Genomic DNA, 56,034 nt, shown 5'->3' with positions numbered 1-56,034 from the left:
CCCATGTCGCTGAGCTGCTGGTCGGCCCCGTTGGCTGCCAGCTGACGCCGGCAGTGCACGGAGTTCGCGAAGGCCACGTCCTTGTCGCCCTTGGCGTGGAAGAGGTGCACCGGGACGTCGGGATGCCAGTCGCAGGTGGTGTCCAGCGCCTTCAGCTTCTCCCGCAGTTCCCCCGTGGGCTTGCGTATCCGCTGCAGGAAGGCTTCGGTGAACAGTTCCTTCGATGTCGCCGGGAGCGCGGCCGCGATCTGCGACGCCTGGTGGTTGCCGTCGAACAGCGACTCCACCGTCTTGTCGTAGGGGGCACGGAATGCCTGGTCCGGTGTGTCGTACAGGCCGTACATCCGGTGCCACGCGGTCACGAAGTAGGCGAGATAGAGCGATGACCGGGCAACCTTGTCGTCAGCCGCGGCAGCCTCGAAACCGCTCAGGTCGAACGGTCCGGCGATCGGGTCGAGGGCGCCGAGGCGGAAGTACGGGTCGCCACCCTGCTGCAGGGCCCGCCCGACCATCATGGTGGCCGGGCCGCCCTGCGAGAACCCGCTGACGAGGACGCGCCGGTCGAGCCCGCGGCCGTCCTGGCGGGCGAACGTGCGAGCCGCCCGCAGCGCGTCCACCGAAGCGCTGACAGTCGCCTCCGGGCTGCCGTACGGGTGGAACCCCGGCCCCATTCCCAGACCGAGGTAGTCCGGGGCGGACACCGCGCGGCCGGTCGAGGCGAACGACAGAGCCGTGGCCCGGTCGGTCGACTCGTTGTTCACCGAGGCGACCTCTCCTCGGTAGACCTCCGTGCCGTGCAGCCAGGACACGACCTGAAGGTCGCGGTCATCGTTCTTCGGCAGCGCGACCAGTTCGCTGGCCGTGGTGGGTCTGCCCTGGGTGTCGATGGTGCGGTACACGATCCTGTGCGCTCGCACGCCGTAGCGCACCTGGGCCGTGTCGATACCCGCCGTCTTCAGCCGGGCCGTGACCTCCTTGGCGCCCAGGTCCTCCACCGGGGTCGCGGAGACCACCGAACCGCGTGCCGCTGGCTCCTGGTGCGCGGGCAGGGCGGCGGTCGAGGAAGCGCGCTGATGGTCTGCGCACCCGGTCGCCGCCAGTACGGTGACGGCGCACACCAGGGCGAGCGCAACGGGCTTGGCCGATCTTCCTTGGATCCGGAAAATGTTCATGTCTGGACTCTGCCGTCCCAGGAAACCCACCGCATTGGCACAAGCACCCGGCCCGGCAGGGGGTTTCCCTCACCCGGGCGACCAACTCCGTTGCCACGGGCGCGGGCACGGGCCCGTGGGCTGCGCTGCGCGAAAGCCCGAACACCGTCCCGCCTGCGGAGAAGGGGGAATACTGTGTCGAGCGATTGCCTGGAGCGACCCTTGCCGTGCTCAAGACGGTGAGATCCATGAGGAAGCGGCGAGAGGAATCGGCACGATGTCGGAACGGCGCGACGCGGTGGACGCGGCGCAGGTGCGGCTCGAGACCTGGGCGGAGAAGGACCTGGAGCTGCTGCGGCTGACGAACTCCCCGGAGATGATGGAGCACCTGGGCGGCCCTGAGTCCGAGGAGCAGCTCCTCGTCCGCCATCGGCGCTACCTCGACATCGAAGGCGCTGGAACGGGACGGATGTTCAGCGTCGTCCTGCTTCCGGAGGGCGAGGCGGTCGGCACCATCGGGTACTGGGACCGGGTCTGGCAGGGCGAGACCGTGTACGAGACCGGCTGGGGTGTCCTGCCGCAGTACCAGGGCCGAGGGATCGCGGTGGCGGCCGCCACCGCTGTCGTCGCCGACGCCGCGGCCCGGCACACGCACACCTCGCTGCACGCGTACCCGTCCGTCGACCACCCCGCGTCGAACGCGATCTGCCGCAAGGCCGGTTTCACCCTTGTCTCGGTGTGCGACTTCGAGTACCCGCCGGGGAACCCGATCCGGTGCAACGACTGGCGTGTGGACCTGACCGCCGTCGACCGGTAGGGGCCCTCCCGCCGCAGCGCGGCCGGTGTCCGGGCGGGCGCCACGGCTCTGGCGAAATGTCAGCATTTGGCACCATGGCCGCCGGCATCATGGTCGGACGTACACTGAAGTGGTGTCGGGCAGGTCCCTGCTCCGCCCGGCCACCTGTATGCATCACCTGTATCCAACCGTCTGCGGCCAGACCAGAGAGTGCTGCCGCCCGGATTCGGCCGACCCAGGAATGGGGTCCTGAGCCCGTCCGGACGCACGCCGCAGTTGTTGCGCAGTGACAGGTAGCGGTCCTCGGCCATCCGGCCCTTCGGTCCGCACGCAGATCGCCCCCTGTGGGGAACGCTCGCCTTCACGCGTACCACCGCCGGTGCCCCGGCTTCCGCGTCGCATGTGCACCGCACTGCGCCGGAGCGGGTCCGCACCCGGCCGACAGCACGATCCCCGACAGCCGGGCACCGGACGACCGGTGCCGGGACGCCGGGTCATGGTCATCAGCGCGGTATCCGGTTTGCCTTCACCCCTGCCGACAGGCCGGGCCACCGCAGTGCACCACCGGCCGCTTTCGAGGGGATAGTTGTGAAACTCAGTGCACTGCTCGACGGGCACGACCACCACGTGATCCAGGGCGACCTGGCCACGCCGATCACCGCGGGAATGAGCTTCGACGCCCACCGGGTGACGGCCGGCTCGCTGTACATCGCCGTACCGGGCCACGAGGACGGCGGACCCGAGCTGATCGGGCGGGCGCTGGAGCTGGGAGCGGTCGCGGTACTGGCCGAGGGCGACGCCCCGCACCTCGCGGGCCTGCCCGAGACCGTCTGCGTGGTCCGGGTGACCGACATCCGGGCGCTGGCCGCGGTCGTCGCGTCCCGCTACTACGGAGAGCCGGGCCGCGCGATGGACGTCGTGGCGATCACCGGCACCAACGGCAAGACCTCCGTCTCGTACATGGTCGAGGCGGTCCTGCGGATCGCCGAGGGCGTCAAGGTCGGGGTCATCGGCACCTCGGGCAGCCGGATCGGCGGAGAGTCGATCCCGATGCCGAGGTCGGTGCTGACCACCCCGGAAGCGCCGGACCTGCAGTACCTGCTCGGCCACATGCGCGACCGCGAGACGCCCAGCGTGGTGCTGGAAGCGACCTCGATGGGCCTGCTGCAGCGCCGGGTGGAGGGCGTCTTCATCGACGTCGGCGTCTTCACCAACCTGACCCAGGACCACCTGGACGACCACGGAACGATGGAGCACTACAAGAACGCCAAGATGCGGCTCTTCCAGGGGCTGTGCCGGCGCGCGGTGGTCAACGCCGACGATCCGGTCAGCGCCGAGATCATCGCCCTGATGCCGGACACGGTGACCACCTACGCCCTGGACGCGCCGGCGGACTACCGCGCCACCGACCTCGTCGTGGACGCGGCGGGCAGCCGTTTCACGCTGCACCACGACGGGCGCAAGTACCCCGCCGCGATCCCGGTGCCCGGCCGCTTCTCGGTGGCCAACGCGCTGGCCACCCTGGCGGCATGCCATCTGCTCGGCCACGACCTGCAGGGACTGGTCAGCGCCCTCGACCGGATGCCGCCCACCCCCGGCCGCTTCGAGCGCTACACCACCCCGCAGGGCACCTGCGTGATCGTGGACTACGCGCACTCCCCGGATTCGCTGGAGAAGGTCCTCACCACCATCCGCAGCTTCGCGAGCGGCCGGGTCATCACCGTCTTCGGCTGCGGCGGCGACCGGGACATCACCAAGCGCGTCGCCATGGGCACCATCGCCGGCGAACACTCCGACCTGTGCGTCCTCACCTCGGACAACCCGCGCTACGAGGACCCCGAAGGGATCCTGGACCAGATCGCCCCCGGCCTGGTCCACACCGGGATCCCCTTCCAGCGGATCACCGACCGCCGGGACGCGATCCGCTACGCGCTGTCCGTCGCGGGACACGACGACGTCGTGCTCGTCGCGGGCAAGGGCAGCGAGCCGTTCCAGATCATCGGCGACGAGCTGCTCCCGTTCAGCGACATGGGCGTGGTGCGCGAGCTCGCCCTGGAGCCGGTCGCCGCAGCCCTGTAGAACCCGGACGACCGTGGAGCGATGCGGCGGGCCCGCCCTCAGGCCAGTCGCATCGCGAAGGTCACCACGGCACCGGGGGAGGCCGTGGCGATCACCAGCCGGTCGGTGAGCAGGCGGGTGAGCCACAGCCCGCGGCCGGCCGGGCCGCCGTTGATCCCGGGCGCCAGCTCGGGAATGACGTCCTCGGAGAAGCCGGGACCGGAATCGCTGATACGGCACTCCAGTTCGTCGCCGACCCTGGTCAGCGCGAGGGCGCCGTCCCCGCCGGCGTGCTCCACCACGTTCGAGGCCAGCGCGTCCATTGCGAGCACGAACTCGCCGCGGCGCGGTTCGGACAGTCCCGCCAGGGACGCGCGCTGCTCGATGAGGACCCGCAGCCGCGGCAGGTCCTCGCCGGTGAACGCGACCTCCAGCAGGCACTCCGCCGGCTCGCCGGCACGGCTGCCGGCCGGGTCGGTCAGCATCGGCGCCCCGCCCCGGTCAGCACCAGCCGCGCGGTGCTGCCCTCGCACAGGGCACGCAGCACGCGGATCTGGCCGGCCTCACCGTGGACTTCGACCCGGTCGTGGCCGTCCGCGGCGCGGACCATCCGCAGCAGCTCGTCGGCGCACCGGACGCTGAGGAAGCTCAACTGCGTCAGATCCACAACGAGTTTGCGCGCGTCCCCGGTGCGTGCGAGCGCCTCGCCGACGGCGGCGCTGAACTGCTCACCGGTGGCGAGGTCCGCCTCGCCGATCAGCCGTAGGGAGCCGTCGCCGTGCAGCGCCCGCAGTTCGCCGAGCCGGGTGAGCAGGTTGCGGGGGTGTGCCCGGCACATCCGCGCCAGGACGTCCTCGTCGAACCGGCGCCGGTCGTAGGCGCAGATCTCGCTGTAGGTGCCGTCGGTGAACAGGTGCTCCGCGTGGGATTCCCGGTGCATCATCACGTCGATGTCGGCCTCCAGATCCGCCACCCAGTGCATGTCGATGAAGGTGCGCAGCCCGGTGTATCCCTGCCGGACCGCGAGCGCGGTCTCCTCGCGGATCCGCTGCCACTGCCGCTCGGGGGTGAAGCCGCGGTCGGGGCTGATGAGCGACCGCATGCTGTTGAGCACCAGCTGCCCCCGGGCCCGGACCCGGGCCATCGAAGGGCTGTCGGCCTCCAGCCGGGACCAGAGCTCGTCGTCACCCACTCCGGGAGCCGCGAAGACCATCACCTTCTCGCCGCGGGCCAGGCCGGTCCAGGCGAAGGTGGTCAGCACATCCCAGTTCGACTCGTCGTCGCCGTAGCTGACGAAGCAGTGGTCGCCCGCTCGCATGCGTTGCACGGAGATCGTGGCGGGATGGACCTCATCCCAGACAGGCATCGCCCCTCGCTTTCTGCGACCCGTACCGCTGTTCGCGTGCCGGAGTCGTGGCAAAGCTAGCGAGTCCGCTTCCCGGAGCGGCATGCACCGACAGAAGTGAACGATGGCGCAAGGAAGTTGCCCTTCCGCTTCCAGGAAAGGTCGTGATTAGTCACCGCGTGATCAGATCTGACCGTTCGTCCGGATGCCGGTCGGCCGGGCACCGGCAGGCGGAGCGCGGGTCAGCGCGAGGTGGCGCGTCCTACCACTTCGAGCGCTGCATGAAGCGGCGGTGCGCCGACTGCGCGGAATCGGAGCGCTGGACGGGTACGGGGGCGGGCTTCTGCTGCGAACTGTCGGCGGACTGGCTCGGGCCGCTGGTGGTGCCGGGCATGATCTTCGTCCTCCCTGCCGGTGTAGCTGGCGCGTACATCAGGAAGGCGCCAGGTTAACCGCCGTGTGTGCGGTGCGGGCTTGTCTTCGGGCCGCATACCCCCGTTCGGGGGAGGCATCCGCTGCTGTCCGGGCTGTTGACGGGACACGGTCAGGGTCTTACCGTCCGATGGCGGTGGACTGAGTCGTCTTCTGTTCGTTTTTCGCAACCCTTCTCCACAAACCCCAACGGCCGTCGGTACTCGGCCGCGAAGAAGGAGCCCCGCGTATGCGAAGCCAACACGCCGTACAGCCCCAACACGCCGTACAGCCCCTGCGCGCCTTACGAACCCTGCGAACGCCCCTGGCCGCACTGCTCGTGCTCGTCCTGGCCGCGTTCGCCGTCCTGCAGGCCCCGCCCGCCCACGCGGCGGTGAACACCGCGATCACGGTCGACGGGAACTCCCCGGGCAGGACCTTCGACGGAGTCGGAGCGATCAGCGGCGGGGGAGGCAACTCGCGGCTGCTGGCGGACTATCCGGAGCCGCAGCGCGGCCAGATCCTGGACTACCTCTTCAAACCCGGATACGGCGCGGCGCTGCAGATCTTCAAGGTCGAGATCGGCGGCGACACCAACTCCACCGACGGCGCCGAGCCCAGCCATGAGCACACCCGCGGCACGGTCGACTGCGGTACCGGGTACGAGTGGTGGCTGATGGAGCAGGCCAAGGCCCGCAACCCCGCGGTGAAGCTGTACGGCCTCGCCTGGGGCGCGCCCGGTTGGATCGGCAACGGCAACTTCTGGTCGCAGGACATGATCGACTACCTGATCGCCTGGATGGGCTGCGCCAAGCAGCACGGACTGACCATCGACTACCTCGGCGGCTGGAACGAACGCGGCTACAACAAGGCCTGGTACGAGAACCTGCACGCCACCCTCGCCGCGAAGGGGTACGGATCGACGAAGGTCGTCGGCGCGGACTCCGACTGGTCGGTCGCCGGGGACATCCGCGCCGACGCGGCCTTCGCCGCCTCTGTGGACATCGTCGGCGCGCACTACCCCTGCGGCTACATGTCCGCGATGACGTCCTGCTCCACCACCTCCGACGCCCTGGCCACCGGAAAGCAGCTGTGGGCGAGCGAGAACGGGTCCGAGGACTACAACACCGGCGGTGCGCCCATCGCGCGTGCCATCAACAGGGGTTATCTGGACGCGAAGTTCTCCGCGTTCATCAACTGGCCGCTGGCCGCTGCGCTCTACCAGAACCTGCCGTACAACACCGACGGGATGCTGACCGCCACCCAGCCCTGGTCGGGCTCGTACAGCGTCGGAAAGAGCACCTGGGCCACCGCGCACACCACCCAGTTCACCCAGCCGGGCTGGCAGTACCTGGACTCCGGCAGCGGCTACCTCGGCGGCGACCGTGCCAACGGCAGCTACGTCAGCTACAAGTCGCCGGGCAAGACCGCCTGGAGCACCGTCCTGGAGACCCTCGACGCCACCGCCGCGCAGACCGTCAACCTCAAGACCGCGGGAGGGCTGCCCGGTGGCACGGTGCACGTCTGGTCCAGCGACTTCTCCTCCGGCCGGCAGAGCGACTACCTCGTGCACAGCGCCGACCTCACGCCCGTCAACGGCGCCTACCAGCTGACCCTGCAACCCGGCCGGGTGTACTCGGTGACCACCACCACCGGCCAGGGCGCCGGAACGGCCGCCTCGCCCGCCCGCGGTCTGCTCGCACTGCCCTACTCCGACGACTTCCAGTCCACCCGGCAGGGCGGCGAGGCCCGGTACCTGGCCGACATGAACGGCTCCTTCGAGGGCGCGGCCTGCGGCGCGGGCCGTACGGGCACCTGCGTACGCCAGATGGCCACGACGAACCCCATCACCTGGGACGGCGGCAGCGACCCGTACGCGACCCTCGGCGACCTGAGCTGGTCCGACTACACCGTCTCCGCCGACGCGATGCTCGAACAGGCGGGCGCGGTCCAGCTGATGGGCCGGGTCGGCACCCAGAAGGGCTTCGCCCCGGCGAACATCAACGCCTACTACCTCAAACTCGCCAACACCGGCGCCTGGTCCATCCTGCGCAACAGCGCCGGCGGAACGGTCACCACCCTCGCCTCCGGCACCGTCGCCGCGCCCGGTACCGGCAGTTGGCACCGCCTCGCCCTCACCTTCGCCGGCCGGACCATCACCGCGACGATCGACGGCACGAAGGCCGGCGCCGTCACCGACGACTCCTACGGCGCTGGCCAGGTCGGTATCGGCACCGCCGGATACGTGGCCGCCCAGTTCGACAACCTCAGCGTCACCCCCGGCTCACCGGCCGTCCTGTCGGGCACGTACACGCTGGTCAACCGGAACAGCGGCAAGGCGCTCGACGCGGCCAAGCAGGGCACCGCCGACGGTACGCCCATCATCCAGTGGACCCGCAACGGCGGCGGCAACCAGCAGTGGAAGATCGCCCCGGCCGGGGGCGGCTACTACGTCGTCACCGGTGTGGCCGGCGGCAAGGCGCTCGACGTGCCCGGCGCCGCGAAGGTCGCCGGGACACAACTCGACCTGTGGACACCCAACGGGGGCGCCAACCAGCAGTGGCTGATCGTGCCCAGTGGCGGCGGCTTCTACACGCTGGAGGGCCGCGACAGCGGTCAACTGGCCGACGTCAGCGGAGCGTCCACCACTGACGAGGCGCCGGTCGTCCAGTGGCCGGCCAATGGCGGTACCAACCAGCGGTGGCAGCTGGTGCCCGTCTCCTGATCCGTTCCGGCTGTTCGCCGATCCAGACCCCGCCAGTGGTAGGAACCGCGCTGGTACGTGCCGCGTGCGTACGCGGCACAGGGGGCTGGGTCGGCCCCGCCGGGCGGCGAAGTATTCCTTCCGGGAGCCCGCGGCGCGATCGGTGCCACGGGCCCTGTATCCGGAGGGAAACGGGACGATGGCGATTGTTGAAGGGGTGCCTGCCGAGGTCGGGGCACCGGCCGGGGGATCGGTGCGAAAGCCCGTACCGGCTCGGATGACGGGCCGGCTGCGGCTGGTCCTGGTGGTGCTGCTGGTCGCGCAGTTCATGCTGGCCGTGGACTTCTCGATCCTCAATGTGGCCCTGCCGGTGGTCGGCCAGGGGCTCGGGTTCCCGCTGGCGGACCTGCAGTGGATCGGTACGTCCTTCGCACTGGCCGCCGCGGGCTTCACGCTGCTGTTCGGGCGGATCGCCGACATCGTCGGCCGCCGCAGGATGTTCCTGGCCGGCCTGGCGGTGCTGGGCGCCTCCTCGCTCGTCGGCGGGCTGGCGGTCAGCCCCGCCATGCTGCTGGCGGCCCGGGTCGCGCAGGGGCTGGCCACCGCGGCCGTCACGCCGGCCGGGCTGTCGCTGCTGACCTCGTCCTTTCCCGAGGGCCCGCTGCGGGACAGGGCGCTCGGTCTCAACGGCGCCCTGATGTCGGCCGGCTTCACCGCCGGCGCGGTCCTCGGCGGAGTGCTGACCGACCTGCTCTCGTGGCGCTGGGCGTTCTTCGTCAACGTCCCGGTCGCCGTCGCGGTACTGATCGTGGCCCCGCTGGTGATCAAGGAGAGCCGTCCCGCGGTCCGCCCGCGGCTGGACGTGCCCGGCGCGCTCGCCGTCACCCTCGGCCTGCTCGCCCTGGTCCTCGGGCTGACCACCGCCGGGGAGAAGGGCTGGGGCGATCCGCGGGGCCTGGTGGCCCTCGTGACCGGCGCGGCGCTGCTCATCGTCTTCTACGTCGTCGAGAAGAGCGCCTCCGCACCTCTGGTGCCGGTGGCGATACTGCGGCGCCGCACCGTGATCTGGGGCAACCTCGCCGGTCTCATCGCCTTCGTCACGGAGACCTCGCTGGTCTTCCTGATGACCCTTTATCTGCAGAAGGTGCTCGGGTTCTCCCCGCTGGCGGCGGGCCTGTCCTTCGGCGTGCTGGGCCTGGGCACCGTCGTGGGCGGTCTGCTCGCCGCGCGGGTGATCGGCCGGATCGGCACCCGGGCCACCCTCGTGACCGGCGGCGCCGTCCAGGCCCTCGCGACGGTGGCGCTCGTCGCACTGGGTGACGACCGCGGCTGGATGGCGCTGCTGCTGGCGGCGACCTTCGTCGGTGGGATCGGCAACATGCTGGTGATCGTCGGCTTCATGGTGACCGCCACCTCCGGGATCCCCGATGCCGAGCAGGGCATGGCGACCGGCCTGGCCACGATGACCCAGCAGGTCGGCATCACCATGGGCGCCCCGGTCATGAGCGCCATCGCCACCGCCGGGATCACCGTCTCGTCCGGCACCGGCGCGGTACTGGACGGCATCGGGAACGCGGTCCTGGTGAACGCCGCCATCGTGCTGGCCGGTGCGGTCCTCGCGGCCCTGTTCCTGCGCGGCGCACGGCGGGCGTGACGCGGGTCTCACGCCCCTTTCCGGCGGTGTGCCACCTGGGCGCCGGGCACCCGGGGCGCCGCCGGAAGGCCCGCATCCGCCATGGATGCGGGCCACGTGCTATCGTAGATCTCAGTTGCAGTTGTGGTACCCATGAAACTTTGTGTGCACCTGACGGTTACAACCCTCAGGTGCATTTTGTTTTTCCGGTCATCTCCGGATGGGCTCATTGCGGCGACGCGGAACACGTGAAGTGCGTATTCCGGCTGTGCCCCCTATCAGAGGAGATTTGACATGGCTACTGGCACCGTGAAGTGGTTCAACGCGGAAAAGGGCTTCGGCTTCATCGAGCAGGACGGCGGCGGCGCTGACGTCTTCGCCCACTACTCGAACATCGCCACCCAGGGCTTCCGTGAGCTCCAGGAGGGCCAGAAGGTCTCCTTCGACGTCACGCAGGGCCAGAAGGGCCCGCAGGCCGAGAACATCGTTCCCGCCTGACGCTGACAAGAGCTGAGCCAGGGCCCGCACCGTGAGGTGCGGGCCCTGGCTGTTGCCCGGACTTCGTCACCCACCCGGGCACCTTTCACCACACGGACCTCATCGGTCCGGTATTCCGGCCGCCAATTCTCAGTAGGCGCCGTTTCATCGGAGTTCACCGCGCGGACCTTTCCGCCGGACTCCGCATTCGCCATTTGCTTCGGTTCGTTTCTTGCGATTCCTTGCGCGGCTGTCGGCCGCCGAGCCTTCCTCGACACGCGCCGCCTCGAGGAAGGTTCCGCATGAACCGCACCACGCGCTCGAACAGCCCCTACTCCCGCAGCAGCCGCACCGGTGGCTCGGGCAGCGGCGGCAGCTACAGCAGCCGCTCCGGCGGCTCCGGCAACACCGCCGGATTCAGCGGCCGCTCCCGCTCGCAGTCCTCGAACCGCTCCGGCGGCTCCGGACGCCGGCCGGCCGCGCTGCAGGGCGAGTTCGCCCTGCCCGTCACCATCACCCCGGCGCTTCCCGCCGTCACCACCTTCGGCGCGCTCGACATGCCGGTCGAGGTGCTCAAGATGCTCACCAGCCTGGGCATGAACGAGCCGTTCCCGATCCAGGGCGCGACGCTGCCGAACTCGCTGGCCGGCCGTGACGTCCTCGGCCGCGGCCGCACCGGCTCCGGCAAGACCCTCGCGTTCGGTCTGGCGCTGCTCTGCCGCACCGCCGGACAGCGCGCCCAGCCGCGCCAGCCGCTCGCGCTGGTCCTCGTACCGACCCGCGAGCTGGCCCAGCAGGTCACCGACGCGCTCACCCCGTACGCCCGCTCGCTGCACCTGCGGCTGGCCACGGTCGTCGGCGGCATGTCGATCGGCCGCCAGGCCAGCGTGCTGCGCGGCGGCGCCGAAGTCGTCGTCGCGACGCCGGGCCGGCTCAAGGACCTGATCGACCGCGGTGACTGCCGGCTCGACCGGGTGGCCATCACCGTTCTGGACGAGGCCGACCAGATGGCGGACATGGGCTTCATGCCGCAGGTCACCGCGCTGCTCGACCAGGTGCGCACCGACGGCCAGCGGATGCTGTTCTCGGCCACCCTGGACCGCAACGTCGACCAGCTGGTGCGCCAGTACCTGCACGACCCGGTGGTCCACTCGGTGGACCCCTCGGCCGGTGCGGTCACCACCATGGAGCACCACGTGCTGCACGTGCACGGTGCCGACAAGCGCGCCACCACCACGGAGATCGCCGCCCGTGACGGCCGGGTGCTGATGTTCCTGGACACCAAGCACGCCGTCGACCTGCTGACCCGCGAACTGCTGGCAAGCGGTGTCCGGGCGGCCGCGCTGCACGGCGGCAAGTCCCAGCCGCAGCGCAACCGCACCCTTGAGCAGTTCAAGACCGGACACGTGACGGTGCTGGTGGCGACCAACGTCGCGGCCCGCGGTATCCACGTCGACAACCTGGACCTGGTCGTCAACGTCGACCCGCCGAGCGACCACAAGGACTACCTGCACCGCGGCGGCCGTACCGCCCGCGCGGGGGAGTCCGGTGTCGTCGTCACCCTCGTGCTGCCGAACCAGCGCCGCGACATGACGCGTCTGATGGCCGACGCGGGCATCACGCCGAAGACGACCCAGGTCCGCTCCGGTGAGGCGGAGTTGACGCGGATCACCGGCGCCCAGGCCCCGTCCGGCGTTCCCGTCGTCATCACCGCTCCGGTGTCCGAGACCGCGAAGCGCAGTGCCGCCTCGACCCGTGGGCGCCGCAGCCGTACGGCCCAGGCCCGTCGCGCCGGTGCGCCGGATCGTTCCTCCAGGCCCCGCACGAGCGCCGTCTGACCGTTGCCGGTCAGTTGTTGACAGCTACGAAGTACCGCCGGGCCCCGCTGAGAAGCGGGGCCCGGCTTTTCGTTGTCAGGCGGGGGCATCGCCGGTGAGGGGTTCCGGCGGGGCGACCGCGAGAAGGGCTTCGCCCACCCCGTCGGCCATGGTCAGGACCTGGTCCGCACCGGTCAGTTCGAGCGTGCGCAACAGCTGCGGGCTGACGTCGGCCAGAACGAGGACGTCCCCGAGGTCCTGGAGCGTCTGCCGGATGGTGAGCAGAAGGCCCAGCCCGCGGGAGTCGCAGAAGGTGAGCTCCGCGCAGTCCAGCACCAGGCGGCCCTGACGGGCGTGGCCGTCCTGCTGGGCCGGCAGATCGCCGTGTCCGATCCGGCCCTCCTGTCGGGCCCTGAGCAGTTCGGCCACGGCGTTCGCCAGGACCTCTTCGCTGTCCAGGTCGAGCTCGCCGGCCAGCGCGAGTACATCGACATCCCGCCGGCCGTTGCGTACGGGCCGCACCTGCAGCCGAGTCATGGTCGTCTCCCGAAGATCAAGATCGCGGTACCTACGGTGTGTACTCATGGCGCCCCACCGTGCCGGGCACGGGCCGGCCGACCCCGTGGCGAGGTAGGGCGTGGGCAGCGTACCTGGGTTCTCAGTGTGCGTAAATCTGTCCTGGCCGCAATAGACATTTCACGATCGGGTTGTTAGATTTTCTGGCGTAATGAAGGACGTCGGTGATCTCCGGCTGTCGCCTCCCCCGAGTGGGCTGTACGCCGCAGAGGTGCAATGACCCCCAGGACCCGTACGAACACGTCCGACAAATTCGACGACGACGACTACCCCGCCTACACCATGGGCCGTGCCGCGGAGATGATCGGCACCACGCCCGCCTTCCTGCGGGCGGTGGGTGAAGCGCGGCTGATCACCCCGCTGCGCTCGGAGGGCGGCCATCGCCGCTACTCGCGCTACCAGCTGCGCATCGCCGCCCGCGCCCGCGAACTCGTCGATCAGGGCACGGCCATCGACACGGCCTGCCGCATCGTCATCCTGGAGGACCAGCTCGAAGAGGCCCTGCGCCTCAACGAGGAGCTGCGCCGCCGCGCGGACGCACCGCAGCCCTCCGAGGACGCCTGACCGACGGTTGGACCGCCCACGATCGGCCGGACAGGCCCTAAGGTCGGTGATGTGCTGAGCATCGTGGATGAACTGGCCGGCCCTGGTCCGCTGCGGATCTGTGCCCATGCGCCGCAGGACGGCGACCCGGGCGATCTGACCGGACTGCGGGTGCTTCTCGTCGCGGACGTGCTGGGGCGCGTCGTCGAGCTGCGCGGCAGGGCCGTGCTCATGGGATGGACCGGCCCACGGGTTCCACCGGCGGGCGCCGCGGGTATCCGTCCCGCCGACGCCACCGGCACCCTCGACGAGATCACCGAGGTACTGGGCGGCCCGCCCGCCGTTCACATCACGCATCGCGCCTACGAGGGTGCGGGCGGCGCCAGCCTCCAGGTGGGCGCCGCGAGCGTCGCGGGACCTGAGGACCGGGACGCGCTCGCCGTACGCCTGCTCCTGCTCGGCTACCCGCACCACGAACCGCTCGCCGTCACGTCCGATGAGGTCACCGCTGCCGAACATATGCTGGCCCGTTGGCGGCGTGCCGTGGCCGGGTGGGCCGAGGAGCCGTCCAAACCGATGGCCGCCGACCTGGTGCGAACGGCGCGGACGGTGCTGAAGGACACCCTCGACACCTCCGAGGTGCTGCGACTGCTGCGCGGGCTGGAAACGGCCGCCGATGTGGCGGACGGCGCCAAGTTCGAGACCTTCGCCCATCTCGACCGCGTTCTCGGCCTGGAGGTCGTCCGCGAGATCGGCCGCCCGCGGTCCGCCGGGGCGCCCGCATGAGCGCGACCCGGCGGCTGGTGATCCTGCGGCACGCCAAGTCCGCCTGGCCCGAAGGCGTTCCCGACCACGACAGGCCGCTGAACCGGCGCGGCCTGCGCGACGCCCCCGCCGCAGGCCGCTGGTTGGCCGACGCGGGATGCCTGCCCGACCTCGTCCTGTGCTCCTCCGCCCGCCGTACCCGGCAGACCTGGGACCTGGCGGCCGCCGAGTTGGACGGCGCCCCGCAGGTCCGCTACGAGGAGCGCCTCTACGGGGCCGACGTCGGGGACCTGCTCGACGCCGTGCGTGAAGTGTCCGCCGATGTCGGGACGTTGCTGCTGGTCGGCCACCACCCCGGTGTCCAGGACCTGGCGCTGCTGCTCGCCGGTAGGTCGACCGGCGACACCCTGCACCGCACACGGACCAAGTTCCCCACGTCCGGCACTGCCGTGCTCACCTGGAGCGGGCCGTGGTCGGTCGCGGGACGGGGGGTCGCCCTGCTGGCCGACTTCGTGGTTCCGCGCGGGCGGCGCGAGGAGCATTCCTGACCCATGGGGCCGCGCCGCCGCGCGAGTTGACCCCGCTTCAGCGGAACATCAGGTTCAGACAGGGGACGCGGCAGCGGCCGCGGTGAGCGCCGGGATCGCTGGGATCGCGCGCGTTCTGGCAGGTTCGACGGTTCTGACGGGCGCGGGTGCGAGTGCGAATGCGGGCGCTGGCGCGACCAGTGACGGATCGACGGTGAGGTCGGTGACGCCCAGGGGCGCGCCGAGAGCGCGTACCGCGGGCGCGGACAGTCTGATCCACTCCTGGCCGGTGCCCAGCGCCGTGACGAGCCGCTGCTCGGTGGTGAAGGCGACGGCCGTGCGGCCGCCGAGGGGTGTGCGGAAGAAGCGGGCGGTACAGCCCGCGGGTCCCGGCCGGACAGGGACGAGAAGTGGTCCGGCCGGGATGCGATCGGAGGGTTCGGGATCCTCCGCGTACAGATGCTCGACCATCACAGTGCTCCTTGAGAGAGACGAAGCGCTCCCCGGCGTGATCGCCGGCGCCGCTTCGACGAAGATATCCCCGCGAGGAGGGTCGTCGATCACGCTCCTTACGCGTGCTTGATGCTGCCGCAGGCCCCTTTGACGAGCCCCTGACGGGTCGGGCCGGCAGGCCGGTTGCAGGGGCCTTGGTATCAGGGAGCCGTCAAGGATCGCTCCGGCCGCGTATCGGGTCCGTCAAGGGATGCCCACGCCGGGGCTGTACGGAGATCCACTGGAAGGCCAGGGAACCGGGGTCACGGCCGGCGGTTCACGAGTCGTAGCGAAGGATGCGGGACACCATGGCCGAGGCCACGCGGATCATCGTCGGAGTCAGCGGATCGTTGAGCAGCCTGGCCGCCCTGCACCGCGGTGTCGCCGAGGCGCGCCGGCACGACGCCCTCCTCGTACCGGTGCTCGCCTGGGCGCCGGTGGGCGGCGAGATCGCCTACCGCAGGGCTCCCTGTCCGCCGCTGCTCAAGGAATGTGAGCGCGCGGCCGGCAAGCGCCTGGACACCGCCTTCGAACAGGCCCTCGGCGGATACCCCGGCGGCCTGCGCATCCGGCCGCTCGTCGTACGCGGCGCGCCGGGCCAGGCCCTGGTGCAGATCGCCGACCACCCGGACGACCTGCTCGTGGTGAGCGCGGGCCGCCGCGGTCCGCTGAACCGGATGTTCCACGGATCGGTGGCCCGCTACTGCCTGGCGCACGCCAGGTGCGCGGTGGTGGCCGTTCCGCCGTCCGACCTGCTGGAAACCCTCGAACGCGCGGGCCGCCACGGCCTCCCCTTCCCGTCGACACCAGCCCCGTCACGTAAGCGGGCCCTCCCGTCTCACAGCAGCAGCGGTGCCAGCAGCTTCTCGTCGGCGGGGTAGGGCAGTTCGACGAGGAGAAGCCCGCCCGCGGTGCTCAGATCGCCGGCGCGTACCAGGATGTGGATCTGCCGAGCGAGCGGGTCACGTCCGTGACGGCGACCTCCACTCGTCCGCGTACCGGCGGGCGGCGTCGCCCGTGAGGCCGACTTGGAGAGGCTCCACTGCTTCATGCACCTTCGGTGTCCAGCCGCTCCGCGGACTGGAGCAGGTGCTCGGGCAATTGATGATGTCGGTGCTGCGGCCCGCGTGCCCCCGTCGCAGCGAACGGCGGTCGAAAATCGGTGGCCACCTGAACTGGCCGGCCCCACGCTGTACGCCATGGAAGAACCGCACCGCAGGATCCGCGCGCTCCACACGGAATCCACGATTACTGTCTACCAGGCATACTCCCCTGAAATCGGACTGCCCGCCGTCCGCGACGGCCGCTTTCCCGCCGCGTGGAAGCCAGACCGCATGACGTGGGTCACTAAGCCGTCTTCACAACCCTTTCCGCCACCGGCTTCTGTTGGCTCCGGCTTGTTATCAGGGTTGTGTGCGCTACGCGGCCCTTGGAGTGGCAGGCTGGCCCCGAGGGTAGTACTCATCCCTACGTTCCGTTGGCCGGGGGGACATGGACGCGGAGTTGTGGTTGGGGCTGTCGGGTGCGCTGACAGCTATCGTCGGGTTGTACTACGCGTGGCGCGCACTGGATCCCGCTGCCGTCGACCAGTCTCGGGCGTCCTTCGTCAAGGAACGGACAGATCTCCGTCAGCGGTTTGCTCAGTTGTGCGAGATGGCCGCCGACATGCATGTTCTCGCCCGCCCCTCGTTGGAGCGGATCGGTGGTACCTCCCTGCTGTGGGAGGCGGCCATGCGTCCGCCGACTCCTGTTCCGCTGTCAGCGGTGGTGCTGCAGTGGCAGGATTCGTTGCCAGCCATGAACTTGCCTTTGCTTCGCGCGGCGCGACGCTGCTTACCAAAGGAAACAAAGGCGAACCGCTACGAACGCTATTCATCGGCTATGGGAGATCTGACACGTCCTGCCCTCTTCGAAGACCGCCCGTCCTTTCGTCTTGTGCATGCCGACTGGTCTGATCCGGGAGGACCTCGTCTGGTCTTCGGCAGTGGCCAGTACTTCGACCTCATCGACCAGAACGAGGCCGTCGCCCACGAATTGGCTGAGGCTACGCAGGGGGCGCCCAAAGAAAGGCCGCCCTGGCGAGCAGTGCCTATGCGCAGGCTCCTGGCCGACGACCCGCTGTTGCTCGGGGGGCGTGTCGTGCTCCCTTCCGTTGGCACACTGACTTTGCGCCGTACCTCCGATGGGCAGGGCACCTTCTTTCTCCTCTACCGAGGAGAAGGGCAAGTTGCCACGGGCGAGGGCACGTACGGGCCGATCCCCGCCGGCATGGTTCAACCGGCTTCGTTCTCGCCTCTTGCGCACCGCCAGGACCTCGATCTATGGCGCACCATCATGCGGGAGTACAACGAGGAACTCCTTGGAGCCCCGGAAGCCAAAGGGGATTCAGGCACCGAAGTGGACTACTGCCGGCCCCCTTACAGCCTGCTCAACGCCGCCTTGGCCGACGGCTCGTTACGTGTGTGGTGCTTGGGCATGGCGCTGGAGCCTTTGAACCTTGCTGTATGTTTTTTGACCGTGGCAGTCTTCGAGGCGAACACCTTCGACACGATCTTCGCTGAGGCGGTCGAGCGAAACGAAGAAGGCATAGTGATCAGCGGGCCACGCTCCAACGGCACCATCACCGGTCTGCCACTCAACGCCGCCAGTATCAACGAACTTCCTTCGAGCCGTATGTCTTCTCCCGCTGCAGGGCTGCTCCAACTAGCCCTACAGCATCAGGATCTTCTGCTTTCAGATCCCGGTCACTTCCATGCATAAAAAGGACTATGAACACAGCTTGACGTGGATCATCAAGCAGCGTTCACAGTCCTTTGCCGCCATGTGACCCGAGATGATGTCAGGTTGTGCCGGACCGCCGGACCGCCGGACCGCCGGACCGCCGGACCGCCGGTCAGGGACGCAGGTGGGCGAGTAGCTCTTCACCGGCGGGGTATCCCTGCTCCTGGGGGAGCAGGCGGGTGGCTGCGTCCAGTTCTCCGTCCCTGACGAGTGCGTGGATCTCGTTGGCGAGCGGAGTCACGTCACTAATGGACACGATCCACTCGTCCGCGTAACGCGACGATGCCTCACCTGAGAGCCCCAGTTGCAGCGAGCGGTGCGGCAGGGGACGCAGGTGCAGATCGCGTTCGGGATCCCACTGGACACGGGCCGGTGCGCGCTTGAGGTCCCGCTGCCAGGCGCCGCGATCGGAATGCAGTCCGCGGACGTAACTCGCCAGGCAGGCATGGCGCAGCGCCCACTCGAAGCCGTCGCAAGTGATCTCGACGGCGAGGACGGTCTCCTGACCCTCCTTCGTGCCCCAGCCGGAGCGGTACATCATCCACATGAAACTGGGCTTAATCCACGTCATGCGGCCAGGCTTCCACGCGGCGGGAAAGCGGCCATCGCGGACGGCGGGCAGTCCGATTTCCGGGGAGTATGCCTGATATACAGTGATCGTGGATGCCGTGTGGAGCGCGCGGATTCTGCGGTGCGGTTCTTCCATGGCGTACAGCGTGGGCTCGGCCGACTCAGGTGACCACCGATTTTCGACCGTTGCGCGACGCGACGGAGCACGCCGGCCACAAGCTGCAGGCAGTCGCCCGTGCGGGCCAAGTAGCGTCCGGAGTCAGAATGGAGGTTCCTCCGTGCAGCCGCCGGTCCAGACGTCATGGACGTATCGAACGCGTGCGGCAACGTCAGCGGGAGTCTCCTGGGCAACGATGTCGTGGCCCCAGTTCTTGAGTGCGTCCAGACAGCGGTTGCGGTTGTAGCGGTTGGTACTGGTAGCGAGGAGGCGATGGACGCGGTGTCCGAGTTCGTCTCTGTGACAAGTGAGGGCGGGATGCTCGATCAAAGGGATGGCGGCAACGACCGCGGCCTCACGAACAGCATTGCTTTCGTGGCCCAGGAAGGCTGAAACGGCACGGTAGAACGTGGGGCGGTTGTCCAGGAAAACGCGCATTTCTGGATAATCGTCGAGGTCGTCACCGTCGAAGTGACGCTCGACGTCGGCGTCGTAGGCGAGTGATCCCAGCCAGTCCAGCAGGGCCGCCCTCACCGGACGGTCTCTTTCCGAGTCAGCCCGACGGTCAGGTTCGACGGTCGCCATCGCGGGGTGGGCGAGGATCGCGGCGACATACAGCGCCACGGGGAGCGTAGCTTCGTAGAAGCTGTTCTGATGGCATACCGGCTCCAGGCCGCTGATGGCGCTGATCTGAATCGTCGGGTCAGCATGGAGGAGGCGAGGCAGCGTGGCCGACAGAAATCCGCCGTTCCCTCTCGCGGTGCCGAGTGAGGCCCAGGCCGTACCGTCCAACAACGACTGGTGATGGGGCAGTTCATCGGGCGTCAGACCGTCAGTCTGCTGGTTCTCCCTGGTCACGAGGCAAGGCTACCGCGGACGCTCAAGATCTGGCATCGAACCTCGTGTGCGGACAGGGATGTGTGGCGTCGGCTCACGAAGGTCCGTGAAGACGGCTTGACATGATCAAACCGTGCTTCTCAAATTCCTCAACCATGCGAGCGGCGAGGACTCACCCCTCGTGTCAGCCGTCGAAAAATTGCAGCTTCGCCCTTGGCCTTGGGCAGCGTTCTGCATCCGCGAGCAACGCGTGCGAACAACGGCGCCGAGACCAGTCGGAATAGAGCCCTTCTCGCCGAGACAGATCACTTCTGCTCCTCTGCCGTCGAGCCCCACTGATCGGCACGTGGCGAGCATCCCTCGCGGCATCGGGGCTGACGTAACCCCATTACCGAACCCCGAGCAGAGTCAACCGTCATGCCCACACCAACCCCCGGAGCAGCACGCGATCATCGGTGTACCCCCATGGGTGACCAACCCGCCCACACCGGACACGGATCAGACCGTTCCCGGGAACCCGCGCCGGCGAGAGGGGGCAATCCACGTTTACCTCCGTCCTGCCGGCGCGTACACCCGGCCGCGATCACGTGGCGGCAGGTCCGGGTGCCATCTCCAGAACGATCGGCCGTAACGCTGGCACAGATCGCGGTGAAGGCGAATCCTCGTGACCCAGCGCGCAGGTTTTCGCGTCGCGTATTCGACATGCAACGGCGTCGCCATGATGAGGCGGGGCGTCCACTCCCCGCTGGGGAGGTTGAGGTCAACCCGAGCCAGTCCCCGTACCCGCCCTCGCTGGTGCGGCGGGTGATGTCGTACGGCGCTCCGAAAGACCTCTCGGGCAACCCTCCCGGGACGATTCACGCGGCGCGCAGCGAGGGCTGTCTGCGTGAGCTCTTGAGGGACGCCGGTGAGAGCGGAGCCGTCCGACTCATTGATCTTCAGAATGAGACGATGCAACCAACCCGAGCCCGAGCCCATACGCCCACCAGTACCTGTTGTCAGCACCAGATGCTCCGTCGAGCCACACAGCATGAGATCGACGGTGGCGGCAGAGCCACTTCGATCACCGTTCAACGTGCCACAGAACAGAACTACGTCGTCGAGATCGGGGAGTTCGCTGTCCTCGTGGGTTGTGCCCCAGCTCATCTCGAGATCGAAGTAGACCCACTCGCCGATGGCGAGATCGGGTGCGTAGAAGTGCGACACCTCACGCTCAATGTGGCGGCGGACCTGTCGCAGTCGCTGCAACTCCGCCTGGGTCGCAGTATGAGGAGCAGCCGGGTCCAGGGCCACAGTTGCGACTTGAAGATCAACTTCTATGCTCCATGCAGGAATTCGTCTCGGAACTCGCTCAGGAAAGAACGCTTCGAGACGCCGCCGCGAGAAATAGATCATGTGGTTGAAACGCACGCCACTCCTTGTTGTTGTAGCCCGTGACCATGATGCACGGCCACAAAGGAGTAGATGTGAGCGACCGCTTCATCTCGCCTTGCTTGACGTGCCGGTGGCGCGGAAGAGTGGTTCGGCTACGGCATCGAATCGCTCACCCGACTCGTCCCAGCACTACATGGCACTCGTCGGAGTGCCCGGGATCGAGGTCCGGACACACTGGGCCACGTTGTACAACTCGCTGTGACGCGCCTCCGGCCAGGTGCTGGTCAAGGCCAACGTCTGCGGGTAAACACACGGCGCCGCCGTCTGGCACCTCTGCCAGCACGGCGATGGTGGAATGTACGACACCTACGCGGGAAGTCTCGATGCGGCGTGGGCGACAGCGACGCAGGTTCAGGAAAAATGACCATGAACCGGACCGACTACTACGACGACCCCAACGCGCCCAAGCCCAACAACTCGGTCGTGGCAACGTCCGTCGCACGACGCACCCCTAAGCAGGCGCATCCAGCATGGAGACCGCCTCCCGGCCCAGGTCCGAAAAGGACTATGAACACCGCATGACGTGGATCAAACCCAGCTTCCTGTGGATGATGTACCGCTCCAACTGGGGTACTGATGCCGGGCAGGAGACCGTTCTTGCCGTCGAGATCGATCGCGACGGCTTCGACTGGGCACTGCGCCATGCCTGCATGTCGAGCTACGTTCGCGGGCTGCATCCCGATCGCGACACCTGGCGGCGTGACCTCAAGCGCGCACCGGCCCGCGTCCAGTGGGATCCCGAACGAGACCTGACCTTGCGTCCCCTGCCGTACCGCTCGCTGCAACTGGGGCTCTCGGGCGAGGCATCGTTGCGTTACGCGGGCGAGTGGACCGTATCCATCAGTGACGTGACCCCGCTTGCCCGCGAAATCCGCACGCTCGTCAGTCGCGGTGATCCGGACACCGCAGCCCAACTGCTCCCCCAAGAAGAGCCATATCCCGCCGGTGACGAACTGCTGGCCCACCTGCGTCCGTGACCGGCAACCCGGACACAACGGCCGGCATCGCCAGGGGCCACGCGGCTGCACAGGATCGCCGGGACGGAGGTCAAGCCAGGCGACCCCGCGACGCAGGGCTGCCGCCCGTCGCACGTGCGAGGCAGGCAACACAACGGCAGCCGTTCACGGTCCTGTCACCAGCAGCATGGACAAGGTCTGTGATCGCGGCTTGATGATCCACGTCAAGCCGTGTTCACAGTCCGCTTCGCTGCCGACGCACCTCGCGGGATCGAGGCTGTGAAGGGCGACCATGCGGGCACTGCAGGCCGGTAGAGCCTTGGAGGCCATCTGATGGGGATGGTCCGAACGCTGTCATGCGGAAGCCACCACCTCGCCGGCCATGACTTGGGGAGGGTTGGGGAGCAGCGACGCAAGGTTGTCCCGCACGAAGTCCGCAGCCCTCGAGATTGATTCGTCGGCACCGGCCTGGTCCTGGAAGACGCTGGTCGAGACCATCGCTCCGTCCCCGGTATCGATCCAGTAGTAGGCCACGAAGCCGGAGACCTGGCGCATGAGCGGCACGAACCCCTCGTTCACGAGACGTGCTGCCTCGCGCGGATCGGTCACCCCTTCGTACCGCCGGACTGCTGCGTACATCGCCAAGCTCCTCACGCTGTTCTGGAGTCGTCCTCTGTTGAGACGTCGTACCCCTGCGACGGCTGCCCGGTTCATGAGGCGTCCGGCAATCACCTGAAGGGCCGCGTTGGGTGATCCGAACGGCGGCCGCGGCCCGGACACCTTGGCTCCGGTCCACACCGCTGCTCCGGAACGCGGCCCGGCCGGCCTCCTGGGCAGTGGCTCAGCGCTGCCCGGTCCGTCAGGAAGACGGGACCCTGCTGAGGAAGGCAACGTCGAACTCCTCCAGGCTCCGCGTGATCACGTGCGCCTTCTTCGTCGCCTCGCCCCGGACTCCCGCGACGGCGGCCCGGGAGGCCGCGAGCGATACGCGGTCGGTGTAGAACGCGCCTACCGTGCCCCGGTTCCTGGCACGGTTCATGAGCAGTGACCCGCCCGCGAACCCGGACATCGCCTGGAGCTTGGGCAGTGCGATGTTCTCGAACGCATCCGCCAGCAGGTCGGCGTCGGACGGATCGAACTCCAGGCGGACCATCCGGAAGGCCGCGCCGGTAGCGAGCGGGGTCGCCGGGGGCCGAAAAACCACCGCCTTCCAGATGTCCGTCACCGCGGTCGCCGCGAACGGCGCGATCATCGCGGTGCGACGCTCGCGGAGGCGATCATCACTGGCCTGCTGGCTCTTTTCGTCCTCCCACCATGTGCCCACCGCGAGCTTGCCCAGCTCTTGGTCGACCATCACACCCATGCCGCGGAAGCCGGGCTCACCCGACACCAGATCGCGTCCTTCGGTGCTCAGCGTGTCGACGACACCCCGGAGCTTGGCCGGATCGCCTGTCGCGTAGATCGTACGAACGTACATAGCCCATTCCTGTCATCGGGCGGCGCACCAGAACCGCGCACGCCGGGCACGGGCGAACCCCGGGTGGGATCGCACCCCACGCCCCACGCGATGGCCGGGACGGTTGCGAGGCAAGGCGGCCGGGGCGTTCGGGTGACGTGCGCGCCGCCGCCGGGCGGTCGGTGTGGGTGCGCGAACGAACCGTCTTCGAAGGTCCTGGCGGCCGCTCTCGCCGAGGTCGGGGGCGGCGGAGCACGTTGCCCGTCACCCCCGGAAAAGGACTATGAGCGCCGTTTGGTCCACGTCATCCGGTCCCGTTGCCGGGTCGCCGGGAAGTGGCCGGTGTTTGCCGCGGGGAGCCCGATGTGCGGCGGGTACGCCTGGTGGACGGTGACGGTCGTTCCGGAGTGCAGCGCACGGATCCAGTGCTTCGGCTCGTCCACGAGGTGTTTCTGTTTTTCGACGGGATGCAGGGTGCGGCCCCCGACCGCCGGCGCGCCAACGGTTTCTACGGGTGGGTCGGGCCCAGGGTCCAGTAGACGATGGACAGCGTGGCCATCGAGACGAGGGTGGAGACCATCACCGAGTCGCGGGCGAGGTCGGTGTCCAGTGCGTACTGGCGTGCGTAGATGAACGCGTTCTGGGCGGTGGGCAGCGCGGAGCAGAGGACCACGGCGAGCAGTTGGTGCTGCGGCAGGTGCAGGAGGAGGCCGCCGACCGCCAGGGCGACGAGGGGCTGCACGAGCGTCTTGAGCACGACCGTCACCCCCACCTCGGTGAGCCGGCCCGTTCCGGTGGCGGCCGGGCGGCCGTGCAGCGACATGCCGAGGGTGACGAGGGCGGTGGGAACGGCGGCAGCGCCCAGCAGTTCGCAGGAGTGGCCGAGGGCCGTCGGCAGCTGCCAGCCGCCGGCGGAGACGGCGGCGCCGAGCGCCGAGGCCATGATGATCGGGTTGCGTACCGGCATCATCAGCATCCGGGTGAGGCCGCCGCTCTTCCAGCCGGCCCCGGTGCCGGCGTCGAGCAGGGTCAGGATGACGGGGGAGACCAGCAGCACCTGGAACAGCAGGATCTGGGCGACGAACGAGGCGTCTCCGAGCACCTGCAGGGCCACCGGGATCCCGAGGTTGGCCGAGTTGACGTACCCGGCCGCCATGCTGCTGATCGCCTGGTCGGCGAGCTTGTGGTGGAAGAACCTGCGAGCGGCCAGGAAGCCGAACGCGCAGACCACGACGGTGCCGGCGGCGAAGGCGATCATCGAGGTGTTCGCGAAGGTGTCGAGGCGCGCCTTGGAGATCATGACGAACAGCGCGGCGGGCATGGCCACATGGAAGACGAACCGGCCGAGGACGGATTCCGCCTGATCGCCCAGCAGACCTGTGCGGCTGACGAGGTAGCCGGCCGCGGTGAGTATCCAGATCGGGGCGAAGCTGGAGAGCAGGGAGTGCATGAATCCTCGGGTCCGGGGGGCTCGGGCAGGGCCGGTCGGCGTTTGCCGCCGTCCATGATCCCTGCTCGCTCCCGGGCCCCTCAGGCAGGGCCTCCCGGCTCCCCTCCGGCGCGGCCTGCCGGAGGGAGCGCCAACGGCCGGTCCCGCTGTAGCGCCCGGGCGACGCCGCTCAGGCCGTCAGTGCCTCCGGTGGCTCCTCGGCGCCCTGCGCGCACGCGGTGACCAGCTCGTCCAGGGACACATCCAGCGCCGCGGCCAGGGCTGCCACCGTGAAGAAGGCCGGGGTCGGTGCCCGGCCGGTCTCGATCTTGCGCAGCGTCTCCGCGGACAGTCCGGCCGCGGCGGCCACCTCGACCATGCTGCGGTCGCCGCGGGCCCTGCGCAGCAGTGCGCCGAAGCGCTCACCGCGTTCGCGTTCCCAAGGGGTCAAAGGAGTTCTCACCATAGCCGTGATACTAATACCGGTATAAGTATTGGGCATCATCGAGGTCAACGGGAGTCAGTGGCATGGTGGAGATCAAGACCGACGCGGCGCTGGAAGCGATGCGCGAAGCCGGGCGCGTCGTCGCCCATGCGCTCGCCGCAGTCCGCGAGGCGGCGGCCGTGGGAGTGCGGTTGCGGGAGTTGGACGTCGTGGCCCGGGACGTGCTGGCCGAGGCCGGGGCGCGTTCGCCCTTCCTCGGCTACCAACCGGCGTTCGCCCCGGTCCCGTTCCCCGGGGTGATCTGCGCGTCGGTGAACGACGCGGTCGCGCACGGCATCCCCGACGACTACCGGCTGCGCGACGGCGATCTCGTCAGCATCGACTGCGGGGCCGAACTCGACGGCTGGACCGGCGACGCCGCGATCAGCTTCACCGTCGGCACGCCCCGCCCCGCCGACCTGCGGCTCATCGACGCCACCCAGCGGGCCCTGGACGCCGCCATAGTCGCCGCCATCACGGGCAATCGGATCGGGGACATCTCGCACGCCGTCGGTACCGTCGCCAAGGCGGCAGGTTGCGGTATGCCCGCGGACTTCGGCGGCCACGGCATCGGCCGCCGGATGCACGAGGATCCGCATGTGCCCAACCGCGGCCGTCCCGGCCGCGGCTTCCCGCTGCGGCACGGTCTCGCGCTCGCCATCGAGCCCATGCTGATGGCCGGCGGGCGTGACGACTACCGCACCGCTCCCGACGGCTGGACGCTGCGCACCGTCGACGGCAGCCGGGCCGCCCATATCGAGCACACCGTCGCCGTGACCGCGGAAGGCCCTCGCGTCCTCACCCTGCCCTGATCCGGGGTCAGGGCCGGGTGTCGCTGTGCCCGCAGACCCAGGCCAGCGCGTCGTTCACGCCCTGGATGTAGTCGCGCGGCACCGTGCGCTGGGTCGCGTCCGCGAGCTGCACCACCGCGGCGTCCGCCTCGGCGGTCAGCAGGGGAAGATCCGGTATGCCGTCGCACGAGGCGCCCGTGACCGGGGCCGGATCCCCGCGGCCCAGCGCCCACAGGTACCCCGTCAGCGCGCCCCGGGAGAGCTGCGTCTGCTGGGCCGGCCCCGCCCCGACGGATTCCAGGGCGCGGTACGCCTCCTCGACCTCGGCCAGTGACCTGGTGCCGACGGTCCTTTCCTTCTGCGGCTCTGCTCTGCTGAAGCTCATACCTGTACGTATGTCCCCTCCCGAGCCGCTGATGTGTGCCCGGGAAAGGACGGGTCCTGACCGCCGGTGCCGCGGTGGTCAGGCGCACCCGGCCGGTGCGTTCTTGGCCGGCGTGACGGTGTCCAGGTGGGTCTCCACCCACGCGCGCAGCACGCCGAGCGGCACGGCGACGCCGCGCCCCAGATCCGTCAGTTCGTACTCCACGTGCAGTGGCACGGCCGGGTAGACGGTGCGGTCGACGAACCCGCTGTCCTCCAGGCGCCGCAGGGTGCTCGTCAGGACCTTGGGGCTGATGCCCTGAAGGCGGCGCTGCAGCGCGCCGAAGCGCTGCGGCCCCTCCTCCATCGCTCCGATCGCCAGCGCCGTCCATTTGTTGGCCAGCAGATCCAGCACGTCGCGGCACGGGCACAGGGCGGCGTAGACGTCGTGCTGTGCGTGGTTTCCTGTCGTGCACGTGATGGCCATGGCCACTGCCCTTCTGCGTCGTGGACGGTGGGCGACACGCCGGACGCGCTGCCGCTCACGGCTCCCACCTGTGATGCTTTCCAAAAGATAGTAATGGCCCTTGCAGGTAACCACTACCCCATGGGTAGCGTCCACCGTGTTGACGATCACCGGTCGGCGCCAACGGAGCGCCGGCCCCACCCCCACGCGGAGCCACCAGATGAACGAGAAGCCGACCATGCGCGCGATCACCCAGGACACCTTCGGCGGCCCGGAGGTGCTGTATCTCACCGAGCTGCCCCGCCCGGAGCCGGTGCCGCACGAGGTGCTGGTGCGGGTCCGCGCCGCCGGGGTCAACCCGGTCGACTGGAAGACCCGCGAGGGCGGCGGCATGGCGGGCGCGCTGGGCGCGCCGCCGTTCGTGCTCGGCTGGGACGTCTCGGGCGTCGTGGAGCAGGTGGGGTTCGGCGTGCACACACTGGAGGTGGGTGACGAGGTGTACGGGATGCCGTGGTTCCCCCGGCAGGCCGGCGCGTACGCGGAGTACGTGACCGCCCCGGCCCGGCACTTCGCCCGCAAGCCCGCCACGCTCGACCACGATCACGCCGCCGCGGTACCGCTCGCCGCGCTGACCGCCTGGCAGGCCCTGACCGTCACCGCCGGAGTCACCGCAGGTCAGCGGGTACTGATCCATGGCGCGGCGGGCGGGGTCGGGCACTTCGCCGTGCAGTTCGCCAAGCACCTGGGGGCGCACGTCACCGGCACCGCCCGCGCGCCGAAGCACACCTGGCTGCGCGAACTGGGCGCCGACGAACTGGTCGACTACACCGCGGTCCGCTTCGAGGACGTGGTACGCGACATCGACGTCGTCATCGACCTGATCGGCGACGAGCACGACCGTACGAGTACCCGCTCGCTGGACACGTTGCGCCCTGGCGGGATCGTCGTCGCTGTCCCGTCGGGTGTCTCGCCCGCGCTGATGGAGGCGGCGCGGGATCGCGGAGTGCGGGCCGCGGCGTATCTCGTGGAGCCCGACGGGGCCTCGCTGGCCACGATCGCCGAACTGATCGACAAGGGCGGCATCACCGTCGAGGTCGAGGACGTCCTGCCGCTGGCGGAGGCCGCCGAGGCGCACCGCCGCGGCGAGCAGGGCCGCACCCGGGGCAAGCTCACCCTCCACGTCGCATAGAGGTCGGAAAGGCATTCGAAGTGAACGTCAACCCTGCGGATATCAAGGGTTGAGGGGTGGGGCTCCGTGAATCAACAGGGGCCCCTCCCCGCATTTCCGCCGGGGAGCCCGGAGGGCCGGTGACGCGGCGGCCTGGATCAGGACGGGTCGTGGTTGACCTCGGAGGCCATCCGCGGGTGGAGCACGCCGGGGTAGAGCCGGGCCTTGGCCACCGGCTCGGCCACGCCGCCCTGCGGCACCATCTCGACGACGCCCCAGGGGCTGTCCGGCAGGAGCACCGGGATCACGTACGAGGCCGAGCAGCCGATGCAGTCGTACTGGTCCTCCCAGACCTCCACGTCGACCAGGCTGCCGGGGTTGCGCGCGACGTGCTTGTGCAGGGCGTGGCAGCGGCCGCACTTCTCGCCGGGCTCGCACGTGCTGCCGCACGGGCACGGCAGGTCGAGCCGGACGGGGGGCTGCCAGCGCTGGACGCGGCACGCCTCGGCCGTCTGCGACGTGTGGCGCATGGCCAGGATGTTGCGGGCGGCGACGTTGTACGTCTCACCCGTCGCGGCCATCCGGTCGCGGATCACGTCCTTGCGGGCACGGTTCGTCGTCATACAGTCCTCCAGCGGTTCTCCACGCGGTCCCGCAGAAGGCCGGGAAGACCGGACTGAGGCGATGGCGTGAGTCGATGACCCTTGTCCTCGCCCTCATGACCCACCAGCGCGGGCCCAGGCTCGGAACAGGCAGACGCGGCTGCCGTCCTCCACGGTACCCGGAATCGGTGACGCCGATTTCCCCCGCCGTGGCGGTGCCACGACGGGGGACGGGCGGTAGTGGGCCGGTGCCGGTTACGCCGCGGCTCCGTCCGGGTGCGGGACGGCGGTGACCGGGGCGTCCCAGTCGATGCGGTAGCCGGCCTGCCAGGCCGACTTCTCCGGCTTGTTCAACTTCATGACCAGGGGGAGGAGCAGATCCCGCAGCACCCGGCCGACCGGTCCTGCGGCCTTGTTGCTGTTGGTGCGGTTGGCTTCCTTGATGATCCGCTCGACGCGGGGCCTGCGCAGGTCCTCATAGGCCGCGAACGCCTCCTCGTGGGGCAGGTCACGCAGGCAGCGGGCCAGCTGGACCGCGCTTTCCATGGCGAGCGAGGCGCCCTGTCCCGAACTGGACGAGGCCGCGTGCGCCGCGTCGCCGATCAGCACCATCCGCCCCCGGCTCCAGGCCGGGACCCTCGGCATGTTCTCCATGGGGCCGGCGATCAGCAGGTCGGCGGGGTCGGTCTTCAGCAGCAGGTCCGCAGCGGGGACGCGATCGCCGGTGAACGATCCGGCCAGCACGCGCAGCCACTCCTCGGCGCCGGTCTGCCCGGCTTCGGCCACGGTCATCGGCTCGGGGTGCGGCAGGTTCACGAACCACACACCCGACGAGTCCTCGTGCACCTGGTAGCCGAGGAAGGCGCGCTTGCCGAACATCATGTACATCTTGCCGCCGGTCGGGGGCAGTCCGGTGTTCCTCACAGGGGCGCCGAAGCTGACCAGGCCGCCGTAGTTGGGTTGGGGCGCGTCCGAGTCGATCAGCGAGCGCACCGTGGAGCGGATGCCGTCCGCCCCGATCAGCACATCGGCCGTGGCCGTCGTCCCGTCCGCGAAGTGGGCGGTCACACCGTCCTCGGTCTCCTGCGCGGAGACCAGCCGCTTGCCGTGCACGGTGCGGACACCGCGGCGGGCCGCCTCGTCGTAGAGCACCCGGTACAGATCGGCGCGCCAGACGAACTGCGACGACTCGACGCCGGGCGGGCTGCCGAACTCGCCGAGCCGCTTGCCGTTCCAGCTCTGCAGCACGATGTGCGTGGTGGGCGTGCCGATGGCGCGTACGAGGTCGCCGACTCCGATGACGTCGAGGGCGCCCAGACCGTTGGGCGCCAGGCCCAGCCCGCCTCCCACACCGTCCGCCCTGCTGTCGTAGGCCTCGTACACGGTGGCTTCGATACCGGCTTGGTGCAGGGCGATCGCGGCAACCGGGCCGCCGATGCCGCCGCCGATGACGAGGGCGGTTCGGATGGTGGAGCGCATGACGTGGTCCTTTCCCAGCGGGTTTGTGCGGACACCGTAAGCATCGCATATCCACTAGTTGCAAGTCAACTAGTGGATATGAACCTATGCATCGGTTCATGGTTCACAAGGAGCGCAGGCGAAGCCTTCCCGCTCAAAACGCGAAAACCCCCGCGCCGTCACGGCAGCGGAGGTTTTCGGGCGGAGTTCTTCGGAGGGAGCGTCCGGCCGTCGGGGACCTGGGAGCGGACGCCCCTGGTTGCGGCCGGTCAGCCCACCACGGCGACGGGGGCGTCCCAGGCGTTGTGGTCCACGGTGACCGTGGCCCCGCCGAAGGTCTCCTTCTTGTTCACCGCGTACTGGTGGCCGCGGCGGTGGCCGGTCCACAGGGTGGAGGCGAAGGGGAAGCCGGTGGTGGTGTCCGCGTTGTTGTCGTAGCGGGCGTACCAGAGGGCGTCGGGGAGGTCCGCCGTCCGGTTGGCGGCGGCGGTGGCGATCGCGGCGGCGCTGGACTGGCTGAACCCGTAGAACCCTGCCCAGTAGCCCTTCGCGTGCGCGGCACGGTCCCACGCCTGCACATAGGTCAGAACCGACTGGACGCAGGAGGCGTTGCTGATGTCGTACGCCTCCATGTCCAGGTAGATCGCACTGCCGGCGCGCATCCCCAGCGCGGACGCCTTGGCGACGGCGTCCGCACCGTCCGCCGTGCCCAGCGAGGAGGCGTTGGCGGCGGTGATCCGCTCCGGGTTGCTGCTCGTCTGGCAGGGCGGCTGCGCCCCCACGTACAGCGGGATCAGTTGCCAGCCGGCGGCGTGCACCGACTGCACCCACGAGCTGGTGAGCTGCGGCTGCGCGCAGCCGCGGTTCTTGCCGCCGATGTAGACGGCCGCGGCGCCGTACGGCGAGCTCTTGCGCCAGGCGCTCATCGTGGTCAGGTTCGGGGCGGTGCAGGCGTCGAAGGCCTGACCCGTGAAGACCCGGGACGTCGGCAGCTGCACCACGGTGCGCGACTGGGGCGGCCGCTGCTTCGCGCCGGGGCCCGCAGCGGTGGCGGCGGCCGACGACACGTGGGCGGACGGCCCGCCCGGGGTCCCGGCCGACGGTGTGCTGCCCGCCGGGGACGAGGCGCCCGCCGCCGGCTTGGCGGTTCCTGAAGCGGACGGCTTGGTCGTTCCGGCCGCGGAACCGGCGTCGCTGTCCGAGCCGGTCCCGTCGGCAGCGGTACGCGACTGCCGTGCGCCGTCGCTCCCGCGCGAGGAGACAGCCTCGGCCGTGATGGCGCCGCCGCCGGCGAGAAGGACGAGGCTGGCGACGGAGAGCGCTACGTAGCGACGCTGCTTCGGCTGACGACGGTTCGACACGGGGTCCTCAACAGGTGGGCGGGCGGCGGAGCAAGGCCCGCGGTTCGGTGATCGCCTGAGTAAATATCACTTTCTCCCTCCTGTCGCCAAAACCCATCTCAAGCAACCGTCAAGGACCTGGGGGCTTCGTCCGTTTTGGGGGACGGTGAGGGCTTGGTCGCCGCCGGCCGGACAGCGCGGCGCGCAGCGCACGCGCCACCGGTCCCGCAGCCACGAGGGCGGCGGGACCGGCGAACGGCACTACAGGTCGAGCTGGTACTCGACGGAGCGGTGCGTCGGCAGGTATCCGAGCGCGTCGTTGATGGCCCGCATGTGCCGGTTGCTGTCGGCGGTGTCGGTCAGCAGACCGCCGAGCGCGGGATGGCGGAGGCGGGCCTGCCGGACCGACTCGGCCTTCATCCAACTGCCGAGGCCGTGCCCGCGGTGTTCGGGCAGCACGCCGGTGCCGTAGTGCTGGCCGTCGCCCGTTTCGTCACCGGGGACGACCAGTTCGGTGAACCCGGCGATGGAGCCGTCCGACACGTCGACGGCGGCGGTCGTGTGCAGCAGGTCCCCACGCTTCGCGACCGCTTCCGCGACGGACCGGACCCGGTCCACGTCCCAGACGACCGTGCCGTAGTCGGTGTCGTCCATCGGCATGTCGTCCATGGCCCGGCGCGACGCCGCGAACGTCAGGGCGAGGTCGTCGGGAACGGTTCCGGCCCAGGAGACCAACCGGTATCCGGGGTGCGGTCGTTCGGAGGCCGCGGTGAGCGAGGCGAGGTCCGCGCCCTCCAGCGACAGCCGGGCGTAGGTCAGTGTCAGGACCTTGCGGAAAGCCCTCGCGGACAGGAACCGGTCGCCGGGGGAGTCGGCTTCCGTCTGGGCGAGGACGCAGCGCCGGCCGGCCTCGCGGGCGGCGGCCACGGCCGCCTCCAGCAGCAGGGAGCCGGTGCCGTTGCGGCGCTCGGCCGGATGGACCCGCAGGTCCAGCTCGGCCAGGTGGTCCTGGCCGGTTCGGGTCAGGACGCGCAGGAACGCGGATCCGACCGGGTTGCCCTCGGCGTCGGAGGCCAGCCAGGCGAGCCGGTAGCCGGACGGTGAGGTGTCGGGGTCGGTCAGCGGGGTGATGCGGATGGGCAAGGTGACTCCGTCGAAGAGAAGTGGAAGGCGGCAGAACCCTGGTCCGGCTGCTGAAAGCTCGTACGCATCTGCTGCACACCTCCTGCCGACGGAGCCGGTCCGCGGTGGCCGACTGCCCGGAGAACGTAACGGCAGCACCGAGCGCGTCGCAACGGGAATTGCGCACGCCCCGGACCTGCCGGTACGTGCGCATTCCCTCCCGCCTGCCCGAACCGGCCGGCCGGTTGCCCGATCAGCCGGTCGACCGATCAGCCGGTCCGGGTCAGTGTGAGGTCGTCGACGTCGAACAGGAACCCGCCGCCATCGGCTACACCGGGCCGATCAGCGTCGAATGGGAGGACGCGGGCATGGACCGGCTGCTCGGCGCTCCCGAAGCGCTGGCCTTCATGCGCCGGCTGGCTGCGATCGAGCCCCCACCGCCTCGTTCGACGCGGCGTTCTCCTCGAAATGAACGCTCAGCGGGAGTCCGGCGACGGCAGCAGCAGGTAGGTTCCGCCGGTGTCGTCGACATGCACGACATGCGAGCCGACCCGGACGACCTGCACCGCACCGACCCGCCAGGCGCCGCACGGGCCGCCGCCGTCCGGGAGGGGTCCCCAGACCTCCCGGAAGGTGCTGCCGTCGGGGTTGGTGCCGGTCTCGGTCAGCTTCCCGCCGTCGGCCCTGAGCGTCCCGGTGTCGTCGCCCGCCTCGCCCACGTCATGGTGGAAGCGGACCCGCTCGCCGTCGTACGAGGTACGGCCGGCGAAACCGCGGCTGTCGGCGTAGTACTCGCCGGCCTGCAGCCACACCACGTGGTGCTCCTCGCGGAGCGGTCCGCCGTCGCGGCTGATCCCGGCGCGCAGCCACGCACCGCGGCTGGGAACGTTCATGCCGTCCAGCCTGCCCGACGCGGAGCGGCGGCCGGCCGGCGGCTCACTGCCCCACCGGTCATTCGAGGAGCTTCCCGGCCCGCGCGTACGCCCACCACAGCAGACCCGCGGTGACGGCCCCGCTCGCGCTGACGGCCAGCAGGAGGTGCGCGGCGGTCGGTGCGTGCAGGGCGAGTACGAGGGGAACGATCAGCGCGGCGATCGCCACCAGCGGCCCGGACAGGTACCAGGCCAGGAAGAGCACCGGGCCGACGCTGCCGGTCGGGCTCTGCGCGGGCGAGAGCAGCAGATGCTGCTTGGACACACCCCGGCAGGCGTTCACCAGACCGGCGGCGACGAACGCCGGCACGACCGCCGGCGCCAGCGCGATCCGGACCCCGCCGCCGAGCAGCACCACGCAGACCCCCGCGACCAGGGCGAACACCAGCCCCAGGACGGCGGGCACGATGGTGTGCCGCAGCATGAGACCGCCGTACGGATACGGGGACCACGAGCCGCGCCGGGTGTCGTCGGTCTCCAGCCGGGCCGGTTCCAGCAACTGCGCGACGGACCAGTATCCGAAGACCAGCGCGGCGGCCGTGGCCGCGACACCTCCCGCATGGTGCGCACCCACGGCCACGACCGCACTCAGCACCGCGAGCACGGACAGCAGGACGGCACGCCCGAGCCGGCCCGGGGCGTGGATCAGCGCGAGCAGATCGCGCCACGGCACGGCCAGGGCGGCGTGGCGCGGTGCGGGCAGCTGCAGCCGCGCGGGGCGCGGAGTCCCGGAGGCCCCCGCGGCGACCTGGCGCGCGGTGCGCAGCTCCACGGTCTGCAGCGCGGCCAGCACCCCGGTCGTGGTCCGCGACCGCTGCCGGACGGTGGCCAGCGGCAACGATCCCGCCGCCCGTCGAGCCAACTCGATCGCCGCCGCCGTGACGGCCAGCGACAGCAGCGCCGCGACGGGACCGCCCGGCACGGCTGCCGGGGTCGGTGACAGGGCGGCGATACCGCTCCAGCCCCACGGTCCCGACCACAGCTCGATCCGTTCCAGCCAGGTCACCCGGTGACCTGCCGCCGCCAGCGCGCTCTGCGCGGCGAGGGCCAGTACGAGGAGACCCGCGTACGGGGTCGCGGTCCGCACCCACCGGGCCACGGACTCGCGGGCTTCGACGGCCACGGCGAGCGCGGTGGCGAGCAGCGGTACGCACACCCCGCCGACCGCGCACCAGGCGAAGGCCGCCGCGAGTCCGGTCTTGACCGTCAGTCCCAGGGTCACCATGCCGATCACGGAGGCCAGCAGTCCCACGGACAGCGAGACCGCGCAGGACAGCCAGAACCACGGCAGCAGGATGCGGGCGATCCGCACCGGCTGGGTCAGCAGCCAGTCCGCGCTGTCACGCGGCGGCACCACCGGCCCCCGCCACAGCGCGTCGCGCGCGGCGACCAACAGCGAACCGAGTGCCAGCGCGCAGACACCGGACGGGACGGCGGCGAGGATCGCCGCGCCGTGAACGGTGTAGTCCGCTCCCATGGAGCTCTTGATGAAGAGGCTGAATCCGGGCAGCACGCCCCACACGACCAGGACCAGCAGCACGCAGTAGACGGCGAAGCCGACCTGTCCGGCCCGCTTGCGGCGGTGCGGCGAGCGCAGGTTGCGCAACAGCAGCAGCGCCTCGGCGGTCCAGTCGTCCTCCTCGTCCCAGGAGGCGTCCCGCCCGTCGTCGAGATCCTCGGCCGGTCCGTCGGCTCCGGCGGGTTCCCCGGTGCGTTCCGTCGTGGTGCTCACCGGGCCGCGCCCGCGACGCCGGTCTGCCACGTGGTGTCGGTCGCGTCGTCGGAGAGCACCTGGTCGGGCGTGCCGTCGGCCACCAGCCGACCCTCGCGCAGCACCAGCACCCGGTCGGCGACCGCGCGCGCCAGCTCGGCGTGGTGGGTGACCAGCAGGACGCCCACCCCGTCGGCCGCCTCCGCGGCGATCAGGTCGGCCAGCCGCCGCCGCGCGTCGGGGTCGAGCCGCTGCTCGGGCTCGTCCAGCAGCAGCAGATCCCGCGGCCGCACGAGCGCGGACGCCAGCAGCAGCGACTGCAGCTGCCCGGAGGAGAGTCCCGAGGGCAGCGACCTGGCGTGCTCGCTCAGCAGCCGGTCGGCGAGTACGTGATCGATCCACGCGTCCGCCCCCTCCACCCCGTGCGCGACGGCGACGAGCTGCAGGTGCTGGCGCACGGTGAGGTCCGGGTAGCACGCCACGGTGTCCCCGACCACCGCCACCCGGGCCCGCACCCGCGCGTCGTTCTCCGTCATGGGGCGGCCGTCGAAGGTGACCTTGCCCTTGGTGGGCTTGTCCCGCCCGGCGGCGATCCGCAGCAGTGTGGACTTCCCCGACCCGTTGTGGCCGAGCAGCGCGACGCACTGGCCGCCGTCCAGCGAGAGGTCCACCGGATGCAGCACCGTGCGCTTTCCGTAGGAGCGGCTCACGCCGGTGAGTTGCAGTAGCGGTGCGCCCATCGGCCGTGCTCCTCAGAACGTGTCCTTCACCTTGCTGAGGCGAACGGTATCCGAACACGAAGGTGTCTCCCGCAGCGACGGGGGCGCTGCGGGAGACACCCGTCCGGTTGCCGGGCGTACGCCAAGGGGGTGTCAGTCCTCCCGATGGTGCGTCCGGCTCGGGAGCAGGAAGGCTGACGCGAAGGCCGCGGTCAGCAGCCCCGCCGCGATCCAGAAGGTCACCTGCATCGCCCCGTCGAATCCTCCGGTGCCCCCGTGGGTGAGGCAGCTCAGGAAGACCGTGCCCAGAGCTGCCACCCCGATACTGTTGCCCACCTGCTGGAAGGCGTTCAGCAGTCCGGAGGCCGAGCCGGTCTCCTTGATGGCCACGCTCCCGATGGCGATGTTGTAATAGGGCGTCAGTACGCCGCCCATACCCAGTCCGATCACCAGCAGCGCCGGCAGCAACTGCCACGCTGTCACCGTTTGATCGCTGGAGTGGATGTTGGCGACGACGACGGTCAGGGCCACCGCCCCGACGGCCAGGGCCCCCAGCCCCGCCTGCAGGGTCGCCCGGTCACCCCACCGGCGCACCAGCACCGCTCCGGCGAGGGCCGCACCGATGGCCGAGCCGAGTGTCCAGGGCATCATCACCAGCCCGGCGTCCAGGGCCGAGAACCCGTGGCCGAGCTGCAACTGAACGATGAGCGCGAACATCATGCCGCTCAGCGCCACGTAGTACAGCATGCCCAGCAGCAGCGCGACGACGAACCGCATGTTGTTGAACAGCCCGAGCTCCACGAGCGGGGTGCGCCCTGCCGCGGCACGGCGCCGCTGGTGCATGCCGAAGACGATCAGCACTGGTAGCGCGGCGGCCATGCTGACGAAGCACCAGGCGGGCCAGCCCTTGTCGCGTCCCTGCATCAGGGGGTAGGCGAGCAGGAGCATCGCCGCCGCCGCCAGCGCCGTACCCACTCCGTCCAGCCGGCGCGATCGGCCTCGGTCGGTGGGGCCGGTGCCGGGGATGAGTTTGATCCCGCCGATGACCGCGGCGAGACCGATCGGGGCGTTGACGAAGAACACCGCGCGCCAGCCCAGGCCGAACAGGTCGCCACTGGCCAGAGCGCCGCCCAGGATGGGTCCGATGATCGCCGCCATGCCCACGACCGGGCCCATCATGCCGATCGCCTTCGGGAGTTCACGTCCCGGGAACAGCTCCCGCATGATGCCGAGGCCCTGCGGGACCATGATGGCGACGAAAAACCCCTGCAGGCTGCGCATCCCGATGAGCATGTCGGTGTTCACGGAGAGTCCGGCGACCACCGACGCGACGGTGAAGCCGGCGGTGCCGACCAGGAACACCCGCTTGAGGCCGAAGATGTCGCCCATCCGCCCCCCGGTGATCAGCATCGTGGCGAAGGCGAGGGTGTAGCCGGCGGTCATCCACTGGAGATCGGAGTAGCTGCCGTTCAGTCCGGTGCGGATCGTGGGGCCGGCGGTGCTGACCATCATGGAGTCGAGCAGGTCCATGCAGTGGGTGGCCAGGACCGCGGCCAGCGCGTACCAGCGCAGGCGGTGCCTTGCCGGGACGGCGGTGGTGGTGGCCTCCGCGACGACAGCCATGAGGGATCCCTTCGAAGAACAGCGCAGGCAACTGCGAGCACGGTTCCCCGAAGCGCTCCAGCATCGCTTGAGACTTCCGGAGCGCCGACGCGATCAGGCCCGGGTGGAGTCCGGGCCGGACGTCAGTGGGCGGCGAAGTCCTGCGTCCACCAGGGGCCGCCGGAGCCGAGGTGGGCGCCCACTCCGATGTGCGTGAACCGGCAGTTGAGGATGTTGTCCCGGTGCGCGGCATCGCTCATCCAGTCGGCGACCGCACGGGAGGCGGTCGACGGCCCGCGGTCGATGTTCTCGCCCCACCTGCTCCACGTGTAGCCCGCGGCGGTGATCCTCGCGTCCGGGCCCAACCCCTCCGGGGTGTCGTGCTCGTAGTAGCCACGGGCGGCCATGTCGTCGGAGTGTGCCTGCGCCGCCGCGTGCAGCTTCGCGTCCGCGCGTACCGGGCGGCAGCCGTGCAGCGCCCGCTGGGCGTTGACCAGCTCGGTGACCTGCTGTTCGAGGGTGGGCCGGGGACGGGCCGGTGGTTGCGCCGCGGGCGTCGTGGAGGGTGCGGCCGTCGCGGTCGGTATAGGGGACACGGGGACGGTCGCGGAGGCCGTGGCCGTCGGAGAGGGTGCCGCTGCGGGCGCCGTGGGCGCCTGGCCGGGACCCAGTCGCAGCACGGCCACCACGGCCGTGGCCGTCACCAGCAGCACACCGGCGACGACGGCCGGCGTACGGGACCGCCGGGCGCGCCGCGGGTTTCCGCCTGAGCCGCCCGAGCCGCCCGATCTGCCGCTGGAGCGGTGCGAGCCGCCGGAGCCGTGCGCACCGCCCGGACCACCCGAGCCGGCCGAAGTGCCCGATCCACCCGAACTGCCCGAGCCACCCGCGTCGTGCGGTGCGAGCGGTGAGCCGGTCGGGGCCACCGGCAGGCCGGCCGGGGAGTGGAGGTCGGGGGAGTGGAGGACGGGCACCAGGCTGAGGCGGGCGAGCAGCCCCTCGGCCGGTACCAGGTCGGCGGCGCGCCCGGAGCAGTCCGGGCAGTCGCGGGCGTGCCGGGCGATGCGCTTGCGCCACAGCGCGGACGGTATCTGGTCCCACGGCGCGACGAGGTTCCCCAGCTCGGGGCAGCGCGGTACGGCGGCCAGCGCCCGCACCACGAGCCGGCCGGTCTCCAGCTGCTCCTTCATCCGCTGGACGCGCACCGCCGCGTGCCGTGCCGGGACCCCGAGTCCGGCGGCCAGCTCCTCACGGCTGATGACGTCGGCCGCCTCCAGCCACCACAGCGAGAGCAGCTCCCGGTCGTCGGCGTCGAGCCAGCGGGTGGCCTCGGCCACCTCCCGGCGCTGCCCGGACAGGCCGAGCCGCCAGATCGTCAGGTCGGTGAAGTCGGCCGTCGGGTCGGCGATCTCCCGCGCCTGGTCGAGCCCGTCGGCGCGGGGTGTGCCGCTCGCCGACCGCAGCCGACGGACCTGGTTCATCGCGATGGCGACGAGCCAGGAGCGGAAGGCCGTCGGATCGCGGAGGTCGGGCAGGGAGCTCAGGACGCGCAGCATCGTCTCCTGCACGACGTCGTCCACGTCGGCATGCCCGTCCAGCGCCCGGCCCACGATGTTGTAGACCAGCGGCAGATACGCCGCGACCAGCTCCTCGCGGGCCCCTTCGTCCCCGGCCCTGGCGGCCGTCACCAGCGCGGCCCCGCATTCCCGCTCCACGTCCGCCCGCTCCCGTCCACCAGCTCGTGCTGTCTCGTTGCCTCGCACCGTTCGGGACCTCAGGAGGCCGCACCGAAGTCCTGAGTCCACCAGGGACCGTTCGAACTGAGGTTGATGCCGACGCCGATCTCCTTGAAGGCGCAGTTGAGGATGTTGTCACGATGTCCGGGGCTCTTCATCCAGCCGTCCATCGCGGTTTGGGCGTCCTTGGGGCTCTTGTAGATGTTTTCGCCCCATGTGCTCCAGTGGTAACCGGCGGACGTCATCCGTGCGCCCGGCCCGACGCCCTCGGGGGTGTCGTGCTCGTAGTAGTTGCGGGCGGCCATGTCGTCGGAGTGCGCCTGGGCCGCGGCCTGGAGCTGCGCGTTGACGGTGACGGGTTTGCAGCCCTGCCGGGCGCGTTCGGTGTTGACCATGTCGACGACCTGCTGTGCGTACCGGGCGGTCGTTCCGTCGGCGGCCTGCGTGCCGGAGGAAGGGGCCTTGCGGGAGCCGGTGCCGGCGCCCCTCCCCGTTCCCGCGCTCGTGCCGGTGCCCGTTCCGCTGGTGCGCGGTGCGGTGGTGGCGGGATGGGTGCCCGGCCGCTGACCGGAGGGGGTCGCGGTGGCGGCGGCGCTGCCGGAAGGGGTGGCGGGGGCCGAGAACGTCGTGGTCGCCGAGGCGGCCGTCGGCGTTCCAGCGCCGTCGGGGGAGCCGGTGACGGCCGCGGGTCCGGCGGCCGAACGCGTCTCGCCGGTCCCCTCCGTCCCCGACTGGACGACGGCGTACCCGCCGCCGGCCACGGCTATCAACGCGGCGGCTCCGCCGACGGTCGCCGCCCACCGCGAGCAGCGCCCGCGGTGCAGCCCGCCGCGCCCGCTGTGCCGCCCGGCGCTGCGGCCCCGCCCGGCGGCGGAGTGCGTGCCGCGGCCGTCCGGGCGCCGCTGGTGCGGGGAGCCGCTCGCGCCAGGTTCCGGGGTGGGCGTCAGGGGCTGGGTCTCACGGTTCACGCGGCTTCACTTTCCGGTGCGGGATCTGCTGGGGGCGGGTGCAACACACAGGAGATCCGGCAGCCGGACGCCGATAACAGAAATCCGGAAACGAGTTCCGTCGGGCGGATTCGAGGACCGCGACGAAGCGGCGCCCGACGAGCCCGGCAGCCGCAGCGGGGCCGCGCCCTACGGCCTCGACCCCGAAGCGGCCGAGCGGCTGGTGTCCGTGGGGACGCCGGCCTCGTAACCGGACGCTCCGTCCTCCGGGTCACGGGGCCGGCCGGGGGTCCTGAGGCGTCCGGTGTCCGCGCCGGCTCCGGGCGCCGGGCCGGGATCCTGCCGCGGCCACGGCGCCACCGGATTGCCCACCCACCTGGACCCCGCCGGTACGCCCTCGCCGCGCATGACGAGCGAGGAGGCGCCGACGCAGGCCCCGGCGCCGAGCACCGAGCCGGGCAGCACGATGGAGTGCGGGCCGAGCGTGGCGCCCGCCCCGACATGGACCGCGTCGAGACGCATCAGCCGGTCGTGGAAGAGATGCGTCTGCAGGACGCACCCGCGGTTGACGCTGGCACCGTCGTCCAGGCGCACCAGGTCCGCCTCGGGCAGCCAGTGGCTCTCGCACCACACGCCGCGGCCGATCCGCGCCCCCAGCGTGCGCAGCCAGACGTTGAGGAACGGCGTGCCGGTCAGGGTCGTACCGAGCCAGGGCATGGCCAGCTCTTCCACGAAATTGTCGAACAGCTCGTTGCGCCACACGAACGACGACCACAACGGGTGTTCCCCCGTGCGGAAGCGGCCCACCAGAATCCACTTGGCCGCCGTCGTGACGAGCAGCGCCGCGATGCCCGCGCTCAACGTCACCAGACCGCCGACGGCCGCGCCGGCGAGCAGCCCGTACGCATTGAACACGGCCTGAAGCGCCGCGAGGGACGCGGCACCCAGCAGGGCGGCGCACAGCACCGGGACGACGCGGCACAGTTCCACCGCCGACCGGGCCAGCACCAGCCGGCGGGGCGGGTCGTAGGTACGGCCGGGGTCGGCGTGGTCCGCGACGCGAGGCAGCGGGAAACCCGGCCGTCCGATCCAGGACGAGCCTGGTTCCGCGTGCGCCGGAGCGTCGGACAGCACCCCGATGAGGGCGTTGTCGGGCAGCTCCCGCCCCGGCCCGACGATGCCGGAGTTCCCGACGAAGGCCCGGCGGCCGACCCGTGCGGCGCCGAGCCGCAGCCAGCCGCCACGGAGCTCGAACGGGGCGACGAGCGAGTCGTCCGCCAGGAACGCCCCGTCGTCGACGCGCAGCAGACCGGGCAGCGCGAGCACGGTGGACGCCTCGACCCGGCGGCCCACCCGGGCGCCGAGCAGCCGCAGCCAGACCGGGGTGAACAGGCTCGCGTAGAAGGGGAAGAGCGAGCCGCGCGCCGTGCTCATCAGACCCGAGACGATCCAGGTGCAGAAGGCGACGCCGCCGTGCGCGCGGTGGTGCCCGGGTCTGAGCGGGATGCCGAACAGCCGGACGAGGACGACGATCAGTGCCGCGTACCCGGCGACACCCACCACCATGAGCAGCGGGGTCAGGCCCAGCAGTCGCACCAGGACCGCAGTGAGCGTCCCTTCACCGCGGACCGCCACGTACGTCATCCACAGTGCGGGTGCCGCGGTGATCAGCGGCAGCAGGCCGAAGAGGTGCAGGGCGAGCGCGTAGGCGAGGTCCCAGCGGCGCGCTCGGCGGTGGTCCGGGCGCGGCCAGCCGTCGCCGGCGGGCAGGGCGCCGATGACGGGGCGGGCGGGGGAGCCGTGCCACTGCTGGTGGTCCGGGACCTCCCCGAGCACGCAGCTGCCGGGCGCGATGTCGGCGCCTTCACCGATCCGGGCGCCGGGCATGAGGGTGCTCCGGGTGCCGACGCGGGCGCCGGCCCCCACCTCGACGCCGCCCAGCCGCAGGACGTCCCCGTCCAGCCACCACCCCGCCAGGTCGGCCTCGGGTTCCACGGCGCATCCGTCGCCGAACCGGGCCATGCCCGTCACCGGCGGCGCGGTGTACAGATCGATGTCCCGCCCGACCCGGCAGCCCACGGCGCGGGCGTAGTGGCGGGCCCAGGGAGTGCCGAGCAGGGAGGCGATGTTGAACATGGCCACCGTCCGCTCCGCCGCCCACAACCGCAGATGGACGGAGCCGCCGCGCGGATAGGAACCCGGTCGCATCCCGGCCGTGAGCAGCCGGGCCGCCGCCGAGCCGATGGCCACCCGGCCGGCGGCGCTCGACAGCGCCAGCCAGCCGCCCAGGATCAGCCACCAGGAGGTGTGCGGTGCCCAGGGCAGCGGCCCGATCAGGTTGTCGACCACGGCGAGCCCGAGCATCCACCGCACTCCGCCGAGGGTGTACAGCACTGACAGGACCAGCAGTTGGACGACTCCCGCGCGGCGCGGGGTGGGCCGCACGCTCCGTTCCTCGCGCGGACCGCCGCCGAGCTCGTCGAGGTGGGCGGCGAGGTCGAGCAGCCGGGGGCGGCCGTAGATCTCCGCCACCGAGACTCCGGCGTACCGCTCCCGCAGTACCGAGACGAGTCGGGCGGCGGCCAGGCTGGTGCCGCCGAGCGCGAAGAAGTCGCTGTCACCGGTGACCGGCAGGCCGAGCGCCTCCCGCCACTTTCCGGCGAGCCAAGCCGCGGTCTCCCCGAGGGCCGCGACGCTGCCCGCCGCTTCCGTTTCGGTGCCGGCCGCTGTCGGCAGCGGCCACGGCAGGGCGTCGCGGTCGACCTTTCCCGAGGTGCGGGTCGGCAGTTCGTCCACCACGGCCAGGACGGGGACCAGCGTCGCCGGCAGCCGTTCGAGCAGCAGGGCGCGCGCCGCGCCGGAGTCGAAGCGCGGGTCGGGTCGGTCCTGCCGGTGCGACCGCTCCGACGGGTCCGATGGGTCCGACGGTTCCGTTGGGTTTACGACGAGGTAGCCGACCAGCACCTGGCCGCCCGCCGCGGTGTCCCGTACGGCCGCCGCGGCCGAGAGCACACCGGGCAGCGCCCGCAACGCCGCGTCGATCTCGCCGAGTTCGACCCGGCGGCCCGCCAGCTTCACCTGCTCGTCGGCGCGCCCGACGAAGACCAGACCGTCGGGTTCCGCCACCACCAGGTCGCCGCTGCGGTAGACGCGGGGGCTGCGGAGCCACGGGTGCGGGCGGAACTTCTCGGCGTCCTTGACGGGATCGAGGTACCGGGCGGCGCCGACGCCGCCGATCAGCAGCTCCCCCGTCTCGTGCCAGGCGACCGGCTTGCCCTCGCTGTTGACGACGGCGATCTCCCAGCCGTCCAGCGGCGTGCCGATCCGGACCGGCTGCCCCGGCGTCAGCAGCGTGGCGCAGGCCACCACGGTGGTCTCCGTTGGCCCGTAGGTGTTCCACAGCTCGCGGCCCGGCGCGGCCAGCCGGTCGACGAGCCCGGCGGGGCACGCCTCGCCGCCGAGGATCAGCAGCCGCACCCGGGCCAGGGAATCCACCGGCCACAGCGCCACCAGCGTCGGCACGGTGGAGACCACGGTGACGCCGCGTTCCACCAGCCAGGGCCCCAGATCGACGCCGGCCCGCACCAGCGAGCGGGGGGCCGGGACGAGGCACGCCCCGTGCCGCCAGGCCAGCCACATCTCCTCGCACGAGGCGTCGAACGCGACGGACAGCCCCGCCAGCACACGGTCACCCGGGCCCAGCGGCGCGTCCAGCAGGAAGATCCGCGCCTCCGCGTCGACGAACGCCGCCGCCGAACGGTGGCTGACCGCCACTGCCTTGGGGCGGCCGGTGGTGCCGGAGGTGAAGATGACCCAGGCGTCGTCGTCGGGTCCCGGGCGCCCCGGACGGCCGCCGGGCCGCTGCGAGGGGCGCGGCACGATCGCGCAGCCGGCGCCGATCACCGCGCAGACCGCGGCATCGCCCCAGATCAGTTCCGCGCGCTCGTCGGGATCGTCGGCGTCCACCGGTACGTAGGCCGCTCCGGTCCGCAGCACCGCCAGGATCGCCAGGTACAGATCCGCCGCGCCCGACGGCACCCGCACCCCGACCCGGTCGCCCCTGCCGATGCCCGCCGCCGCCAGCCGGTCGGCCAGTCGCGTGACCCGGGCCGTCAGAGCGCGGTAGTCGAGCAGCCGGGAATCCGCGTCGGTTCCGGGACCCGCTCCCGTGCCGGTGTCGAGGGCGGGAGCGTCGGGATACGCGCCCGCGGACGCTTCGAGCACGTCGAGCAGGGTTCTGGCCGGCGTCGCACCGGCCACCGGCCACACCGCCGCGGCCGCGAATCCTGGAGCGCCTTCACCGAAGGCGCCCACGCCGGTCGGTGCCGGGGATTCGCCACGTTGTTCTGGTGCTTTCACTTACCTTGCTCTCGCAGTGCGGCTCAGATATCGGTGCGCGGTGCCCGGTCGCGCCGCTGCGGGAGGTAGGGGCCGGCACGGCCCCGCGAGACCGTGAGACGACACTGGTGGTGGATGCAGGTTTCCGCGGTGTCCCACGCTGGGAAACATCTTGTATGCACCCAAATGACGTCATTTGCTGATGTGATGGGGGCCGTCGGTCGACCGGCTGAAGCGGGTGATGCGGCTGATGCGGCGCGGCCGCGGCGGGGGAGTCGGCCGCCGGCCGCGACCACGACCCGTCACGTCCGCTGACGTGACCTCCGGTAGAGCGCGAAGCCGGTAATCAACAGGCCCGCCCCCGCCGGGACGGTGAAGCCCAGGGCGTCCGTGCCCGTGTGCGCGAGCGACTCTCCGGCCTCGGCCTGGACGAGCGGGGCCGTATGGCCCGCCGGTACCGGCGCGGTCGTCCGCGGAGGCGACGGGAGTGCGACGGCGGGGGGCGTGTCGGGCCTGTTTGAAGAGACGTTTCCGCTCGACGCATTGCCGATGCCCACGACACTGACCGAGTTCCCCGTGACATTCACCGGCAGGTCGATCGGCAGCTGCAGGCCGTTGCCCGACAGCACTCCGGGTGAGCCCTTCGTCGTCCCCTGCGCGGCCGAGCCGCCGGCGGTCGTGGACCGGGTGCCCCCGGCGTGCGCGGCCGGACCCGTCCCGTGCGAGGCGTTGGCGCACGCGTTGCCCGACGCCGGGTTCAGCAGGCCGATCACACTGATCGTGTTCCCGCACAGGTTGACCGGAACGTGCACCGGGATCTGCACCGAGTTGCCCGACAGCACCCCGGGAGACCCCGCCGTGTCACCACCGGCACCCGCGTCGGCATGCGCGTACCCGGCACCGGCCAGCGCTCCACCGGCGACCATGGCGGTGAGCAGTCCCTTTCTGGCGACCTGTTGCATAGGTTTCCTGCCTTCCGGAATTCCCCGCGGACCGAACGTCCGCACCCGTCACAACGCACCGGCGGCAATCGGGTTATGGCTCATATGCATTTCACTCCCTTCGAGTGGTCCTTTAGCATGCTGAAGCATGACGTTCACCCACCGCCCGAGCGGCGTTCCCGAGAGGCCCGTCCTCGACGGGCTGGAAGAGAAGTGGTCTCAACGGTGGGACGCGTCGGGCGTATACGTATTCGACCGCTCCAAGACGCGCGAGCAGGTGTTCTCCATCGACACCCCGCCGCCCACCGTCAGCGGTTCGCTGCACGTCGGCCACGTTTTCTCGTACACCCACACCGATGCCATCGCGCGGTACCAACGCATGTGCGGCAAAGACGTGTTCTACCCCATGGGGTGGGACGACAACGGCCTGCCGACCGAGCGGCGCGTGCAGAACTACTTCGGCGTCCGGTGCGACCCGGCGCTCCCGTACGACCCGGATTTCACCCCGCCGCAGAATCCCGGAAAGCAGCAGATCCCCGTCTCCCGGCGTAATTTCATCGAGTTGTGCGAGCGGCTGACCGTCGAGGACGAGAAGGCGTTCGAGGACCTCTGGCGCCGGCTCGGTCTGTCGGTGGACTGGACACGGACGTACCAGACCATCAACGACGAGGCCCGCGCCACTTCGCAGCTCGCCTTCCTCAACTGCCTCGCCCGCGGCGAGGCGTACATGGCCGAGGCGCCCACGCTGTGGGACGTCACCTTCCGCACGGCCGTCGCCCAGGCCGAGTTGGAGGACCGCGAACGGCCCGCCGCCTACCACCGGCTGGCCTTCCACGGCGCCGGCGGTCGGCGCGTCATGATCGAGACCACCCGTCCCGAGCTGCTCCCCGCCTGCGTCGCGCTCGTCGCGCACCCCGACGACGTCCGGTACCAGGACCTGTTCGGCACGACGGTCCGCACTCCGGTCTTCGACGTCGACGTGCCCGTGCTCGCCCACAAACTGGCCGACCCGGCGAAGGGCTCCGGGATCGCCATGGTGTGCACCTTCGGCGACACCACCGACGTGACCTGGTGGCGCGAGCTGCGGCTCGACACCCGCCCGGTGATCGGTTGGGACGGCCGCTTCACCGCCGATCCGCCCGCGGGCGTCGACTCGGAACGGGCACGCGCCGCCTACGGACAACTGGCCGGAGCCACCGCACACACCGCCCGCGAACGCGTCGTGGAGATGCTGCGGGCCGGCGGCGAGATGGAGGGCGACCCGCGGCCGGTCACGCACACGGTGAAGTTCTTCGAGAAGGGCGACAAGCCCCTGGAGATCGTCACCACCCGCCAGTGGTACCTGCGCAACGGCGGGCGCGACCTCCCGCTGCGCGAGGAGTTGCTCCGGCGGGGTGGCGAACTGCGGTGGCACCCCGAGCACATGCGGGTGCGCTACGAGAACTGGGTGAGCGGGCTCAACGGTGACTGGCTGGTCAGCCGCCAGCGGTTCTTCGGCGTCCCGATCCCGGTCTGGTATCCGCTGGACCAGGAGGGCAACCCGCAGTACGACCGGCCGATCGCTCCGGACACGGCGGCGCTGCCGGTCGACCCCAGTGCCGAGGCGCCCGCGGGATACACCGAGCAACAGCGTGGCAGGCCCGGCGGATTCACCGGCGATCCCGACATCATGGACACCTGGGCCACCTCCTCGCTCACCCCGCAGATCGCCGGCCGGTGGCTGAAGGACCCGGATCTGTTCGAGCGGGTCTTCCCCATGGACCTCCGCCCGCAGGCCCACGAGATCATCCGCACCTGGCTGTTCTCCACGGTCGTCCGCTCGCACGCCGAGCACGGTGTGCTGCCCTGGAAGCACGCCACGATTTCCGGGTGGATCCTCGACCCGGACCGCAAGAAGATGTCGAAGTCCAAGGGCAACGTGGTCACCCCGGCCGACCTCCTCGTGCAGCACGGTTCCGACGCCGTTCGTTACTGGGCCGCCAGCGGCCGCCCCGGCACGGACACGGCCTTCGACACCGGCCAGATGAAGATCGGCCGCCGGCTCGCGGTGAAGATCCTCAACGCCAGCAAGTTCGTACGGGGCTTCGGCGAGGTGCCCGCGGGGACCCCGGTCACCGCACCCCTGGACCGCGCGATGCTCGCCGAACTCGCTGCGGCCGTCGAGGAGATCACCGCCGCGTTCGAGGACTTCGACTACGCGCGCGCCCTGGAGCGCACCGAGCACTTCTTCTGGCGCTTCTGCGACGACTACGTCGAACTGGTCAAGGACCGTGCCTACGGCGCCGAGGGCAGCGCCGACGGCGAGCAGGACCTCGCCGGCACGGACTCGGCACGCGCGGCCCTGACCACCGCCCTCGACACCCTGCTGCGGCTGTTCGCCCCCGTACTGCCCTTCGTCACGGAGGAGGTGTGGTCCTGGCACGCCGAGGGCTCGGTCCACCGCGCCGCCTGGCCCGCGGCGGAGGAGATCCGCGCCATGGCCGCCGACGGTGACGGTGAACTGCTGGCGACGGCGTCCGAGGTCATCGCGGCGGTCCGCAAGGCCAAGTCGGAGGCGAAGGTGTCCATGCGCGCCCAGGTGACGCAGGCCGTCGTCTCCGGGCCGCGCGAGGTGCTCGACCGCTACGCCCTCGTCGACGCCGACGTGCGCGCGGCCGGCAGGATCGGCGTAGTGGAGCAGCGGGAGGACACCGGGCCGCTGGAGGTGCGCGTCAGCCTGTGACGGCCGGCGGCCACCCCGGGTCCGTCCGGGGTGGCCGCCGGAGCCTCGCTCCGTATGGTCGGAGCGTCAGTTGTTGCCGGACCGGCGGCGGCGCAGCATCACGATGCCAGCGGCCGCGATGCCGAGCAGGGCGATGCCGCCCGCGATCTGACCGGTGTTCATCCCGCCGACCGAACCACCCAGGCCGGTCTTGGCGCCCTTGGTCGCGGTGCCGACCTCGAACTGGTAGGTGCTGGTGGCGCCACCGGGACAGGCCACGTTGATCGTGTACGTGCCGGGCTTGATGGAGGACTTGATCGTCGCGGTGCCGGTGTAGATCATCGCCGAGCCGATGGACAGGTCGACCTTGCCCGTGAAGGCGTCCGACGTGGCCGAGGCCGAGGGCGCGGTGCAGCCGCCGCTGACGGAGATGACGACGGAGGAGCCGGGCATCGCCGGGCTCGGGGTGACGCTCAGCGAGGGCTGGTCTGCGGCGTACGCGGCGCCGGCACCGGCTCCGATCGCGACGGTGGCGAGTGCGGTGGTGGCCAGGACCATGGCTGTGCGACGCATCGGGGAATCTCCGTTCGTCGACACGGGGTTGCGCACGATGTGTGCGCGGTCGACTCCATGCCGTGAGATCCATACAAATCGGGTTTCCCGGTGCCCGCGCATCTCCGGCGGGGCCCGAGCGTCCCTCGGACGGCGGCACCCACCGGTGTCCTTCACCGCGATCCGGCAGGTCACAGCATCATGGGCGCGGGGGGTGGCGGATCGCCGGCGCACCGCCGAATGAGTGGGCGCGCCGCGGCCCGGCCGCCGCGCGGCGACCGGCCCTGGGCCGGACCGGTCGCACCGGTCGCACCGGTCGCACCGGTCGCACCGGTCGCACCGGCGCAATCCGCTCCAGCACAGGACGGGACGATCGGGCAAGGCATCCGCCGAAATTCACCCGCAGGACTGAACGGCCACCTGCCTGCACGTTTCTGCTTCTCCCGCTGTCCCTAGAGTTCAGACATGTCGCCCGGGACCCCGGTGGTAGTCCGTATGGCTGAGTGCTCCTGATGTTCCGGGGAGCTGTTGGACAGGGGACCGACGCATGCATGAGGACACCCCGCCCGCCACCACGGGCCAGACCTCCGTCCGCCGGGAAGCCGCGCCCTCGCGGTGCCGGATCGTGCACAGCTACGAGCGGGGCGAGTTCACCGTGGTGGAGTTGTGCGGCGAGATCGACCTGTCCACGATCGAGGAGGTCGGCGCGCGGATATCAGCCGTGACCGAGTCGCCGGGTGCCCTGGTGGTCGTGGATCTGCGGCCGGCCCAGTTCTTCGACTGCGCCGCCCTGACCCTGCTCGTCCGCACCAACCGCCGGCTCCTGGAGGAGGACGGCTGGATGGGACTGGTCTGCACGCACCCCTGGCACCTGCGGATCCTGCGCATCGCCGGACTCACGATGGACCTGCGCCCTGTCGCGACGGTGGAGGCCGCCTGCGCCCGCGCACCTCGCAGGCGGCCGCTGTGACGCCGAGGGCGCGGCGGGACGGAGACGGGCGAGCTCAGCCGCAGGTGATGTTGGCGTAGTTGAACGACGCGGTGAAGGGCTGCTTCTGCGGATCGCCCTTGGGCGGTTGGGCGCGGTTGAGGACGGAGAGGCCGACGGAAACGTTCGGCGCGCCCGACGTTCCCGACGCGCCCGGTGTCGGCGCCTGTCCCAGCGTCCGCCAGCTGCCGGCGGAGCTCTCCCGCCAGGACGCGGTCACCGTGTCGCCGCTGCGTTGCAACCGCAGTTGGACGGTGGTGGCGTCCGTCCTGACGAGCTTCCTGCCCTTGGCCTCGGCCGTGGTGAAGGCGTAGTCGATCTGGATGTACTTCCCGTCGTCCCTGAAGTACTCGAAGGTGATGCCCCCGATGTCGCCGTAGGCGCGCTCCAGCCGGATGTAGCCGTAGTTGTCCGCCCCGATGATCAGCCCGGCCCCCTGATAGGTGAAGCGGGGATTCTCGGTCACCTCGGTCTCGGCGGTGAAATTCCCGGTCATCGACCGGTAGTAGATGGGTGCGGTGGTGCCGACCGAGGCGATGTCCGCCCGCAGATCGGAGCCGTCGGGAGTGGTGACATTGAGCTTCCCGCCGGAGATCGACGAGGTCGCCTTCTCCGCGTACTGCTCCTTCCACCCGGGGGCGGTCGTGGTCGAGGTGAAGGGGTCGTTGATCCCGCCGCAGGGCAGCGTGGTGGCCGGGCCGTTCGTGGCGGACGAGGCCGTGCTCGGCCCGCTCGAGGCCTTGCTGTCCCCGCCCGTGTCGTCCTTGTTTCCCAGCTGGCTCAGCACGATCGCCGTACCGCCGCCGGCCAGCAGCACCGCGACGGCCACCGCGAGGATCGTTCCGCGGCGGCGCTTGGGCGGCCGCGGGACTCCGGGGTGCTGCGGGGTCTGCGGGGCCGGGGCCGGGGAGTACGCGCTGTGGCTGCCGGGTCCGCTGTAGGCAGTCTGCCCGGAAGCGGGGACGAACGGCGGCGGGCCGAACCCCGCGGGCGGGGCCGCACCCTCGGCCGGACCGGGATAGCCGTAGCCGGTCGGCGCGGTGACCGGAGCGGTCGGGGCCGGCGGCGGGTCCAGCGCCGTCGGATCCTCGTCGAGCATCCCCGACTGCTGCAGGATCGCTCGGGTCAGCGGCGCGGGCAGCCAGCGGCCGCCCGAGGCGAACGTCGCGGTCGGCGCCAGGTCGGGGGAGTCCAACCCGTCCAGGATCTGCTCCGCGGTGGGCCGCTCCGACGGATTCTTCGCCAGACAGCTCTGCGCCAACCGGCGCAGTCCGCCCGGCAGGTCGTTCACCCTGACCTCGTCGTTGACCACCCGGTACAGCAGCGCGGGGGTGGGGCCGGTGCCGAACGGGGACCGTCCGGTCGCGGCGAAGACCAGCACCGCGCCGAGCGCGAAGACATCGGTGGCGAAGGTGACCTCACCGCCGGTGACCTGCTCGGGCGCCATGAACCGCGGCGAGCCGATGGCCGATCCGGCCATCGTCAGCGCGGTGTTCTCCAGCGCCTTGGCGATCCCGAAGTCGATCACCTTGGGCCCGTCCACGGCGAGCAGCACGTTGGACGGCTTGAGGTCCCGGTGGACCAGCCCTGCCCGGTGAATGGCGACCAGTGCCTCGGCGAGCCCGGCGACGAGCATGCGAACGGTGTCCTCGGGCAGCGGGCCGAACTCCGCCACGGCGCTGGTGAGGGACGGACCGGGGACGTAGCCGGTGGCCAGCCACGGGGGGTCCGCGTTCGGATCGGCATCGATGACCGGCGCCGTGAAGACGCCGCTGACCCGCTTCGCGGCTTCGACCTCACGGGCGAACCTGACGCGGAACTGCGGGTCCTGGGCCAGATCGGCCCTGACCACCTTGACCGCGACGGACCGCCCGCCCGGCGAGCGCGCCAGATAGACCTGGCCCATGCCGCCCGCACCGAGCCGTGCGCTGATCCGGTACTGCGCCACCTGCCGCGGATCCCCGGGCCCCAGTTGCTCCACCGTGCCGCACTCCCTCCGGAACCCGTGCCGGCCAGGTTCCGCAACCCCCCGCCGGCTTCGCTTCCGGCACACGATCAGAGTAGAGCCGCCCGGCCCGCGGTGGGGGTTGTCGCGCAACTCGGCATGCCGCCGGGCCCAGCAGGGGTTGAGCGTCACCTGCCTGCATGCCCGCCCGTCCGTCCGCCGGTCGTTGGCTAGGGTGGCTGATCCCCGGAGAGAGGACCCCTGGTGGGCGATAACAAGGAACGCATGCTGGCCGGCGACTGGTACCTCCCGGACGACGCCGATCTGCGTGCGGACTCCGAGCGCCGCGCCGAGTTGTGCGCGGCCTACAACTCGGGCGCGCGGCCCGCTCCGGCCGAGCGTCGCAAGATCCTGGAGCAGCTGCTCGGTGCGGTGGGCGAAGGCGTGGTGATCCGGGCCCCGTTCCAGTGCGACTACGGCCGGTACATCACCATCGGCGCCCGGACGTTCGTGAACTTCGGCGCGGTCTTCCTCGACGCGGCGCCCATCACCATCGGAGCCGACGTACAGATCGGTCCCAACGTCCAACTGCTGACGCCGGCCCACGAGCTGGACACCGAGCGGCGCCGGGCCGGCTGGGAGAAGGCGGTACCGATCACGATCGGCGACAACGTCTGGCTCGGCGGCGGGGTGATCGTCTGCCCCGGAGTGACCATCGGCGAGAACACCGTGGTCGGCGCCGGTGCGGTGGTCACCAAGGACCTGCCGGCCGGCGTCCTGGCCGTCGGCAGTCCAGCCCGGGTCATCCGCTCGCTCGACACGTAACAGCCCTGGTCGGAGGGGGTTGACTTAGAGCGCTCTCCAGGATGCAGACTCCTGCTCAAAGCCCGGCACCGAGGGGCTCAACGAGGGGAACGCACATGCGGTACCGCACGATCGGCACGGACCCGGCGACCCGCCGCGAGGTGAGCGTGCTGAGTCTCGGCGCGATGTTGTTCGGCACGATCACCGACGAGGCGACGTCGTTCGCGATCCTCGACCGGTTCGTCGAAGCCGGCGGCACGTTCATCGACACGGCCAACAACTACGCCTACTGGGTCAACGGCACTCAGGGTGGCGAGAGCGAGGAACTGCTCGGCCGTTGGCGCCGCAGCCGCGGTGCCGGTGACGAGCTGACCATCGCCACCAAACTCGGGGGACGGCCGCTCGCCCCCAGCGACACCCTGTCCCTCGACATCGAGGGCCTGTCGGCCAAGACGATCCGGGAGTCCGCGGAGCGCAGCCGGGAACGGCTCGGCATGGAGAAGCTGGACCTGCTGTACGCGCACACCCAGATCAAGAGCGTGCCGACGCAGGAGGTCGTCGAGAGCTTCGCCGAACTGGTCGCCGACGGCACGGTCGGTCTGCTCGGGGCGAGCAACCACTACGCGTGGCGGGTGGAGCGGGCCCGCAACCTGGCCGCGGCGGCCGGCCTGCCGGGGTACGAGGTCCTGCAGTACCACCACAGCTATCTGCGGCAGCGCACCGACTTCCCGAGCCTGCGCTCCCCGGACGGCCAGGAGGGCGTGCTCAGCGGCGACCACCTCAGCTATCTGCGCTCCAACCCCGAGCTCGCGCTCGTCGCCTACTCGCCGCTGCTGGGCGGTGCCTACGTCCGCGACGACAAGCCGCTGGGCCCCGAGTTCGACCACTCGGGCACGCCGGTCCGGCTCGCCGCACTGCGGCAGGTGGCCAAGGAGACCGGGGCGACCGCCAACCAGGTGGTGCTGTCCTGGCTGATCGGATCCGAGATCCCGGTGATCCCGCTGGTCGGCGCCTCCTCGGTGGCGCAGCTGGACGAGAGTCTGGCCGCGGTCGACCTGGAGCTGACGGCGGAGCAGCGCGAGCGGCTGGACGCGGCGCGGTAACCCGTCGCCTGCGGCGGGCACCCTCGTACCGCCGGTGTGATCTCCGACCGAGCCCCCGATGCAGGACCGACGGCCCGGCGTTGCGGCTCAGCGGAACTCGTGGACCACGTCGATCGTGCCGACGATGTGGGCGTTGAACTCACCGAACCAGCTCCAGCTCCTTCGGACCGGTCGGGCGCCAGAGGGTTGTCGTCGGTCGGACGGTCATGGTGAGTGCCTTCTGCGGAGGGGCGGAAGTCGGTGATTCCGCTGGTCAGGGGAGTGCAGGATAGCGGCGCCGCGCGTCGGGCGGCCAGAAAGTTCTCCGAGGCCGGGCCCGGGCCCGGGCGCGGGGGAGTGCCGATTACCGCTGGGGCCGCCGCGTTCGGCAGGATGCGGGTATGACCGAAATCCGTACCCCCCGCCTTATCCTCCGTCGCTGGCATGACGACGACCTCGCGCCCATGGCGGAGATCAACGCCGACCCGCAGGTGATGCGCTACATCGCGGATGGCTCGGTCCGTGATCTGGAGAGCACCGCGGAGGCCATCGAGCGCTGGGAGGAGGAGTGGGACGAGGAAGGCTTCGGGCTCTTCGCCGTCGAGCTGCTCGCCTCCGGTGAACTGGCCGGATTCACCGGGCTGTCCGTGCCCAGCTTCCTGCCGGAGGTGCTGCCCGCCGTGGAGATCGGCTGGCGGCTCGGCCGGCAGTTCTGGGGCCAGGGCTACGCGTCGGAGGCCGCCCACGCCACGCTGGAGTTCGCGCTCCAGGATCGCGGCCTGGACCGCGTTATCAGCATCGCCGCGGTGGGCAACGACGCCTCCGAGAACGTCATGCGGAAGCTCGGCATGGTCCTGGAGCGTGAGACCGTGCACCCGGAGTATGGGACGCCGCTGCGCGTGCACAGCATCGACCTCACCGAGTACCACGCCTGACGCGAACGGGCCCCGGATCAGACGCCAGGGATCGAGGCCGTGGCGAGCTTCCGGAGCTCCTCGTAGTCCCAGGTGAGGGTGCCGTCGCGCAGGGAGTCGAGGACGCCGGTGACCCATGCCAGTTCGGCGCCGGTGATCGTGCGGACGTACTCGGTCTCCAGCATGGTCACACGGGGAAGTTGGAAGCCCTCGGCCTCGGTGGCCAGTGCCGCGTCCAGTTCGGCGATCTCCCGGAGCAGCAGGTCCCGGCGCTCAGTGAGCAGCTCCTGAGCGGTCTCCGGGGTGAGCATCAGGAAGAAGGAGAGCGCGGCGGGGAACTCCGGGAACTCGTTGCGTGGCGTGGAGAGGATCTCCGCGAGCCACTGGCGTGCGGCGTCCCGGCCGCTGTCGGTGACCTGGTAGGTCGTGCGCTCGGGATACCGGTGATCGCGGTCGGTGTCCTGGACTTGGATCAGCTCGGCCTCCTGGAGCCGGCTGATCATCTTGTAGAGGGTCGCGCGCTGGCCGACGTTGACGACCTGGTCCTTGCCCCACTGCTTGATGAGGCGCTGGATGCCGTACGGATGCATCGGGCCGTTTTCCAGAAGGCTGAGGATCGCCAGGGCCAAGGGGGAGCGCCGGAACTTAGTGGTCACAGAGATAAATGTACACCGCCCTCCTACTAGTTGCCAGAACACTAGAAGGTGTGTCACTATGAAGCCATGACGAACACAGAGAACCTCCGCGAAGAGTTCACTCCTGCCAACGGCCCGGTCTGCATCGACGCGGACCACACGATGACCAAGCACCTCGGCAACTGGACCAAGGCCAACCGCTTCCAGGTCCGCACCCGGCGCGGCGCGGTCGTCCTGGACCTGCGCTCTCCCGAGATCGCCGACGGCGACATCCACGTCCACGTCGACATCGACCACGGCATGCTCAAGCTGCTCGTGCCCTCCGACGCGACCATCGACCACTTCGGAAGCCTGTCCTGGGTCGGCCGCGGCCGCGTCAAGGACCTCGAGAGCGCCTCGGCGACCCCCAGCGGGCGCCGGATCCACATCAGTGGCAAGGTGCACGGCGGTGAGATCCGCGTTCACCGCAACGGCATGGCGCACCTGTCCGCGATCTTCTCCCGCGCCTTCCTCGAAGACGCCAAGCGCGCCCGCCGCGAGGGCGTCCTGCCCACGGTCGACGACCCGACCCGCTCCGTCTCCGGCACCACCGACCGGTGACCCGGTGCCGCCACGTCAGTAGTCAACAAATCCGTTCCACGAACATGGTGAGGGCGGGGGGGGGGGGCGCCCCCCCCCCCCCCCCCCCCACAGGCGCGGGGGGGGGGGGGGGGCGGGGGGGGGCCCGGGGTGAGGGGGGGCGGGGGGGGGTTGGTTTTTGTGACCAAATAGGCGCGGG

At 70.7% G+C, this 56,034-nt stretch carries 52 protein-coding genes and 2 pseudogenes (1 of these 54 running past the window's edge); 22 read left to right on the top strand and 32 right to left on the bottom strand.

What is annotated here, in order from left to right; all coding sequences use genetic code 11:
- Positions 1-1,172, bottom strand: the 5' portion of a protein-coding gene (locus AC07DC_RS02335; protein WP_478911048.1) for an SGNH/GDSL hydrolase family protein. Its footprint begins 73 nt before the window's first position; 1,172 of the gene's 1,245 nt are visible here — the first part of the coding sequence; the start codon lies at positions 1,170-1,172; the stop codon falls past the left edge of the window.
- A 256-nt stretch (positions 1,173-1,428) separates the two neighbouring features.
- Between AC07DC_RS02335 and AC07DC_RS02330 the strand changes: the two genes are divergently transcribed.
- Both AC07DC_RS02330 and AC07DC_RS02325 read left to right on the top strand, forming a co-directional pair.
- On the top strand, positions 1,429-1,968 hold the full coding sequence (locus AC07DC_RS02330) for a GNAT family N-acetyltransferase (RefSeq protein ID WP_478911046.1): 540 nt from the start codon (positions 1,429-1,431) through the stop codon (positions 1,966-1,968).
- Positions 1,969-2,535: 567 nt separating this feature from the next.
- Positions 2,536-4,026 carry a UDP-N-acetylmuramoyl-L-alanyl-D-glutamate--2,6-diaminopimelate ligase gene (locus tag AC07DC_RS02325; protein ID WP_478911045.1) on the top strand — a complete coding sequence of 497 codons (1,491 nt, stop codon included), beginning with the start codon at positions 2,536-2,538 and terminating at the stop codon, positions 4,024-4,026.
- 38 nt (positions 4,027-4,064) lie between these two features.
- Here AC07DC_RS02325 and AC07DC_RS02320 read toward each other — a convergent pair whose 3' ends face one another.
- The 3 genes from AC07DC_RS02320 to AC07DC_RS02310 all read right to left on the bottom strand — a co-directional run bounded on the left by AC07DC_RS02320 (position 4,065) and on the right by AC07DC_RS02310 (position 5,744).
- On the bottom strand, positions 4,065-4,490 hold the full coding sequence (locus AC07DC_RS02320; RefSeq protein WP_478911044.1) for an ATP-binding protein: 426 nt from the start codon (positions 4,488-4,490) through the stop codon (positions 4,065-4,067).
- Positions 4,484-5,371: an MEDS domain-containing protein gene (locus AC07DC_RS02315; RefSeq protein ID WP_478911042.1), complete on the bottom strand. Its 888-nt coding sequence runs from the start codon at positions 5,369-5,371 to the stop codon at positions 4,484-4,486. The genes AC07DC_RS02320 and AC07DC_RS02315 overlap by 7 nt, the downstream gene beginning before the upstream one ends.
- 241 nt (positions 5,372-5,612) lie before the next feature.
- Complete coding sequence (locus AC07DC_RS02310; protein ID WP_478911040.1) at positions 5,613-5,744, bottom strand: hypothetical protein; 132 nt, start codon at positions 5,742-5,744, stop codon at positions 5,613-5,615.
- Positions 5,745-6,011: 267 nt separating this feature from the next.
- Here AC07DC_RS02310 and AC07DC_RS02305 point away from each other — a divergent pair, with 267 nt between their 5' ends.
- From AC07DC_RS02305 to AC07DC_RS02290, 4 genes are all read left to right on the top strand, one after another.
- Positions 6,012-8,486, top strand: coding sequence for an RICIN domain-containing protein (locus AC07DC_RS02305; RefSeq protein ID WP_478911038.1), 2,475 nt, complete (start codon positions 6,012-6,014; stop codon positions 8,484-8,486).
- Positions 8,487-8,742: 256 nt separating this feature from the next.
- Positions 8,743-10,119: an MFS transporter gene (locus tag AC07DC_RS02300; RefSeq protein WP_478912573.1), complete on the top strand. Its 1,377-nt coding sequence runs from the start codon at positions 8,743-8,745 to the stop codon at positions 10,117-10,119.
- A 273-nt stretch (positions 10,120-10,392) separates the two neighbouring features.
- Positions 10,393-10,596, top strand: a complete 204-nt coding sequence (locus tag AC07DC_RS02295) for a cold-shock protein (RefSeq protein WP_037915390.1) — start codon at positions 10,393-10,395, stop codon at positions 10,594-10,596.
- A 281-nt stretch (positions 10,597-10,877) separates the two neighbouring features.
- Entirely contained in the window at positions 10,878-12,413 is a 1,536-nt protein-coding gene (locus tag AC07DC_RS02290; protein ID WP_478911037.1) for a DEAD/DEAH box helicase, read from the top strand.
- A 75-nt stretch (positions 12,414-12,488) separates the two neighbouring features.
- On the opposite strand, the gene AC07DC_RS02285 is transcribed toward AC07DC_RS02290, so the two are convergent.
- Positions 12,489-12,929, bottom strand: a complete 441-nt coding sequence (locus tag AC07DC_RS02285; protein ID WP_478911035.1) for an STAS domain-containing protein — start codon at positions 12,927-12,929, stop codon at positions 12,489-12,491.
- A gap of 255 nt (positions 12,930-13,184) precedes the next feature.
- Here AC07DC_RS02285 and AC07DC_RS02280 point away from each other — a divergent pair, with 255 nt between their 5' ends.
- The 3 genes from AC07DC_RS02280 to AC07DC_RS02270 are packed head-to-tail and all read left to right on the top strand — an operon-like array spanning position 13,185 to position 14,824.
- Positions 13,185-13,532 (top strand): MerR family transcriptional regulator, encoded by a 348-nt coding sequence (locus tag AC07DC_RS02280; protein WP_478911034.1) that lies wholly within the window; start codon positions 13,185-13,187, stop codon positions 13,530-13,532.
- 51 nt (positions 13,533-13,583) lie between these two features.
- The gene (locus tag AC07DC_RS02275) at positions 13,584-14,297 is read left to right on the top strand and encodes a hypothetical protein (RefSeq protein WP_478911032.1); all 714 of its coding nucleotides are present in this window, start codon (positions 13,584-13,586) and stop codon (positions 14,295-14,297) included.
- Positions 14,294-14,824: a SixA phosphatase family protein gene (locus tag AC07DC_RS02270; protein WP_478911030.1), complete on the top strand. Its 531-nt coding sequence runs from the start codon at positions 14,294-14,296 to the stop codon at positions 14,822-14,824. Before AC07DC_RS02275 ends, AC07DC_RS02270 begins: the two co-directional genes overlap by 4 nt.
- Before the next feature lie 54 nt (positions 14,825-14,878).
- On the opposite strand, the gene AC07DC_RS02265 is transcribed toward AC07DC_RS02270, so the two are convergent.
- Positions 14,879-15,274: an SAV_915 family protein gene (locus tag AC07DC_RS02265; protein ID WP_478911028.1), complete on the bottom strand. Its 396-nt coding sequence runs from the start codon at positions 15,272-15,274 to the stop codon at positions 14,879-14,881.
- Positions 15,275-15,603: 329 nt separating this feature from the next.
- Between AC07DC_RS02265 and AC07DC_RS02260 the strand changes: the two genes are divergently transcribed.
- Positions 15,604-16,176, top strand: coding sequence for a universal stress protein (locus AC07DC_RS02260; RefSeq protein WP_478911026.1), 573 nt, complete (start codon positions 15,604-15,606; stop codon positions 16,174-16,176).
- Here the strand turns inward: AC07DC_RS02260 and AC07DC_RS02255 are convergent.
- On the bottom strand, positions 16,134-16,346 hold the full coding sequence (locus tag AC07DC_RS02255) for a hypothetical protein (RefSeq protein ID WP_478911025.1): 213 nt from the start codon (positions 16,344-16,346) through the stop codon (positions 16,134-16,136). The two genes, AC07DC_RS02260 and AC07DC_RS02255, sit on opposite strands and share 43 nt — an antisense overlap.
- 148 nt (positions 16,347-16,494) lie before the next feature.
- On the opposite strand from AC07DC_RS02255, the pseudogene AC07DC_RS02250 reads away from it, so the two are divergent.
- Positions 16,495-16,653 (top strand): annotated as a pseudogene (locus AC07DC_RS02250) (DUF4291 family protein); the annotation flags it as partial.
- A 133-nt stretch (positions 16,654-16,786) separates the two neighbouring features.
- Positions 16,787-18,055 (top strand): transcriptional regulator, encoded by a 1,269-nt coding sequence (locus tag AC07DC_RS02245; protein ID WP_478911023.1) that lies wholly within the window; start codon positions 16,787-16,789, stop codon positions 18,053-18,055.
- A gap of 133 nt (positions 18,056-18,188) precedes the next feature.
- On the opposite strand, the gene AC07DC_RS02240 is transcribed toward AC07DC_RS02245, so the two are convergent.
- From AC07DC_RS02240 to AC07DC_RS02230, 3 genes are all read right to left on the bottom strand, one after another.
- A complete protein-coding gene (locus tag AC07DC_RS02240) occupies positions 18,189-18,782 on the bottom strand; it encodes a DUF4291 domain-containing protein (RefSeq protein ID WP_478911022.1) in 594 nt (197 codons plus the stop codon).
- Positions 18,783-18,905: 123 nt separating this feature from the next.
- Positions 18,906-19,661 (bottom strand): hypothetical protein, encoded by a 756-nt coding sequence (locus AC07DC_RS02235; protein WP_478911020.1) that lies wholly within the window; start codon positions 19,659-19,661, stop codon positions 18,906-18,908.
- Positions 19,662-20,186: 525 nt separating this feature from the next.
- Complete coding sequence (locus AC07DC_RS02230; protein ID WP_478911018.1) at positions 20,187-21,050, bottom strand: SAVMC3_10250 family protein; 864 nt, start codon at positions 21,048-21,050, stop codon at positions 20,187-20,189.
- Positions 21,051-21,544: 494 nt separating this feature from the next.
- Here AC07DC_RS02230 and AC07DC_RS02225 point away from each other — a divergent pair, with 494 nt between their 5' ends.
- Positions 21,545-22,051, top strand: a complete 507-nt coding sequence (locus AC07DC_RS02225; protein WP_478911016.1) for a DUF4291 domain-containing protein — start codon at positions 21,545-21,547, stop codon at positions 22,049-22,051.
- Positions 22,052-22,384: 333 nt separating this feature from the next.
- On the opposite strand, the gene AC07DC_RS02220 is transcribed toward AC07DC_RS02225, so the two are convergent.
- The 5 genes from AC07DC_RS02220 to AC07DC_RS02200 form a co-directional block, all read right to left on the bottom strand.
- Entirely contained in the window at positions 22,385-22,669 is a 285-nt protein-coding gene (locus AC07DC_RS02220) for a hypothetical protein (protein ID WP_478911014.1), read from the bottom strand.
- Positions 22,670-22,889: 220 nt separating this feature from the next.
- Entirely contained in the window at positions 22,890-23,507 is a 618-nt protein-coding gene (locus AC07DC_RS02215) for a hypothetical protein (protein ID WP_478911013.1), read from the bottom strand.
- 260 nt (positions 23,508-23,767) lie between these two features.
- Positions 23,768-23,929 carry a DUF4291 family protein gene (locus AC07DC_RS02210; RefSeq protein WP_478911011.1) on the bottom strand — a complete coding sequence of 54 codons (162 nt, stop codon included), beginning with the start codon at positions 23,927-23,929 and terminating at the stop codon, positions 23,768-23,770.
- Positions 23,930-23,994: 65 nt separating this feature from the next.
- Positions 23,995-24,936, bottom strand: coding sequence for an AEC family transporter (locus AC07DC_RS02205; RefSeq protein WP_478911010.1), 942 nt, complete (start codon positions 24,934-24,936; stop codon positions 23,995-23,997).
- A 169-nt stretch (positions 24,937-25,105) separates the two neighbouring features.
- Entirely contained in the window at positions 25,106-25,381 is a 276-nt protein-coding gene (locus tag AC07DC_RS02200) for a helix-turn-helix domain-containing protein (RefSeq protein ID WP_478911008.1), read from the bottom strand.
- Between the two features lie 62 nt (positions 25,382-25,443).
- Between AC07DC_RS02200 and map the strand changes: the two genes are divergently transcribed.
- A complete protein-coding gene (gene map / locus AC07DC_RS02195; protein WP_478911006.1) occupies positions 25,444-26,211 on the top strand; it encodes a type I methionyl aminopeptidase in 768 nt (255 codons plus the stop codon).
- Between the two features lie 7 nt (positions 26,212-26,218).
- Here map and AC07DC_RS02190 read toward each other — a convergent pair whose 3' ends face one another.
- Together AC07DC_RS02190 and AC07DC_RS02185 are read right to left on the bottom strand one after the other, a co-directional pair.
- The gene (locus AC07DC_RS02190; protein ID WP_478911004.1) at positions 26,219-26,575 is read right to left on the bottom strand and encodes a hypothetical protein; all 357 of its coding nucleotides are present in this window, start codon (positions 26,573-26,575) and stop codon (positions 26,219-26,221) included.
- Positions 26,576-26,653: 78 nt separating this feature from the next.
- On the bottom strand, positions 26,654-27,040 hold the full coding sequence (locus AC07DC_RS02185) for a winged helix-turn-helix transcriptional regulator (protein WP_478911002.1): 387 nt from the start codon (positions 27,038-27,040) through the stop codon (positions 26,654-26,656).
- A gap of 199 nt (positions 27,041-27,239) precedes the next feature.
- Here AC07DC_RS02185 and AC07DC_RS02180 point away from each other — a divergent pair, with 199 nt between their 5' ends.
- A complete protein-coding gene (locus tag AC07DC_RS02180; protein ID WP_478911000.1) occupies positions 27,240-28,208 on the top strand; it encodes an NADP-dependent oxidoreductase in 969 nt (322 codons plus the stop codon).
- 137 nt (positions 28,209-28,345) lie between these two features.
- On the opposite strand, the gene AC07DC_RS02175 is transcribed toward AC07DC_RS02180, so the two are convergent.
- The 4 genes from AC07DC_RS02175 to AC07DC_RS02160 form a co-directional block, all read right to left on the bottom strand.
- On the bottom strand, positions 28,346-28,810 hold the full coding sequence (locus AC07DC_RS02175; RefSeq protein ID WP_478910998.1) for a hypothetical protein: 465 nt from the start codon (positions 28,808-28,810) through the stop codon (positions 28,346-28,348).
- Positions 28,811-29,044: 234 nt separating this feature from the next.
- Entirely contained in the window at positions 29,045-30,268 is a 1,224-nt protein-coding gene (locus AC07DC_RS02170) for an FAD-dependent oxidoreductase (protein ID WP_478910996.1), read from the bottom strand.
- Between the two features lie 248 nt (positions 30,269-30,516).
- Positions 30,517-31,608: a DUF1906 domain-containing protein gene (locus tag AC07DC_RS02165; protein ID WP_478910994.1), complete on the bottom strand. Its 1,092-nt coding sequence runs from the start codon at positions 31,606-31,608 to the stop codon at positions 30,517-30,519.
- Between the two features lie 240 nt (positions 31,609-31,848).
- Positions 31,849-32,730 (bottom strand): GNAT family N-acetyltransferase, encoded by an 882-nt coding sequence (locus AC07DC_RS02160; protein WP_478910993.1) that lies wholly within the window; start codon positions 32,728-32,730, stop codon positions 31,849-31,851.
- 248 nt (positions 32,731-32,978) lie between these two features.
- On the opposite strand from AC07DC_RS02160, the pseudogene AC07DC_RS02155 reads away from it, so the two are divergent.
- Positions 32,979-33,181 (top strand): annotated as a pseudogene (locus AC07DC_RS02155) (sugar phosphate isomerase/epimerase); the annotation flags it as partial.
- 4 nt (positions 33,182-33,185) lie between these two features.
- Here AC07DC_RS02155 and AC07DC_RS02150 read toward each other — a convergent pair.
- The 8 genes from AC07DC_RS02150 to AC07DC_RS02115 form a co-directional block, all read right to left on the bottom strand.
- Entirely contained in the window at positions 33,186-33,602 is a 417-nt protein-coding gene (locus tag AC07DC_RS02150; protein WP_478910991.1) for a hypothetical protein, read from the bottom strand.
- A 58-nt stretch (positions 33,603-33,660) separates the two neighbouring features.
- Positions 33,661-35,373, bottom strand: a complete 1,713-nt coding sequence (locus AC07DC_RS02145; protein WP_478910989.1) for a hypothetical protein — start codon at positions 35,371-35,373, stop codon at positions 33,661-33,663.
- The gene (locus tag AC07DC_RS02140) at positions 35,370-36,092 is read right to left on the bottom strand and encodes an ATP-binding cassette domain-containing protein (protein ID WP_478910987.1); all 723 of its coding nucleotides are present in this window, start codon (positions 36,090-36,092) and stop codon (positions 35,370-35,372) included. Before AC07DC_RS02140 ends, AC07DC_RS02145 begins: the two co-directional genes overlap by 4 nt.
- A gap of 132 nt (positions 36,093-36,224) precedes the next feature.
- The gene (locus AC07DC_RS02135) at positions 36,225-37,694 is read right to left on the bottom strand and encodes an MFS transporter (protein WP_478910986.1); all 1,470 of its coding nucleotides are present in this window, start codon (positions 37,692-37,694) and stop codon (positions 36,225-36,227) included.
- A 122-nt stretch (positions 37,695-37,816) separates the two neighbouring features.
- A complete protein-coding gene (locus tag AC07DC_RS02130; RefSeq protein WP_478910984.1) occupies positions 37,817-39,388 on the bottom strand; it encodes a sigma-70 family RNA polymerase sigma factor in 1,572 nt (523 codons plus the stop codon).
- 59 nt (positions 39,389-39,447) lie between these two features.
- A complete protein-coding gene (locus AC07DC_RS02125) occupies positions 39,448-40,377 on the bottom strand; it encodes a CAP domain-containing protein (protein WP_478910982.1) in 930 nt (309 codons plus the stop codon).
- 168 nt (positions 40,378-40,545) lie between these two features.
- Positions 40,546-44,625, bottom strand: coding sequence for a Pls/PosA family non-ribosomal peptide synthetase (locus AC07DC_RS02120; RefSeq protein WP_478912571.1), 4,080 nt, complete (start codon positions 44,623-44,625; stop codon positions 40,546-40,548).
- Between the two features lie 371 nt (positions 44,626-44,996).
- On the bottom strand, positions 44,997-45,656 hold the full coding sequence (locus AC07DC_RS02115; protein WP_478910980.1) for a chaplin: 660 nt from the start codon (positions 45,654-45,656) through the stop codon (positions 44,997-44,999).
- Between the two features lie 127 nt (positions 45,657-45,783).
- Between AC07DC_RS02115 and valS the strand changes: the two genes are divergently transcribed.
- Positions 45,784-48,357 carry a valine--tRNA ligase gene (gene valS / locus AC07DC_RS02110; RefSeq protein WP_478910978.1) on the top strand — a complete coding sequence of 858 codons (2,574 nt, stop codon included), beginning with the start codon at positions 45,784-45,786 and terminating at the stop codon, positions 48,355-48,357.
- Positions 48,358-48,423: 66 nt separating this feature from the next.
- Here the strand turns inward: valS and AC07DC_RS02105 are convergent, their stop codons facing one another.
- Positions 48,424-48,909 (bottom strand): hypothetical protein, encoded by a 486-nt coding sequence (locus AC07DC_RS02105; protein WP_478910977.1) that lies wholly within the window; start codon positions 48,907-48,909, stop codon positions 48,424-48,426.
- Positions 48,910-49,435: 526 nt separating this feature from the next.
- On the opposite strand from AC07DC_RS02105, the gene AC07DC_RS02100 reads away from it, so the two are divergent.
- On the top strand, positions 49,436-49,858 hold the full coding sequence (locus AC07DC_RS02100) for an STAS domain-containing protein (RefSeq protein ID WP_478910975.1): 423 nt from the start codon (positions 49,436-49,438) through the stop codon (positions 49,856-49,858).
- Positions 49,859-49,892: 34 nt separating this feature from the next.
- On the opposite strand, the gene AC07DC_RS02095 is transcribed toward AC07DC_RS02100, so the two are convergent.
- Entirely contained in the window at positions 49,893-51,857 is a 1,965-nt protein-coding gene (locus tag AC07DC_RS02095) for a protein kinase domain-containing protein (RefSeq protein ID WP_478910974.1), read from the bottom strand.
- Positions 51,858-52,085: 228 nt separating this feature from the next.
- Between AC07DC_RS02095 and AC07DC_RS02090 the strand changes: the two genes are divergently transcribed.
- The 3 genes from AC07DC_RS02090 (at position 52,086) to AC07DC_RS02080 (ending at position 54,642) form a co-directional block, all read left to right on the top strand.
- Positions 52,086-52,646, top strand: coding sequence for a sugar O-acetyltransferase (locus AC07DC_RS02090; protein ID WP_478910972.1), 561 nt, complete (start codon positions 52,086-52,088; stop codon positions 52,644-52,646).
- 95 nt (positions 52,647-52,741) lie between these two features.
- Complete coding sequence (locus AC07DC_RS02085) at positions 52,742-53,728, top strand: aldo/keto reductase (RefSeq protein ID WP_478910970.1); 987 nt, start codon at positions 52,742-52,744, stop codon at positions 53,726-53,728.
- Between the two features lie 380 nt (positions 53,729-54,108).
- Complete coding sequence (locus AC07DC_RS02080) at positions 54,109-54,642, top strand: GNAT family N-acetyltransferase (RefSeq protein ID WP_478910968.1); 534 nt, start codon at positions 54,109-54,111, stop codon at positions 54,640-54,642.
- Between the two features lie 17 nt (positions 54,643-54,659).
- Here the strand turns inward: AC07DC_RS02080 and AC07DC_RS02075 are convergent, their stop codons facing one another.
- Positions 54,660-55,277 carry a PadR family transcriptional regulator gene (locus AC07DC_RS02075; protein ID WP_478910966.1) on the bottom strand — a complete coding sequence of 206 codons (618 nt, stop codon included), beginning with the start codon at positions 55,275-55,277 and terminating at the stop codon, positions 54,660-54,662.
- Positions 55,278-55,343: 66 nt separating this feature from the next.
- Between AC07DC_RS02075 and AC07DC_RS02070 the strand changes: the two genes are divergently transcribed.
- Positions 55,344-55,856 (top strand): hypothetical protein, encoded by a 513-nt coding sequence (locus tag AC07DC_RS02070; RefSeq protein WP_478910964.1) that lies wholly within the window; start codon positions 55,344-55,346, stop codon positions 55,854-55,856.
- The last annotated feature ends 178 nt before the right edge of the window (positions 55,857-56,034 follow it).

The organism is Streptomyces sp. NPDC045021 (assembly GCF_056432645.1).
The sequence above is the reverse complement of the archived record's forward strand: the minus strand, read 5'-3'. Positions and strand labels throughout refer to the sequence as shown.

Excerpts from the sequence above, each read along its gene's own strand:
- AC07DC_RS02330 (WP_478911046.1), top strand. The coding sequence starts at position 1,429 with ATGTCGGAACGGCGCGACGCGGTGGACGCGGCGCAGGTGCGGCTCGAG.
- AC07DC_RS02320 (WP_478911044.1), bottom strand. The coding sequence starts at position 4,490 with ATGCTGACCGACCCGGCCGGCAGCCGTGCCGGCGAGCCGGCGGAGTGC.
- AC07DC_RS02315 (WP_478911042.1), bottom strand. The coding sequence starts at position 5,371 with ATGCCTGTCTGGGATGAGGTCCATCCCGCCACGATCTCCGTGCAACGC.
- AC07DC_RS02310 (WP_478911040.1), bottom strand. The coding sequence starts at position 5,744 with ATGCCCGGCACCACCAGCGGCCCGAGCCAGTCCGCCGACAGTTCGCAG.
- AC07DC_RS02305 (WP_478911038.1), top strand. The coding sequence starts at position 6,012 with ATGCGAAGCCAACACGCCGTACAGCCCCAACACGCCGTACAGCCCCTG.
- AC07DC_RS02300 (WP_478912573.1), top strand. The coding sequence starts at position 8,743 with ATGACGGGCCGGCTGCGGCTGGTCCTGGTGGTGCTGCTGGTCGCGCAG.
- AC07DC_RS02295 (WP_037915390.1), top strand. The coding sequence starts at position 10,393 with ATGGCTACTGGCACCGTGAAGTGGTTCAACGCGGAAAAGGGCTTCGGC.
- AC07DC_RS02290 (WP_478911037.1), top strand. The coding sequence starts at position 10,878 with ATGAACCGCACCACGCGCTCGAACAGCCCCTACTCCCGCAGCAGCCGC.
- AC07DC_RS02285 (WP_478911035.1), bottom strand. The coding sequence starts at position 12,929 with ATGACTCGGCTGCAGGTGCGGCCCGTACGCAACGGCCGGCGGGATGTC.
- AC07DC_RS02280 (WP_478911034.1), top strand. The coding sequence starts at position 13,185 with ATGACCCCCAGGACCCGTACGAACACGTCCGACAAATTCGACGACGAC.
- AC07DC_RS02270 (WP_478911030.1), top strand. The coding sequence starts at position 14,294 with ATGAGCGCGACCCGGCGGCTGGTGATCCTGCGGCACGCCAAGTCCGCC.
- AC07DC_RS02265 (WP_478911028.1), bottom strand. The coding sequence starts at position 15,274 with ATGGTCGAGCATCTGTACGCGGAGGATCCCGAACCCTCCGATCGCATC.
- AC07DC_RS02260 (WP_478911026.1), top strand. The coding sequence starts at position 15,604 with ATGGCCGAGGCCACGCGGATCATCGTCGGAGTCAGCGGATCGTTGAGC.
- AC07DC_RS02255 (WP_478911025.1), bottom strand. The coding sequence starts at position 16,346 with ATGAAGCAGTGGAGCCTCTCCAAGTCGGCCTCACGGGCGACGCCGCCC.
- AC07DC_RS02245 (WP_478911023.1), top strand. The coding sequence starts at position 16,787 with ATGGACGCGGAGTTGTGGTTGGGGCTGTCGGGTGCGCTGACAGCTATC.
- AC07DC_RS02240 (WP_478911022.1), bottom strand. The coding sequence starts at position 18,782 with ATGGAAGAACCGCACCGCAGAATCCGCGCGCTCCACACGGCATCCACG.
- AC07DC_RS02225 (WP_478911016.1), top strand. The coding sequence starts at position 21,545 with ATGGAGACCGCCTCCCGGCCCAGGTCCGAAAAGGACTATGAACACCGC.
- AC07DC_RS02220 (WP_478911014.1), bottom strand. The coding sequence starts at position 22,669 with ATGTACGCAGCAGTCCGGCGGTACGAAGGGGTGACCGATCCGCGCGAG.
- AC07DC_RS02215 (WP_478911013.1), bottom strand. The coding sequence starts at position 23,507 with ATGTACGTTCGTACGATCTACGCGACAGGCGATCCGGCCAAGCTCCGG.
- AC07DC_RS02205 (WP_478911010.1), bottom strand. The coding sequence starts at position 24,936 with ATGCACTCCCTGCTCTCCAGCTTCGCCCCGATCTGGATACTCACCGCG.
- AC07DC_RS02200 (WP_478911008.1), bottom strand. The coding sequence starts at position 25,381 with ATGGTGAGAACTCCTTTGACCCCTTGGGAACGCGAACGCGGTGAGCGC.
- map (WP_478911006.1), top strand. The coding sequence starts at position 25,444 with ATGGTGGAGATCAAGACCGACGCGGCGCTGGAAGCGATGCGCGAAGCC.
- AC07DC_RS02190 (WP_478911004.1), bottom strand. The coding sequence starts at position 26,575 with ATGAGCTTCAGCAGAGCAGAGCCGCAGAAGGAAAGGACCGTCGGCACC.
- AC07DC_RS02185 (WP_478911002.1), bottom strand. The coding sequence starts at position 27,040 with ATGGCCATCACGTGCACGACAGGAAACCACGCACAGCACGACGTCTAC.
- AC07DC_RS02180 (WP_478911000.1), top strand. The coding sequence starts at position 27,240 with ATGAACGAGAAGCCGACCATGCGCGCGATCACCCAGGACACCTTCGGC.
- AC07DC_RS02175 (WP_478910998.1), bottom strand. The coding sequence starts at position 28,810 with ATGACGACGAACCGTGCCCGCAAGGACGTGATCCGCGACCGGATGGCC.
- AC07DC_RS02170 (WP_478910996.1), bottom strand. The coding sequence starts at position 30,268 with ATGCGCTCCACCATCCGAACCGCCCTCGTCATCGGCGGCGGCATCGGC.
- AC07DC_RS02150 (WP_478910991.1), bottom strand. The coding sequence starts at position 33,602 with ATGAACGTTCCCAGCCGCGGTGCGTGGCTGCGCGCCGGGATCAGCCGC.
- AC07DC_RS02140 (WP_478910987.1), bottom strand. The coding sequence starts at position 36,092 with ATGGGCGCACCGCTACTGCAACTCACCGGCGTGAGCCGCTCCTACGGA.
- AC07DC_RS02135 (WP_478910986.1), bottom strand. The coding sequence starts at position 37,694 with ATGGCTGTCGTCGCGGAGGCCACCACCACCGCCGTCCCGGCAAGGCAC.
- AC07DC_RS02115 (WP_478910980.1), bottom strand. The coding sequence starts at position 45,656 with ATGCAACAGGTCGCCAGAAAGGGACTGCTCACCGCCATGGTCGCCGGT.
- valS (WP_478910978.1), top strand. The coding sequence starts at position 45,784 with ATGACGTTCACCCACCGCCCGAGCGGCGTTCCCGAGAGGCCCGTCCTC.
- AC07DC_RS02105 (WP_478910977.1), bottom strand. The coding sequence starts at position 48,909 with ATGCGTCGCACAGCCATGGTCCTGGCCACCACCGCACTCGCCACCGTC.
- AC07DC_RS02100 (WP_478910975.1), top strand. The coding sequence starts at position 49,436 with ATGCATGAGGACACCCCGCCCGCCACCACGGGCCAGACCTCCGTCCGC.
- AC07DC_RS02085 (WP_478910970.1), top strand. The coding sequence starts at position 52,742 with ATGCGGTACCGCACGATCGGCACGGACCCGGCGACCCGCCGCGAGGTG.
- AC07DC_RS02080 (WP_478910968.1), top strand. The coding sequence starts at position 54,109 with ATGACCGAAATCCGTACCCCCCGCCTTATCCTCCGTCGCTGGCATGAC.
- AC07DC_RS02070 (WP_478910964.1), top strand. The coding sequence starts at position 55,344 with ATGACGAACACAGAGAACCTCCGCGAAGAGTTCACTCCTGCCAACGGC.